At 60.3% G+C, this 55719-nt stretch carries 56 protein-coding genes, 1 tRNA gene and 1 other RNA gene (1 of these 58 only partly in view); 28 read left to right on the top strand and 30 right to left on the bottom strand.

Annotated features, from left to right (window positions below):
- The 5 genes from ACIGHL_RS14170 to ACIGHL_RS14150 all read left to right on the top strand — a co-directional run.
- Positions 1-569, top strand: partial view of an OprD family porin gene (locus ACIGHL_RS14170; protein ID WP_128120454.1) — the final stretch only. It extends 694 nt beyond the left edge of the window; only the last 569 of its 1263 coding nucleotides appear in the window; its start codon lies beyond the left edge, outside the window; it ends in the stop codon at positions 567-569.
- A 33-nt stretch (positions 570-602) separates the two neighbouring features.
- Positions 603-1577, top strand: coding sequence for a Bug family tripartite tricarboxylate transporter substrate binding protein (locus tag ACIGHL_RS14165; protein ID WP_128120455.1), 975 nt, complete (start codon positions 603-605; stop codon positions 1575-1577).
- 61 nt (positions 1578-1638) lie between these two features.
- Positions 1639-2082: a tripartite tricarboxylate transporter TctB family protein gene (locus tag ACIGHL_RS14160; protein WP_064480881.1), complete on the top strand. Its 444-nt coding sequence runs from the start codon at positions 1639-1641 to the stop codon at positions 2080-2082.
- 2 nt (positions 2083-2084) lie between these two features.
- Positions 2085-3599 carry a tripartite tricarboxylate transporter permease gene (locus ACIGHL_RS14155; protein ID WP_101152840.1) on the top strand — a complete coding sequence of 505 codons (1515 nt, stop codon included), beginning with the start codon at positions 2085-2087 and terminating at the stop codon, positions 3597-3599.
- A gap of 1 nt (position 3600) precedes the next feature.
- The gene (locus tag ACIGHL_RS14150; RefSeq protein ID WP_128120504.1) at positions 3601-4623 is read left to right on the top strand and encodes an AbrB family transcriptional regulator; all 1023 of its coding nucleotides are present in this window, start codon (positions 3601-3603) and stop codon (positions 4621-4623) included.
- A gap of 74 nt (positions 4624-4697) precedes the next feature.
- On the opposite strand, the gene ACIGHL_RS14145 is transcribed toward ACIGHL_RS14150, so the two are convergent.
- The 4 genes from ACIGHL_RS14145 to ACIGHL_RS14130 form a co-directional block, all read right to left on the bottom strand.
- Positions 4698-5927 carry a nucleoside recognition domain-containing protein gene (locus ACIGHL_RS14145; protein WP_128120456.1) on the bottom strand — a complete coding sequence of 410 codons (1230 nt, stop codon included), beginning with the start codon at positions 5925-5927 and terminating at the stop codon, positions 4698-4700.
- Between the two features lie 465 nt (positions 5928-6392).
- Positions 6393-6563 carry a DUF1328 domain-containing protein gene (locus tag ACIGHL_RS14140; RefSeq protein ID WP_019341907.1) on the bottom strand — a complete coding sequence of 57 codons (171 nt, stop codon included), beginning with the start codon at positions 6561-6563 and terminating at the stop codon, positions 6393-6395.
- 71 nt (positions 6564-6634) lie between these two features.
- The gene (locus ACIGHL_RS14135) at positions 6635-6871 is read right to left on the bottom strand and encodes a hypothetical protein (RefSeq protein WP_128120457.1); all 237 of its coding nucleotides are present in this window, start codon (positions 6869-6871) and stop codon (positions 6635-6637) included.
- A 181-nt stretch (positions 6872-7052) separates the two neighbouring features.
- On the bottom strand, positions 7053-7496 hold the full coding sequence (locus ACIGHL_RS14130; protein ID WP_128120458.1) for a ferritin-like domain-containing protein: 444 nt from the start codon (positions 7494-7496) through the stop codon (positions 7053-7055).
- Between the two features lie 301 nt (positions 7497-7797).
- Here ACIGHL_RS14130 and algB point away from each other — a divergent pair, with 301 nt between their 5' ends.
- From algB to ACIGHL_RS14115, 3 genes are read left to right on the top strand one after another with little or no spacing between them, the layout of a single operon-like run.
- Entirely contained in the window at positions 7798-9144 is a 1347-nt protein-coding gene (gene algB / locus ACIGHL_RS14125) for a sigma-54-dependent response regulator transcription factor AlgB (RefSeq protein WP_046161539.1), read from the top strand.
- Entirely contained in the window at positions 9141-10928 is a 1788-nt protein-coding gene (locus tag ACIGHL_RS14120; protein ID WP_128120459.1) for a KinB sensor domain-containing domain, read from the top strand. The genes algB and ACIGHL_RS14120 overlap by 4 nt, the downstream gene beginning before the upstream one ends.
- A gap of 35 nt (positions 10929-10963) precedes the next feature.
- Positions 10964-11371 carry a DUF1330 domain-containing protein gene (locus tag ACIGHL_RS14115; protein WP_128120460.1) on the top strand — a complete coding sequence of 136 codons (408 nt, stop codon included), beginning with the start codon at positions 10964-10966 and terminating at the stop codon, positions 11369-11371.
- Positions 11372-11380: 9 nt separating this feature from the next.
- Here the strand turns inward: ACIGHL_RS14115 and ACIGHL_RS14110 are convergent, their stop codons facing one another.
- The 5 genes from ACIGHL_RS14110 to ACIGHL_RS14090 all read right to left on the bottom strand — a co-directional run bounded on the left by ACIGHL_RS14110 (position 11381) and on the right by ACIGHL_RS14090 (position 16484).
- Positions 11381-12157 (bottom strand): N-acetylmuramoyl-L-alanine amidase, encoded by a 777-nt coding sequence (locus tag ACIGHL_RS14110; RefSeq protein WP_128120461.1) that lies wholly within the window; start codon positions 12155-12157, stop codon positions 11381-11383.
- A 150-nt stretch (positions 12158-12307) separates the two neighbouring features.
- On the bottom strand, positions 12308-14164 hold the full coding sequence (locus ACIGHL_RS14105) for a GGDEF domain-containing protein (RefSeq protein ID WP_128120462.1): 1857 nt from the start codon (positions 14162-14164) through the stop codon (positions 12308-12310).
- Positions 14164-15033 carry an endonuclease/exonuclease/phosphatase family protein gene (locus ACIGHL_RS14100; protein WP_128120463.1) on the bottom strand — a complete coding sequence of 290 codons (870 nt, stop codon included), beginning with the start codon at positions 15031-15033 and terminating at the stop codon, positions 14164-14166. Before ACIGHL_RS14100 ends, ACIGHL_RS14105 begins: the two co-directional genes overlap by 1 nt.
- A 6-nt stretch (positions 15034-15039) precedes the next feature.
- Complete coding sequence (locus ACIGHL_RS14095; RefSeq protein WP_128120464.1) at positions 15040-15669, bottom strand: thiol:disulfide interchange protein DsbA/DsbL; 630 nt, start codon at positions 15667-15669, stop codon at positions 15040-15042.
- Between the two features lie 182 nt (positions 15670-15851).
- The gene (locus tag ACIGHL_RS14090) at positions 15852-16484 is read right to left on the bottom strand and encodes a c-type cytochrome (RefSeq protein WP_128120465.1); all 633 of its coding nucleotides are present in this window, start codon (positions 16482-16484) and stop codon (positions 15852-15854) included.
- A 276-nt stretch (positions 16485-16760) separates the two neighbouring features.
- On the opposite strand from ACIGHL_RS14090, the gene yihA reads away from it, so the two are divergent.
- On the top strand, positions 16761-17423 hold the full coding sequence (gene yihA, locus ACIGHL_RS14085) for a ribosome biogenesis GTP-binding protein YihA/YsxC (RefSeq protein WP_128120466.1): 663 nt from the start codon (positions 16761-16763) through the stop codon (positions 17421-17423).
- A 58-nt stretch (positions 17424-17481) separates the two neighbouring features.
- On the opposite strand, the gene gcvP is transcribed toward yihA, so the two are convergent.
- The 9 genes from gcvP to ACIGHL_RS14040 form a co-directional block, all read right to left on the bottom strand.
- A complete protein-coding gene (gcvP, locus tag ACIGHL_RS14080) occupies positions 17482-20358 on the bottom strand; it encodes an aminomethyl-transferring glycine dehydrogenase (RefSeq protein WP_128120467.1) in 2877 nt (958 codons plus the stop codon).
- Between the two features lie 107 nt (positions 20359-20465).
- Positions 20466-20855 (bottom strand): glycine cleavage system protein GcvH, encoded by a 390-nt coding sequence (gene gcvH, locus ACIGHL_RS14075; RefSeq protein WP_045423505.1) that lies wholly within the window; start codon positions 20853-20855, stop codon positions 20466-20468.
- 80 nt (positions 20856-20935) lie between these two features.
- Complete coding sequence (gene gcvT, locus ACIGHL_RS14070; RefSeq protein ID WP_128120468.1) at positions 20936-22018, bottom strand: glycine cleavage system aminomethyltransferase GcvT; 1083 nt, start codon at positions 22016-22018, stop codon at positions 20936-20938.
- A 137-nt stretch (positions 22019-22155) separates the two neighbouring features.
- Complete coding sequence (locus ACIGHL_RS14065) at positions 22156-23772, bottom strand: ABC transporter permease (RefSeq protein WP_128120469.1); 1617 nt, start codon at positions 23770-23772, stop codon at positions 22156-22158.
- A 151-nt stretch (positions 23773-23923) separates the two neighbouring features.
- Entirely contained in the window at positions 23924-24925 is a 1002-nt protein-coding gene (locus ACIGHL_RS14060) for an extracellular solute-binding protein (protein WP_128120470.1), read from the bottom strand.
- A 101-nt stretch (positions 24926-25026) separates the two neighbouring features.
- Positions 25027-26247: a 2-octaprenyl-3-methyl-6-methoxy-1,4-benzoquinol hydroxylase gene (locus ACIGHL_RS14055; RefSeq protein ID WP_128120471.1), complete on the bottom strand. Its 1221-nt coding sequence runs from the start codon at positions 26245-26247 to the stop codon at positions 25027-25029.
- Between the two features lie 85 nt (positions 26248-26332).
- A complete protein-coding gene (gene ubiH, locus ACIGHL_RS14050) occupies positions 26333-27511 on the bottom strand; it encodes a 2-octaprenyl-6-methoxyphenyl hydroxylase (RefSeq protein ID WP_128120472.1) in 1179 nt (392 codons plus the stop codon).
- A complete protein-coding gene (gene pepP, locus ACIGHL_RS14045) occupies positions 27512-28843 on the bottom strand; it encodes a Xaa-Pro aminopeptidase (RefSeq protein ID WP_128120473.1) in 1332 nt (443 codons plus the stop codon).
- Positions 28844-28856: 13 nt separating this feature from the next.
- The gene (locus tag ACIGHL_RS14040; protein ID WP_128120474.1) at positions 28857-29411 is read right to left on the bottom strand and encodes a YecA/YgfB family protein; all 555 of its coding nucleotides are present in this window, start codon (positions 29409-29411) and stop codon (positions 28857-28859) included.
- A gap of 124 nt (positions 29412-29535) precedes the next feature.
- Here ACIGHL_RS14040 and ACIGHL_RS14035 point away from each other — a divergent pair, with 124 nt between their 5' ends.
- The 4 genes from ACIGHL_RS14035 to ACIGHL_RS14020 all read left to right on the top strand — a co-directional run bounded on the left by ACIGHL_RS14035 (position 29536) and on the right by ACIGHL_RS14020 (position 30877).
- Positions 29536-29745, top strand: coding sequence for a TIGR02449 family protein (locus tag ACIGHL_RS14035; protein WP_019341928.1), 210 nt, complete (start codon positions 29536-29538; stop codon positions 29743-29745).
- On the top strand, positions 29742-30056 hold the full coding sequence (locus tag ACIGHL_RS14030) for a cell division protein ZapA (RefSeq protein ID WP_128120475.1): 315 nt from the start codon (positions 29742-29744) through the stop codon (positions 30054-30056). Before ACIGHL_RS14035 ends, ACIGHL_RS14030 begins: the two co-directional genes overlap by 4 nt.
- A 33-nt stretch (positions 30057-30089) precedes the next feature.
- Positions 30090-30268, top strand: a non-coding RNA gene (gene ssrS, locus ACIGHL_RS14025) — 6S RNA.
- A gap of 6 nt (positions 30269-30274) precedes the next feature.
- Positions 30275-30877 (top strand): 5-formyltetrahydrofolate cyclo-ligase, encoded by a 603-nt coding sequence (locus ACIGHL_RS14020; protein WP_128120476.1) that lies wholly within the window; start codon positions 30275-30277, stop codon positions 30875-30877.
- Between the two features lie 50 nt (positions 30878-30927).
- On the opposite strand, the gene ACIGHL_RS14015 is transcribed toward ACIGHL_RS14020, so the two are convergent.
- Positions 30928-31113, bottom strand: a complete 186-nt coding sequence (locus ACIGHL_RS14015; protein WP_045423487.1) for a hypothetical protein — start codon at positions 31111-31113, stop codon at positions 30928-30930.
- A 157-nt stretch (positions 31114-31270) separates the two neighbouring features.
- Between ACIGHL_RS14015 and ACIGHL_RS14010 the strand changes: the two genes are divergently transcribed.
- Positions 31271-31720, top strand: coding sequence for an EVE domain-containing protein (locus tag ACIGHL_RS14010; RefSeq protein WP_128120477.1), 450 nt, complete (start codon positions 31271-31273; stop codon positions 31718-31720).
- Between the two features lie 28 nt (positions 31721-31748).
- Here ACIGHL_RS14010 and ACIGHL_RS14005 read toward each other — a convergent pair whose 3' ends face one another.
- A complete protein-coding gene (locus ACIGHL_RS14005) occupies positions 31749-32156 on the bottom strand; it encodes a flagellar basal body-associated protein FliL (RefSeq protein WP_128120478.1) in 408 nt (135 codons plus the stop codon).
- A 172-nt stretch (positions 32157-32328) separates the two neighbouring features.
- Between ACIGHL_RS14005 and ACIGHL_RS14000 the strand changes: the two genes are divergently transcribed.
- Positions 32329-33306 (top strand): NADPH:quinone oxidoreductase family protein, encoded by a 978-nt coding sequence (locus ACIGHL_RS14000; protein WP_128120479.1) that lies wholly within the window; start codon positions 32329-32331, stop codon positions 33304-33306.
- Positions 33307-33397: 91 nt separating this feature from the next.
- On the opposite strand, the gene secB is transcribed toward ACIGHL_RS14000, so the two are convergent.
- The 3 genes from secB to ACIGHL_RS13985 all read right to left on the bottom strand — a co-directional run bounded on the left by secB (position 33398) and on the right by ACIGHL_RS13985 (position 34651).
- Positions 33398-33892, bottom strand: a complete 495-nt coding sequence (secB, locus tag ACIGHL_RS13995; protein ID WP_102836573.1) for a protein-export chaperone SecB — start codon at positions 33890-33892, stop codon at positions 33398-33400.
- Positions 33893-33980: 88 nt separating this feature from the next.
- Positions 33981-34235, bottom strand: coding sequence for a glutaredoxin 3 (gene grxC / locus ACIGHL_RS13990; RefSeq protein WP_045423478.1), 255 nt, complete (start codon positions 34233-34235; stop codon positions 33981-33983).
- 2 nt (positions 34236-34237) lie between these two features.
- Positions 34238-34651, bottom strand: a complete 414-nt coding sequence (locus tag ACIGHL_RS13985; protein WP_045423476.1) for a rhodanese-like domain-containing protein — start codon at positions 34649-34651, stop codon at positions 34238-34240.
- Positions 34652-34792: 141 nt separating this feature from the next.
- On the opposite strand from ACIGHL_RS13985, the gene gpmI reads away from it, so the two are divergent.
- The 4 genes from gpmI to ACIGHL_RS13965 all read left to right on the top strand — a co-directional run bounded on the left by gpmI (position 34793) and on the right by ACIGHL_RS13965 (position 39922).
- The gene (gpmI, locus tag ACIGHL_RS13980) at positions 34793-36328 is read left to right on the top strand and encodes a 2,3-bisphosphoglycerate-independent phosphoglycerate mutase (protein WP_128120480.1); all 1536 of its coding nucleotides are present in this window, start codon (positions 34793-34795) and stop codon (positions 36326-36328) included.
- A 137-nt stretch (positions 36329-36465) separates the two neighbouring features.
- Positions 36466-37725: a murein hydrolase activator EnvC family protein gene (locus tag ACIGHL_RS13975; RefSeq protein WP_128120481.1), complete on the top strand. Its 1260-nt coding sequence runs from the start codon at positions 36466-36468 to the stop codon at positions 37723-37725.
- Positions 37726-37768: 43 nt separating this feature from the next.
- Entirely contained in the window at positions 37769-39106 is a 1338-nt protein-coding gene (locus ACIGHL_RS13970) for a S41 family peptidase (RefSeq protein WP_128120482.1), read from the top strand.
- A 3-nt stretch (positions 39107-39109) separates the two neighbouring features.
- Positions 39110-39922, top strand: a complete 813-nt coding sequence (locus ACIGHL_RS13965; protein ID WP_128120483.1) for a divergent polysaccharide deacetylase family protein — start codon at positions 39110-39112, stop codon at positions 39920-39922.
- A gap of 4 nt (positions 39923-39926) precedes the next feature.
- Here the strand turns inward: ACIGHL_RS13965 and ACIGHL_RS13960 are convergent, their stop codons facing one another.
- From ACIGHL_RS13960 to hisB, 7 genes are all read right to left on the bottom strand, one after another.
- The gene (locus ACIGHL_RS13960) at positions 39927-40673 is read right to left on the bottom strand and encodes a substrate-binding periplasmic protein (RefSeq protein WP_128120484.1); all 747 of its coding nucleotides are present in this window, start codon (positions 40671-40673) and stop codon (positions 39927-39929) included.
- A 323-nt stretch (positions 40674-40996) separates the two neighbouring features.
- Positions 40997-41743: a substrate-binding periplasmic protein gene (locus tag ACIGHL_RS13955; RefSeq protein ID WP_128120485.1), complete on the bottom strand. Its 747-nt coding sequence runs from the start codon at positions 41741-41743 to the stop codon at positions 40997-40999.
- A gap of 93 nt (positions 41744-41836) precedes the next feature.
- Positions 41837-42607: an imidazole glycerol phosphate synthase subunit HisF gene (gene hisF, locus ACIGHL_RS13950; RefSeq protein ID WP_128120486.1), complete on the bottom strand. Its 771-nt coding sequence runs from the start codon at positions 42605-42607 to the stop codon at positions 41837-41839.
- Between the two features lie 100 nt (positions 42608-42707).
- On the bottom strand, positions 42708-43451 hold the full coding sequence (gene hisA / locus ACIGHL_RS13945) for a 1-(5-phosphoribosyl)-5-[(5-phosphoribosylamino)methylideneamino]imidazole-4-carboxamide isomerase (RefSeq protein ID WP_045431504.1): 744 nt from the start codon (positions 43449-43451) through the stop codon (positions 42708-42710).
- A 35-nt stretch (positions 43452-43486) separates the two neighbouring features.
- Positions 43487-43747 carry a DUF2164 domain-containing protein gene (locus ACIGHL_RS13940; protein ID WP_128120487.1) on the bottom strand — a complete coding sequence of 87 codons (261 nt, stop codon included), beginning with the start codon at positions 43745-43747 and terminating at the stop codon, positions 43487-43489.
- Entirely contained in the window at positions 43747-44385 is a 639-nt protein-coding gene (hisH, locus tag ACIGHL_RS13935) for an imidazole glycerol phosphate synthase subunit HisH (protein WP_045423460.1), read from the bottom strand. Before hisH ends, ACIGHL_RS13940 begins: the two co-directional genes overlap by 1 nt.
- Positions 44385-44978: an imidazoleglycerol-phosphate dehydratase HisB gene (hisB, locus tag ACIGHL_RS13930; RefSeq protein ID WP_019341947.1), complete on the bottom strand. Its 594-nt coding sequence runs from the start codon at positions 44976-44978 to the stop codon at positions 44385-44387. Before hisB ends, hisH begins: the two co-directional genes overlap by 1 nt.
- A gap of 175 nt (positions 44979-45153) precedes the next feature.
- On the opposite strand from hisB, the gene panM reads away from it, so the two are divergent.
- The 9 genes from panM to hsdR all read left to right on the top strand — a co-directional run bounded on the left by panM (position 45154) and on the right by hsdR (position 55635).
- Positions 45154-45552 (top strand): aspartate 1-decarboxylase autocleavage activator PanM, encoded by a 399-nt coding sequence (gene panM, locus ACIGHL_RS13925; protein WP_128120488.1) that lies wholly within the window; start codon positions 45154-45156, stop codon positions 45550-45552.
- Between the two features lie 174 nt (positions 45553-45726).
- Positions 45727-47949, top strand: coding sequence for an AsmA family protein (locus tag ACIGHL_RS13920; protein WP_128120489.1), 2223 nt, complete (start codon positions 45727-45729; stop codon positions 47947-47949).
- Complete coding sequence (gene mutY / locus ACIGHL_RS13915) at positions 47946-49028, top strand: A/G-specific adenine glycosylase (protein ID WP_216707049.1); 1083 nt, start codon at positions 47946-47948, stop codon at positions 49026-49028. The genes ACIGHL_RS13920 and mutY overlap by 4 nt, the downstream gene beginning before the upstream one ends.
- Positions 49025-49297 (top strand): oxidative damage protection protein, encoded by a 273-nt coding sequence (locus ACIGHL_RS13910; RefSeq protein ID WP_128120490.1) that lies wholly within the window; start codon positions 49025-49027, stop codon positions 49295-49297. Before mutY ends, ACIGHL_RS13910 begins: the two co-directional genes overlap by 4 nt.
- A 164-nt stretch (positions 49298-49461) precedes the next feature.
- A tRNA-Phe gene (locus tag ACIGHL_RS13905) sits at positions 49462-49537 on the top strand.
- A gap of 113 nt (positions 49538-49650) precedes the next feature.
- Positions 49651-51105: a class I SAM-dependent DNA methyltransferase gene (locus ACIGHL_RS13900; RefSeq protein ID WP_128120491.1), complete on the top strand. Its 1455-nt coding sequence runs from the start codon at positions 49651-49653 to the stop codon at positions 51103-51105.
- Entirely contained in the window at positions 51102-52292 is a 1191-nt protein-coding gene (locus tag ACIGHL_RS13895) for a restriction endonuclease subunit S (protein WP_128120492.1), read from the top strand. The genes ACIGHL_RS13900 and ACIGHL_RS13895 overlap by 4 nt, the downstream gene beginning before the upstream one ends.
- Before the next feature lie 23 nt (positions 52293-52315).
- Positions 52316-53308, top strand: coding sequence for a virulence RhuM family protein/type II toxin-antitoxin system death-on-curing family toxin (locus ACIGHL_RS13890; RefSeq protein WP_128120493.1), 993 nt, complete (start codon positions 52316-52318; stop codon positions 53306-53308).
- Positions 53309-53373: 65 nt separating this feature from the next.
- Positions 53374-55635: an EcoAI/FtnUII family type I restriction enzme subunit R gene (hsdR, locus tag ACIGHL_RS13885; RefSeq protein WP_128120494.1), complete on the top strand. Its 2262-nt coding sequence runs from the start codon at positions 53374-53376 to the stop codon at positions 55633-55635.
- Positions 55636-55719: the final 84 nt, after the last annotated feature.

The following is a 55719-nucleotide window of genomic DNA, read 5'->3' as shown; positions in this document are numbered from 1 at the left end:
ACGACATCTATCGTCAACACTTCTTCAATCTGCAGGCTGTGCAGCCGTTGAGCGAGAATTCGTCGCTGACCGCCGACCTGCGCCTGATGATCAGTGATGACACCGGCGCAGCCAATGCCGGCAAGATCGACAACCAGGCCTGGAACGGCATGGTGGGCTACAGCCTGGGTGGCCACAAGGTCAGCCTCGCCTATCAGCAAATGAACGGTGACACCGGCTATGCCTACGTCGACGGCAGCAACCCTTACCTGGTCAACTTCGTCCAGATCAACGATTTCGCCAACGCTGACGAGCGCTCCTGGCAAGCGCGTTACGACTACAACTTCGCCTCGATCGGCGTCCCCGGCTTGACCTTCCTGACGCGCTATATCTCCGGTGATAACGCCGAGTACAGCGGCGGCAGCAATGGCAGCGAGTGGGAGCGCGACATCGAACTCAAGTACGTCGTACAAACCGGTCCACTGAAGAACGTCGCTGTGCGCATGCGCAACGCCATGTTCCGTTCCGATTTCGCCCGTGACGCTGACGAAAACCGCCTGATCGTCAGCTACAGCCTGCCCATCTGGTAAAGCCGTCCACAATAAGAATCAGAGGAGACACCCATGAAGACAGCAATCCGTCGTATCGCCCTGCTCTCGTCCTGCCTGGTCCTGTCCAGCCAGCTGTTCGCCGAGCCCAAGCGTCCCGAGTGCATCGCCCCGGCCAAGCCCGGCGGTGGCTTCGACCTGACCTGCAAGCTGGCCCAGAGCGGCCTGAAAGACGAAGGCCTGCTCGAATCGCCCATGCGCGTCACCTACATGCCTGGCGGAGTCGGCGCGGTGGCTTACAACGCTGTGATCGCTCAACGTGCCGACGACCCGGCGACCATTACCGCGTTTTCCAGCGGCTCGCTGTTGAATCTGGCGCAGGGCAAGTTCGGTCGCTATGACGAGAGCGACGTGCGCTGGTTGGCCGGCATCGGCACCGACTACGGCGCCATTTCGGTACGCGCCGATGCGCCCTACCAGAACCTGGACGACCTGATCGCCGCAGTGAAGAAAGACCCCGCCAGCGTTGTCTTTGGTGCGGGTGCCACCATTGGCGGGCAGGACTGGATGCAGACCGCGCTGATCGCCCGCGCCGCGGGCGTGGATCCGAAAAAACTGCGTTACGTCGCGTTCGAAGGCGGCGGCGAAACCCTCACCGCCATGCTTGGCGGGCACGTGCAGGTCACCAGCAGCGGCCTGGGCGAGGTCGCCCCGCAGCTCGAAGCCGGCAAGATTCGCGTCCTCGCTGTGCTGTCCGATGATCGCCTACCAGGCAAGCTGTCAGACCTGCCGACCGCCAAGGAACAGGGCTATGACATCAGCTGGCCGGTAATCCGCGGCTTCTACATGGGCCCGGAAGTCAGCGATGAAGACTTCAACTGGTGGAAGACACAGTTCGACACCCTGCTGGCCGATGAAGACTTCGCCAAGCTGCGCGAGCAACGCGATCTGTTCCCGCTGTCGATGACCGGCGATGAGCTCACCGAGTTCGTCAACAAGCAGGTCGCCGACTACAAGGAACTCGCCGGCGAGTTCGGCCTGGTCAAGTAACACCCTGCCGGTAGCGGCTTCCCAAGGGCTGCCGCTACCCGCTCCTCCCGAGGTAACCACCATGTACGTTCGTGTCTTTGCCGCGGCCTGGCTGCTCGCCTGCGCCGGACTGGCGCTGCTCGCCTGGGGTTTCGAGGCGCCCTTCGCCTACGACCCGGTCGGCCCGCGCGCCTACCCGTTATTGCTGCTGTTCCTGATGGCTTGCGGCGCGCTCTGGCTGCTCTGCAAACCACACGGTGACCCGACGCCCCCGTTCGATTGGTCCATGGCCCGGCGCGCCCTGTACTGCGTCCTGGTCCTGCTGGCGTACGCATTGCTGTTCGAGCAGCTTGGCTTCGTCATCACCACCGCGCTGGCCACCTTCGCCCTGGGCCTGCTGTTCAACGGGCGTTTGTTGCCAAGCCTGATCAGCGGCGTGCTGATGGGCGTGCTGCTCTTTGGCCTGTTCGACCTGTTGCTTGATGTGCCGCTGCCGCTTGGCGTGCTGCGCTTGCTGGAGAGCTGAAAATGGAAACCTTGAATTTCTTGTGGCAAGGCTTCGACGTCGCCACACGCCCCATGAACCTGCTCGTGGCGCTGTTCGGCGCCTTTGTTGGCACCGTTGTCGGGCTGCTGCCTGGGCTCGGCCCGATCAACGGCGTCGCCCTGCTGCTGCCTCTCGCCTTTGCGCTAGGCCTGCCGCCGGAGACCGCGCTGATCCTGCTGGCCGCTGTGTACCTGGGCTGCGAGTACGGTGGTCGGATCTCGGCGATTCTGCTCAACGTACCTGGCGACGCTGCGGCTGTGATGACCACCCTCGACGGCTATCCCCTGGCGCGCCAGGGCAAGGCGGGCATCGCCCTGTCGCTGTCAGCGGTCAGCTCGTTCATCGGCAGCATCATCGCCACCTGCGGTGTGGTGCTGTTCGCGCCGCTGTTGGCGAAATGGGCGGTGGCCTTCGGCCCGGCGGAATACTTCGTACTGATGATCTTCGCCATCGCCTGTCTGGGCGGCATGGTCGGTGACAAGCCGGTCAAAACCCTGATGGCGGCATTGATCGGCCTGGGTCTGGCAACCGTTGGCGTGGACTCCACGACCGGCGTCTACCGTTTCACCTTTGGCAGCGTGAGCCTGTCCGATGGCATTCAGTTCGTGATCGTGGTGATCGGTTTCTTCAGCGTCAGCGAAGTCTTGCTGATGCTGGAAAAGACCCACAGCGGCCAGAAAGCGGTCAAGGCCAGCGGACGCCTGCTGTTCAACTTCAAGGAGTTCTGCTTCACCTTCTGGACCATGGTGCGCAGCGCCCTGGCCGGCTTTGTTATCGGCACCCTGCCCGGTGCCGGCGCGACCATCGCCAGCGCCATGACCTACATGAGCGAAAAACGCATGGCAGGCGACAGCGGCAAGTTCGGCGAGGGCGACCTGCGTGGTCTGGCCGCACCGGAAGCGGCTAACAACGCCTCCGCCTGCGGCTCGCTGATCCCGATGCTGACCTTGGGTGTGCCGGGTTCTGGCACTACCGCGGTGATGATCGGCGCACTGACGCTGTACAACATCACCCCCGGCCCGCTGCTGTTCGAGCAGCAGCCCGATGTGGTCTGGGGCCTGATCGCCTCGCTGTTCATCGGTAACGTCATCCTGCTGGTGATGAACATCCCGCTGGTCGGCCTGTTCTCGAAGATGCTCAGCGTGCCCAACTGGGTATTGGTCCCGGCCATCACCGCGATCAGCGTGGTCGGCGTCTACTCGGTACACAGCACGACGTTTGACCTGGTGCTGATGGTGGGCCTTGGCGTGTTTGGATACCTGCTGCGCAAGCTGGAATTCCCGCTGTCATCGCTGATCCTCGGCTTCGTGCTTGGCGAGATGATGGAAGACAACCTGCGCCGCGCATTGTCGATCTCGGCAGGCGATCTGGGCATCCTCTGGGGTAGCCCGATCACGCTGGTGCTCTGGGCGATGGCCGCGCTGATGCTGGCCATGCCGGGCCTGCGCTGGTGGCGCCAGCGCCGTCGCGGCAAGCTGAACGAGGCGAATGCCTAAAATGCCGCGCCAGCTGCCGGGATGGTGGGCGACGCCTCTGGTCGGCGCCCTCGGCGGCTGGCTGGCAAGCCTGGCGAACTGGCCGCTGCCGTGGATGGTCGGTTCGCTGCTGGCAGTCATTGCGGTTCGCTGCAGTGGCTGGCTGGTAAGGGAAGTTCCCCGGGGTCGGCAGGTCGGGCAATGGTTGATCGCGAGCGCCATCGGACTGCATTTCACCAGCGAGGTCATGCAGCAGGTAATGGAGCACTTCGGCGTGATTCTCGCCGGTGCGCTATGCACGCTGCTGCTGAGCCTGATCGGCATCTTCATTCTCCTGCGCAGCGGCACGGACCGCGCCACGGCGTTCTTCTCCAGCATGCCGGGTGGCGCGAGCGAGATGGTCAACCTGGCCGGACGTCACGACGCGCAACCGGCTATGGTCGCCGCAGCCCACAGCATGCGACTGCTGCTGGTGGTGCTGATCATCCCCGCCCTGTTTACCTGGAGTCTGCCGCCTGTGGATGCCCCGCCACCGGCGCCGGTGAGCTGGCCTTGGTTGGCGGTGTTGTTGCCGGCGGGCGGGCTGCTGGCGTTGCTGTGGAAGCGGCTCGGCCAACCCAACCCCTGGATGCTGGGCCCGCTCACGGTCTGTGCCGTTGCCAGCGCCGCTTTCGATCTGCATCTGGGTATGCCTGAGGGCGTCGGTCAGTTCGGCCAATGGCTGATCGGCTGCTCGCTGGGCTGTCATTTCGATCGGCCGTTCTTCCGCAGCGCACCGCGATTCATGCTGCGCATCCTGCTGTTTACGGTGCTGGCTATGCTCGCTGCGGCGGGCCTCGCCGAAGTGCTGGGTTGGGCGGCCACGCTGAACCAGACGTCGCTGATGCTAGGGATGATGCCCGGCGGCATCACCGAGCTGTGCCTGACGGCCGAAGCACTACAGCTGTCGGTCGCCTTGGTCACTGCACTGCAGGTGCTGCGATTGTTCCTCGTAATGTTCCTCGCCGAACCGTTATTCAGGTTCTGGCAACGAGCCACGCTTTAACCCGCCTACTGGCGGGTTCTTTTTTAGCGCCTGCGTCTTGCTGGCGGTCTGGCGACACCTTGCGAAATACCGATTCAGCCAAAGAACCAATAGCAGACCAGAATCGCCGCGACGATTCCCGCTGCATCCGCCGCCAGAGCGCAGCCCACCGCATGCCGCGCCCGCTGGATGCCCACCGCGCCAAAGTAAACGGCCAATACATAGAAGGTCGTCTCGGTGCTGCCCTGCACTGTCGCCGCAACCAATGCTGGAAAGCTGTCGACACCCTGGCTCTGCATCGTCTCGATCAGCATCGCGCGCGCGGCACTGCCAGAAAACGGCTTGACCAGCGCGGTGGGTAACGCATCGACGAAACGAGTGTCCCAGCCCAGCGCGTCTACCAGCCAGCGAATCCCGTCGAGTCCGAAATCCAGTGCGCCGGATGCGCGGAACACGCCAATCGCACAGAGCATGGCGATCAGATACGGCAGCAAGCTCTTGGCGACGTCGAATCCTTCCTGGGCACCTTCGACGAAGCTTTCATAGACCGGAACCTTGCGCAGCGCCCCAATGACCAGAAAGGCAATGATCAGGCCGAACAGCGTGAGATTGCCGAGCAACGACGAAAGAGAAGAAAGTGCAGTGGCCGATAGCCCTGCGAGCAACGCCATGAAACCACCCAGCAGCAGCGCACCGGGTATCAGGTAGGCAAGGACCACCGGGTCCCACAGGCGCAGACGTTGCACCAGCGCCACGGCGAGCAGTCCCGCCAGCGACGAAGCGCTGGTCGCCAGCAATATCGGCAAAAAGACCAGCGTGGGGTCCTCTGCGCCTTGCTGCACGCGATACATGAAAATGGTCACCGGCAGCAGAGTCAGGCCTGATGTGTTGAGCACCAGGAAAAGGATTTGGGCGTTACTGGCGATGTGAGGCGTGAGGTTGAGCTCCTGCAATGCCCGCATCGCCTTCAAGCCGATCGGCGTAGCAGCATTGTCGAGGCCCAGCCCATTGGCAGCGAAGTTGAGCGTGATAAGCCCTAATGCAGGGTGCCCGGCGGGCACTTCAGGCATTAACCGACTGAACAGCGGACCCAGCAGGCGCGCTAGCTTTTCGATCATGCCGGCCTTTTCCGCGATGCGAAGGAAGCCGAGCCACAAGGTAAGCGTACCGAACAGCACGATCATGATTTCCACGGCCAGCTTGGCCATGGCGAAAAGGCTCTCGACCAGCGCGGCAAACACAGCCGGATCGTCGCCGAGCAACCAGCGCGCCAGCGCCGCAACTGCAGCGATCAGAAAAAAGCCCAGCCAGAGGCCGTTGAGCATGGGGTTCTCCAACGAATGACTGCGGGCGATGATAGCGGTGCGGCTGGAGAACGGCCATGAACCAAACAGGGCGAAGCTATGGAAGGTGCAGCGAATCTGACTGGGGCGCTGCACTAGATCGTGCAGTAACCGCTATTGCCAGCGGCCGGTACGCCAATGAGAGGGCGAGATTCCCGCTCGGAGTGCTCTGCTGTGGAGAAATCGCAAGCCGAAGGTGGCATCCCACCTTCGGTTGCCTTTCGCCGAGCCCGGCCCATGTCGGAGGCACTCCCTGTACCCCTAGGTCGCTCCGTTAAGAGCGTCCCGACCCCTTGGCTCCCCCGCTGTAGGGGCTGATGGGTAATCACCAGAAGGATGATTGACCTCAGTACCAGCACTTCGCTTTAGCGAAGTGCTTTGAAAAAAGGCATCCAGCCACTGTTACTTCCCTAATCTTGCAGCCGCCCTGACGAGCGGCGTTCCGCATCAGGCTCGTGGGCCGCGGCCTCGTCCGAAAATCAGCGAAGCAACAAACAACACCAGGAATACTACGAACAGGATCTTGGCGATACCTGTTGCAGTGCCCGCGATACCACCGAAGCCCAGTACTGCAGCGATGATGGCAATGATCAGAAACGTAATAGCCCAACTCAGCATGGTGTAACTCCTCTTCGGTTCAGGACATCTTCAGCGGACCGATCCGCAAGGATCGGGTCGCCTATCTCCAACTAGAAAACCCAACGTTGTTCCGACCGCTCCTGCAAATAATCAATCGTCTGCTGGGCAGGTCCGGTTTGCACAATCCCTACAGGTTGAGCGTCATACATGCGGATTCGTTCCGCTGACTCATGCTGTGTCTGGCTGAGCGGTTCCGACATTGGCTGTTCGGCTCCGATGATCAACGTGACCACAGCGGCGGTAAGAAAACCTTTTCCAACCAGTAGGAAACGTGCTTGACGATTCATCCTCAACTCCTTCTAAGCATGCGGGGCATGTCTGTCTTAGCGGTTATGTTGCAGGGCTCGTGCCATCCGTTAGACTTCCTATTAATCCTTTACTTTCAACAACTTAGATTCACCAAACATCGCTGCGCCAATTTATATTGCACGATGCCCATGCATGGCGCCGGGCGATTTGCACGACGGACTAATCCCTGCGGTTCCTGTCACTGTGATTGAGGGTATGAATGCGCTCATGACAGGCACGGATTTTCGGCAGCTCAATGGCTAGCAATGCCTTCACATCAGGGTCAGCTGTTTTCAGCGCATCCTCGAAGGCCGCCAGGATGCGCTCTTCGGTCTGGTCAAGCTGGTCGATGTAAACCGCGTCGCTGTCGCCGAGCCTCGCCTTGGTGTCGGCATACATCTCGCGCAGCTTGCCTGCGGTAGTGCCGCCTTGTGCGGGTTGCTGCTGGTTGGCCGCAACCTTTACCGACAGCGCTTGGATGATATGCGTCTTGGCTTGCGCCATATCGCGGAACAGATGCTGCAATTCGACGTCTTTCACCTCGTCAATCGCGTGCTGATAGAAATGCTGACCGTCGCGGGTGATCTCGATGAGCTCGTTGAGTTGGGTCATGTTCTGGTTCATGGGGCCTCCAAATACAGATTGCGATGCGCCTCGACCGCTGTCGACCACGCGCGTGCCGGTAACACCGCAAGCCCCATGCCAGCGCCAAAAACCTCCCGGCGCCTTTATAATCAACAGCTTGCATCGCCGTTGCGCTTGAAGCGCGATTGCAGTCTGCAGGAAAGACCCGTGTATACCGTGCAACTTGCAAGGCTTTGCGTAGACTAAAGCAGGCGCTGAACTACCGCGCGCCACTGCAGCACCCAGGTTCCACCCCAACGACTCGCCAAACATTCACCGCTTTTGCCTGACTGGAGCATTCATGGACCAAACGACCGACACCGGCGGCCGCATCCTACTGGTGGACGACGAGGCAGCGATTCTGCGCACGTTCCGCTACTGCCTCGAGGACCGCGGTTATACGGTGGTCACGGCGGCCAGCGCTTCACAGGCCGAAGCGATCCTACAGCGGCAGGTGTTCGATCTGTGCTTTCTGGACCTGCGCCTCGGTGAAGACAACGGTCTCGATGTTCTGCAGCAGATGCGCGTACTTGCGCCGTGGATGCGTGTAGTAATCGTCACCGCCCATTCGGCGGTAGACACCGCGGTGGACGCGATGCAAGCGGGCGCTGCGGATTACCTAGTCAAGCCATGCAGCCCCGAGCAGCTGCGCCTGTCGGCCGCCAAGCAGCTGGAAGTCCGTCAGATGGCGGCGCGCCTGGAGGCCCTGGAAGGCGAGGTGCAAAAACGCAGCGATGCGCTGGGCTCGTACAGCCCGGCGATGATGAGCGTGCTCGAGACCGCCCGCCAAGTGGCCGATACCGACGCGAACATCCTCATCCTCGGTGAGTCAGGCACGGGCAAAGGCGAGCTGGCGCGTGCAATTCACAACTGGAGCCGACGCTCTAAAAAAGCCTTCATCACCATCAACTGTCCGTCGCTGTCGGCTGATCTGATGGAAAGCGAGCTATTCGGACACAATCGTGGCGCTTTCACCGGGGCTACCGAAAGCACCCTGGGGCGCGTCAATCAAGCTGACGGCGGCACACTGTTTCTCGACGAAATCGGCGATTTTCCCCTCGCTTTGCAGCCGAAACTGCTGCGTTTCATCCAAGACAAGGAATACGAGCGCGTCGGAGACCCTGTCACCCGAAGGGCCGACGTGCGCATTCTCGCCGCCACCAATTTGAATCTCGAGGAAATGGTCCGCGAAGGGCGTTTCCGTGAAGACCTGCTCTACCGTCTGAATGTCATCACCCTGAACCTTCCGCCCATGCGCGAGCGCCCGGAAGATGTGCTGACCCTCGCCGAACGCTTCCTGGCATTCTTCGTAAAAAGCTATGGCCGACCAGCGCGCGGCTTCAGCGACAACGCGGTTGCCGCACTGAAGGCCTATCGCTGGCCAGGCAACGTCCGTGAATTGCGCAACGTGGTCGAGCGCGCCAGCATTATCTGCCCGCAGGACATGATCGAAGTCAGCCATCTTGGCCTGGCCGATCAAGCCGTCAGCAACGCCCCACGGATCGGTGAGCCGCTCAGTCTGGAAGCGCTGGAAAAAGCACATATCTCGGGCGTATTGAGCACCAGCGACACACTTGAGCAAGCCGCCCGAATTCTAGGCATCGACGCATCGACGCTTTATCGAAAACGTAAGCAATACGGCCTATGAAAATCCAGATGAAGCTGAGAACCCGGCTGTTCCTGGGTTTCTCGGCATTGATGACGGTGGCCTTGCTTGGGCTACTGCTGGCGCTGGTCAGCGTCGTGCAAATGGCGAAGAGCCAGGAAAATCTCATTCGCGATAACTTCGGTGTCATCGAGGTCAACCAGCAGCTGCGCCAGGCGCTGGGAAACCAGCTACTGCTGCTGGTCCGCGAAGAGCGCGACGTTGAAGCCCTGAACGAATATCGAGAAGTCTTTCTGGGCGCTCTGGCGCGAGGCATGGCGGACGCCAACGACGAGCAGGACCGCAAGGCTTATGAAGCCATCGGCGACGCCTATACTCGCTTTGCCGTGGAGCTGGAAACACCCTCCAACCTGAACGCGACACTGCTCGAGGATAATCCCCTCAGTCAATCCTTCAACCGCGTTCGCGAGTTGATGGTGGACATGCAACAGTCCGCCTACAACCAGATTCGTGACACCGAGATTCGCAGCCGCGAACGGGCACAATTGCTCGCCGGGCTGCTCGGGTTGACCGGTATTGCGGTGCTGCTGATCGGCTTCGTCACCGCACACAGCTTCGCCCGTCGCTTCGGTGACCCCATCGAGCAGCTGTCCAGCGTGGCTGACCAGATCGGCCGCGGCGACTTCAATATCAATCTGCCCACCTCACCCATCGCTGAGCTGTCTTCGCTGATTCGTCGCTTCGGTCTGATGGCGCAGGCCCTGCACCAGTTCAAGCAAACCAATGTCGAAGCGCTGGTCGATGGCCAGCAACGGCTGCAGGCATTGCTCGACAGCATCGATGACGGCCTGCTGATCATCGACCGCCAGGGCCGTCTGGAGCATGCCAACCCGGTCGCGCAGCGCCAATTGGCCTGGGAGACAGAGCATCTGGGGTCGACGCTTGGCCAAGCCCTCGGCTATCCGGAGCTGGACGAGGCTGCTCAGCAAGTGCTGGCCGATACGCCGCTATCCGGGCCGCCGGAAGATCTGGTGATCGAGGCCGACGGCGAGCGCCGCCTGTTGTCATGGCGCATGAGCCCAGTGAACCATCACGACGGCCGCATCAGCGGCGCGGTGATGGTGCTTCACGACGTGACCGACCAGCGAACTTTCGAACGGGTGCGCAACGAGTTCGTGTTGCGTGCGTCGCATGAGCTGCGCACTCCTGTGACAGGCATGCAAATGGCCTTCAGCCTGCTGCGCGAACGAACGCACTATCCGGACAATAGCCGCGAAGCCGACCTGTTCACCACCGTGCATGAAGAGATGCAGCGTTTGGTCACGCTGATCAACGATCTACTGAACTTCTCGCGCTACCAGAGCGGTCAGCAAAAACTCGAACGCGTGCCGTGCGACCCGGCGGCGCTCCTCGAGCAAGCACGGCAGCGTTTCCAGGCGAGTGCTGCGCAGAACCATATCGAAATCAAGCTTGAACTACAGACGTCACTGCCAAGCCTGTTGCTGGACCAGCAGCAGATGGACCGAACGCTCGACAACCTGCTCAGCAATGCACTGCGGCACACACCTGACGGCGGTGAAATCCGCCTACTGGCGCGGCATCACGGCGAACGGGTCATTCTCAGTGTCGAGGACAATGGCGAGGGCATCCCCTATAGCCAGCAAGCGCGCATCTTCGAACCCTTCGTGCAAATTGGGCGTCGACGCGGTGGCGCCGGACTGGGCCTTGCCTTATGCAAAGAGATCGCTCAGCTGCATGGTGGTCGTATCGGCGTGCATTCGCGGATCGGTCACGGCACCATCTTCTATATCGCCCTGCCCATCTAAGCCAGGCAGGGCGGGAAGAATAAAAAGGAGCCGCCATGCCCAGCCTCAATCCCAGCCAGGACCAACTGAAGCGCTTCGCCGAGCAGATGCCTGCCGGCGAGCCGATCCTCATGCTCAACTTGCTGCGCTTTAACGATCAAGCCGTCTATCCTGCCGAGAGCGGTCACCCGCCTTGTTCCGGCAGGGAAGCCTATGGAGTCTACAGCCGCACCGCCATCAAGAAGGTACGCTCAGCCGGTGGCGACGTGGAGATCATGGCCAACGCCCGTGTCGCGCTGATTGCGCCGGAGCAGGAACATTGGGACGAGGTGCTGCTGGTGCGCTACCCCTCGCCTGAAGCCTTTCTGGCAATGCTGGCGGACCCGGAATACCGCGCCGCCACGATCCACCGCACCGCGGCACTCGCCGACTCGAGGCTGATCGGCTGTAACCCGCGCAGCTGAGCCGAAGCCTCAGCCTGCTGCGTTCAGCACCGCGAGCAGCGCTGCGGTTTCAGCGTCCGGTTCGCCATCGAAGCGTGCCGGGCGATATTTCATCTGGAACGCCGCAATGACGTTTCGGGTTTCCAGATCGAGATAGCCGTGCTCGGGCACCTTGTATCCCTGCTCCGCCAACTGCGCTTGAAACCAGGCCACATCCGGTATTGCCGTCGCAAACAGGCTGCGCTGGCGCGCTACGGCTTGGGCGTCAGGCCAGGGCACCAGACCGGCGTCCGCCAGCCGCTTCCAGGGAAACAGCGGGCCCGGATCGACCTTGCGCTGCGGAGCAATGTCACTGTGCCCGATGATCGCGCCAGGCTTCAAACCGCGGCGCTGCATGATGTCCTTGAGCAGCACGATCAGAGCGTCAATCTGCTCATCGGAGTAGGGATACCAGAGACGCCCCTCGGCGCTTTCGATATAACCGCGGTTAACCAGCTCGATGCCAATGGAGCTGGAGTTAAGCCAGGTACGTCCGTTCCATTGGCTTTCGCCAGCGTGCCAGGCACGACGATCTTCATCGACCAGACGGTAGATGGTCGCGGGCGCTTCGCCGATTAGGTAGTGGCTGCTGACGCCGTCGCCCTTGAGAATGTCGAGCGAACGCTGCAGGTCACTTGAGGTGTAATGCAGAACGATAAACTGCGCCCGACTGTCCTGCCCCAGCGATGTATGACGGGTATCGATACGCGGACCGCTGGCGCAGCCGGCGAGCAACAGGCCAAACAAGGCGAGGATCAAACTTTTCATACGCGGCCTCTGGTCTACAGCGTGATGACGCGGACTCGGGACATTCGATCGGACCGAGCAGCGGCCCGCAGAGAAACGCCGAAGAGAGTCGGCGCCAGAGCATAGAAGGCAATTGTACCGGGGTGACCCCTGGACTCACAGCGCGGTCGGTCAGTCCGCTTCGATACGGTTGCGACCGGAATCCTTCGCCCGGTATAGGGCTCGGTCGGCGCGCTCGAACACCTGCTCGGCTCGATCGGATGCAGCGAAGCTTGCAAGCCCCCCTGACAGGGTCACCTGGATACGAGCGCCCTTGAAGTGAAAAGGACAGTTCTCGATACCTGTACGCAGGTTATCGAGCAGCTTAAGCCCTGCCGCGGCGGGCGTCTCGGGCAGCAACAGCGCGAATTCTTCGCCACCGAAACGGGCGATAAAATCGGTCTTGCGCAGCCGCTTGCGCAGCTCGTTGGCAATGATCTTGAGCACTCGATCACCAGCCAGATGGCCGAAACTGTCGTTGATACGCTTGAAATGATCGACGTCCAGAACCGCGAGCAGCAGCTGACCACCGTAGCGTTGCTGACGTGCGACTTCGAGCTCCAGGCGCTCATCCCAGGCGGCTCGGTTAGGCAAGCTGGTAAGCGGATCCTGCAGGGCCTTCTGCCGCTGCTCTTCGAGGTGCTCGCGCATTCCCGTTGCCGCTTGCTCAAGGCTTGCCACCCGCTCGACCAGAGTGCTTAGGCGATCGCTCAAGGCCTGCTCATGGTCGCTACGTTGACACTGATACGCGTCGACGGTTTCGAGTAGCCCATCCAACCGCGACTGAACAGTCTGCTTCAGGCTCGGCAGGTCTTTGGCACCGAGCATGCTGTTTTGCAGACCTCCGACTTGCTGGCGCAGCTCTTCGTCAAGCGCCTGGGCGGTTTCCTTGCTCTGCACGTGCCCTTCGCGGGCCGCGCCGAGACTGTCCTGCATGGTGGCCAGCCGCTCGTTGAGCAGACTCAGGTAGAGTTCGAATTCTCGCTGCCCTTGATCAGCCACGGCCAGCATCAACTGAGCCAGGTCATCAAGCACCGGTACGAGTTCATACCAATTCAGCCCTTGCTGAATCCGCTCGCGCATAGCCTGCACCTGCACCTGCTGGTGCTCTGGCAGGCGCAGATTCTCGAGAAGACCGAGCAGTGTCGACTCGACACGCTCGGCAATGGCACTGTAGGCCTGCTCCGGCGAAGGCGGTAACTGATACGGATCGGCCGGCTGGCTCTCCGGCGTCGATGCTGGCGGTATCACGTCGGCTATCGCATCGCTATGCGGCGCCGCGACGTCGATCACAGCCAGCGGTGCGTCCGCCGCCTGAGGGCCAGAATCCAGAGCGGACGAGCCTTGCAATGATTCAGCCGTTTCAGCCTGTTCAAAAAGCGGCTGGCCTGGCAGCGATTGCATCGGGTCAGCCGTAACCAATGGCGAATCGTTGTCGGGCTGTGCCAAGGCCTCAATGTTGTTGTCGCGCTGGCCGAACAAGCGGCCAAGCAATCCCACCGAATTGGAGGTGCCGGATGGTCGCTGAGCCGCCAGCGCCTGGCTCTGTAACTCACCCAGCTCGCTCAACAGCGTGGGCAGCTCGCGCGATTGGGCTGCTCGCTTAGCAAGCTGCCGTGAAAACTGCTTCAATGGCTTGCGGATTTCGTTGGGCAGCCGCAGCTCGAGCAATTGCGAGGCCAGTCGGTCGAGCGCCTCGGTCAATCGCTCGAGGCGCTCCTGTTTAGTGCGCTCAGTGTCGAGGACCGCGCGCTCGAGCCGCGGGACCAGCGCACCCAGACGGTCATCCTGCACATCGTCGCGCAGCACATCACGTAGCTCACGCATGCAGCGCTCAACCGCCGGATCGGCATCGTCCACCGCAAAACTGCTGCGCACCAGACTGCGCCGCAGCAGATCCAGCCGCGTGTTCCAGCGCCCTTCGAGCTGCTCCTGCTGTTCCAACTGATGCAGGTATTTGCCTTTCCAGCGTTGCGCGTCGTCGCTCATCAGGTCCTATCCGTAGGTACAGGCAATGCGTCAGCATCGTGCAGCGCGTCAGGTAGGCGGATCTCCACCGCGACCGGTAGGTGGTCCGAAGTTGCCTGGGCCAGTACATCGACGCGCTCGAGCGTCAGGCTGGGGCTCAGCAGAATGTGGTCTAGGCAGCGTTGCGGACGCCAGCTGGGAAACGTCGCCTCGATTTGTGGTGCTTGCAGGCCAAGATCACGCAGGGGTGAGTGCTCCAGCAGATCGCTGGCATGGGTATTCATGTCGCCCATCAGAATCTGATGGCGGTAGCCACCTATCAGGTCGCGGATATACGCCAGTTGGCGAGTGCGTGCGCCACCGCCTAGAGCCAGATGCATCACCACCACGACAAGCGCGTTCTCACCCTGGCCAAAGCGGAGCAGAATCGCGCCGCGGCCGGATGGTCCTGGCAACGGATGGTCTTCCAGCCCTTGCGGCTCCAGTCGACTCAGCACGCCGTTGCTGTGCTGAGCAAAGCGTCCCAGGTTGCGGTTGAGCTGCTGGTACCAGTACGGAAAAGCGCCGAGCTGCGCCAGATGCTCGACCTGATTGACATAGCCCGATCGCATACTGCCGCCGTCCGCTTCTTGCAGCGCCACGAGATCGTAGTTGGCTAGCAAGTCGCCGATTCGCTGTAAGTTCCGCGCCCGTCCGGTGTGTGGCAACAAGTGCTGCCAGCTACGGGTGAGGTAATGGTGATAGCGCTCGGTGCTGATCCCCACCTGAATGTTGAAACTCAGCAGACGCAACCGGCCGTTACAGGGCAGGCCGCTGGAATCCAGGCAAAGGGGATTGACCCGCGCCTGGCCGGGGCCGGCCAGGCGTGGTGAGCTCCAGCGACGAAGCACCTGTGCTTACCGGGCCGCGCGTTCTTTTTCGATGAGGAAGTCAGCAACTTCCAGTGCCCGCTCCGGGCCACCAGCGGAGCCGATGTCGAAACGGTACTTTCCGTTGACGATCATCACCGGAACGCCAGTGATCTGATAGGCCATCGCCAACTTCTTCGCCTGCTCGGCACGGCTCTTCACGCCAAAGGAGTTATAAGCCTTGAGGAAAGCTTGCTTGTCGACACCCTGCCCCTCGAGGAGCTCCGCCATCTTTTCCGGCGTGTCGAGCTTGTTACCGTCTCGATGATAAGCGTTGAACACGGCGTCATGGACTTTCTGCTCGACCCCCATGGACTCCAGCGCGAGGAACATCTGCCCGTGCGTGTTCCAGACGCCACCAAACATCGCCGGGATGCGCTTGAAATCGACATCGTCAGGCAGTTGCTTGATCCATGGATTGATCACCGGCTCGAACTGGTAGCAATGCGGGCAGCCATACCAGAACAGCTCGACCACCTCGATCTTGTCCGGCTCGGCAACCGGTACCGGATTCTTCAGCTCGACGTATTCCTTTCCTGCTTGGAAATCTGCCGCATTGGCTGAAAAGCCGAACAGACTGGCGGTAACGAGAAGGGCACTGAGGACGAGTTTACGCATAATGACTCCCTTGTAATGAACGGCTAACCGATAGCGCCACAGGCTGCAGCAATTCATGTTTGCTCGCCAGCGCTTTCCGCCGCTTTTCAATATCTTGACAATCATTATAGCGAGGCCGAAAACAAAAAAAGGCGTTCAGGCTCATGCCCTGAACGCCCCTTTTAGGCTGATCGGGAAAACGATCAGTGCAGGCCTTGGATGTAGCTCGACAGTGCCTGGATATCTTTGTTGCTCAACTTCGAGGCGATGGTGCGCATGATGGCCGCATCGCCGTCATTGGTGCGATCGCCTTCACGGAAATCGGTGAGCTGCTTGGCCGTATAGGCTGCGTGCTGACCGCCCAGACGTGGGAAACGCGCCAGGTTGTTGCCTACGCCGTCCGGTGCATGACAACCAGAGCAAGCCGGCATGCCCTGTTCCAGCTTGCCACCGCGGAAAAGCTGCTCACCCTGAGCGACCAGAGCTGGGTCGGCCGTGCCGATGGTCATCTTCTGGCTGGCGAAATAGGCGGCCATGTCCTGGAGGTCCTGATCGCTGTAGGGATCGAGAATACCGGTCATTTCCAGCACCTTGCGACCGACGCCCGGCTCCGCCGTGGGACTGCTGCCTACCTTGATATCCTGCAGCTGCTTGAACAGATAGTTCGGGCCCTGGCCTGCGAGTTTCGGGAAGTTCGGTGCGGCACTGTTTCCGTCGGCACCGTGGCAAGCACCACAGACGGCGACCTTTTCTTTTCCTGCTTCTGCATTTCCAGCCGCGTGGGCGATACCGGTGATGCCAAGGGTCAACAGCAGACTCACGAGTACTTTGTTCATCAGCTCATCCAACTACGGCTAAGGGTTTAAAGAAATCTTATTCGGCAGTCCGACCGCTTAGGGCCATGGCGACGCTCGTTATATACAGGGTGACGTCTAACCTGGCGCTTGAGCAACGCCTTGCTCGCTTCCGGTCGGTCGCCGCAAGCGGCAGCAGAGCGGCTACTCGGCCTCGTTTTTAGACCAAAGCGCACACAAAATCTGCGGCATTATATACTGGCGCTCCTGAAACGGAAATGAACCATTGCCGCACCCCGCGCACTCACCGGAAAGCCCATGCTCCCAAAAAACCCGATTCTAGGCCTCTGCCAGCAAGCCACGTTCATGACCAGTGCCGCCAAGGTCGATCAATGCCCGGCTGACGAGGGCCTGGAAGTCGCTTTCGCCGGCCGCTCGAACGCGGGCAAGTCCAGTGCGCTGAACACGCTCACCCATGCCAGTCTCGCCCGCACATCGAAGACACCCGGGCGCACCCAACTGCTGAACTTCTTCAGCCTCGATGAACACCATCGCCTGGTCGATCTTCCCGGCTACGGCTATGCAAAAGTACCGATTCCCCTGAAGCAGCATTGGCAGCGTCATTTGGAAGCCTACCTGAGCAGCCGCGAGAGTCTCGCTGGGGTGTTCTTGATGATGGACATCCGCCATCCGCTGACCGAATTCGACCGCATGATGCTCGACTGGTCCAACGCGAGCGAGATGCCGCTACACATCTTGCTGACCAAGTCAGACAAGCTTGCCTTCGGCGCAGCCAAAAACGCGTTGCTGGCGATACAGCGTGACATCCGCAAGGGGTGGGGAGACGGTGCCAGCGTCCAACTGTTCTCGGCGCCGAAGCGGCAGGGTGTGGAAGAAGCCCAGCTGGTGCTGGCGCAACTGCTGGGGATGATTGGCGAAGATAGCGATGAGGCTCTCGACGAGCCTTCGCAAGAGGGCTGAAGTTTTCGGTAGAGACTCCGCCCGGTCTCACTCAAGGATCAGAACGGGCGGAACAGCACTACTCGCGGTAATCCTCGACCGGCACGCAGGCACAGAACAGGTTGCGGTCCCCAAATACGTTATCCACCCGGTTCACCGCGGGCCAATATTTGTGCGCTTGGGTATGTGCGCTCGGCGTCACGCCTTCAGCGATGCTGTATGGACGATCCCACAGGTTGGTGACGTCGGCCAGTGTATGCGGAGCGCGTACCAGCGGGTTGTCCTCGGCAGGCCATCCGCCGCTTTCCACCCTGTCGATCTCAGCACGAATGCTCAGCATCGCTTCGACGAAACGATCCAGCTCGGCTTTCGACTCGCTCTCGGTAGGCTCGATCATCAACGTGCCGGGCACCGGGAAAGACATGGTCGGCGCGTGAAAGCCGTAATCGATCAGCCGCTTGGCGACGTCCTCCTCGGTGATGCCGGTCTGCGCCTTGAGCGGTCGCAGATCGATGATGCATTCGTGTGCTACACGACCGTTACGCCCGCTGTAGAGGACCGGAAAGGCCTCGCCAAGACGCATCGCCAGGTAGTTAGCACTGAGAATCGCAACCTCGGTGGCGTCGCGCAGCTGCGGTCCCATCATGGCGATGTACATCCAGCTGATCGGCAGGATACTGGCGCTTCCCCAAGGCGCGGCGCTAATCGCACCGTTTTCCGGATTCGGGCCTTGCAACTCGATCACCGGATGGTTGGCAACGAAAGGCTGCAGGTGCGCCTTGATACCGATCGGCCCCATACCTGGGCCGCCACCGCCATGCGGGATGCAGAACGTTTTATGCAAGTTCATGTGCGAAACGTCTGCGCCGATATCGGCTGGACGCGCCAGCCCGACCTGAGCGTTGAGGTTGGCGCCGTCCATGTACACCTGGCCGCCCTGCGCATGAATCGCTTCGCAGATCTCCCGAACGCCTTCTTCGTAGACACCATGGGTCGACGGATAGGTGATCATCAGACAGGACAACTTATTCCCCGCGTCGGCCGCCTTGCGCTTGAGGTCCTGGAGATCGACGTTCCCCGCCTTGTCGCAATCGACGATCACCACACGCATGCTGACCATCTGCGCTGACGCTGGGTTGGTGCCGTGGGCCGAAGATGGAATCAAGCAGATGTCACGCTGGCCCTCGCCGCGGCTCTCGTGATATTTGCGGATCGCGACCAGGCCGGCGTATTCGCCCTGGGCGCCGGAGTTGGGTTGCATCGAGATCGCGTCGAAGCCAGTGATCGCACAGAGCCAAGCTTCCAGTTCATCGATCATGAGCTTGTAGCCTTGAGCCTGCTCCTGCGGTGCGAACGGATGCAGGTTGGCGAACTCCGGCCATGTAATCGGGATCATTTCGCTAGTCGCGTTCAGCTTCATGGTGCAGGAACCGAGCGGGATCATCGCCTGGTTCAATGCCAGATCCTTATTCTCCAGCTGCTTAAGGTAACGCAGCATCTCGGTTTCGCTGTGGTGGGTGTTGAACACCGGGTGAGTCAGATAAGCGCTGCTGCGCTGAAGTTCGTTCGGGATGCCGCTGACGATTTCACCCGCGTCCAGCGTCGTGATGCTCAGTCCGTGATCGGCACCGAGGAACACCGCCAGTAGCTCTTCCACGGTCTGCTCGTTACAGGTCTCGTCGAGGCTGACACCTAGCTTGCCGCGACCGAGGATGCGCAGATTGATCCGCGCCGCGCGAGCACTTTCGAGAATCGCCGTCTGTGCGCCGCCCACCTCAAGCGTCAGCGTGTCGAAGAAATACTGGTTGGTGCGCTTGATGCCTTTCATTTCCAGCGCGCTGGCCAGGATCGAGGTCAGCCGATGGGTGCGCTGAGCGATGCGCTTGAGCCCGTCTGGACCGTGGTAGACGGCATAACAGCTGGCGATGTTGGCTAGAAGCACCTGCGCGGTACAGATGTTGGAATTGGCCTTCTCGCGACGGATATGCTGTTCGCGCGTTTGCAGCGCCATGCGCAGCGCCGTGTTGCCGCGCGCATCCTTGGAAACGCCGATAATACGGCCGGGCATGGCGCGCTTGAAGGCGTCGCGGGTAGCGAAATAGGCGGCGTGGGGACCACCGTAGCCCATCGGTACGCCAAATCGCTGGGTTGAACCGAGCACCACATCCGCGCCAAGTTCGCCAGGCGGCGTCAGCAGCAGCAGGCTGAGCAGGTCTGCCGCGACGCAGGCCAGGGCTTGCTTGGCGTGGAGCGCCTCGATCGCCGGTCGCAGATCGCGGATCTCGCCATGAGTGTCGGGGTATTGAAGCAGCGCACCGAAGACTTCCTGCCCAACGATATCCTCAAGCGCACCGACCACCAGTTCAAAGCCAAAGGCTTCGGCACGCGTCTGCACCACTGAGAGCGTCTGCGGATGACAGTTTTCATCGACGAAGAAGCAGTTGCTCTTGCTCTTGGCCATTCGCCTCGCCAGGGTCATGGCTTCCGCTGCGGCTGTGGCTTCGTCGAGTAGCGAGGCGTTGGCCAGATCGAGTCCGGTGAGGTCGATGGTCAGTTGCTGGAAATTCAGCAGCGCCTCCAGACGACCTTGGGCAATCTCCGGTTGATAAGGCGTGTAAGCGGTATACCAGCCGGGGTTTTCCAAGACGTTGCGCAAAATTACCGGCGGCGTGATGGTGCCGTGGTAGCCCATTCCGATCAGGCTGGTCCAGAGCTGGTTCTGTTCCGCGTAGCCTCGCAAACGCGCCAGTGCTTCCTGCTCATCCAGCGCGGCCGGCAGCGCCAGGTCACCTTGCAGGCGAATCGCCGGCGGCACGGTCTGCTTGACCAACTCTTCACGGCTGGACAAGCCGAGCGCATCGAGCATGGCCTGTTGTTCACTCGCATCAGGGCCAAGATGGCGACGCAAAAAGGCGTCAGGTTGCTGGAGCTGGGAAAGGCGCGGCACTTGAGACATCACTGCTTCTCTCGAAAAAGGAAAGCCCCGATACGCGGACTGCTATGAAAATCCGACTTCGCTCGGTTTTCACACGCCTGCATTGCGGGGCTTTTGGATTTGATCGCTTAGGCTTCGGCGTCGCAGGAGGCCTTGTAACCCTCTGCGTCGAGCAGCTTCTCCAGTTGCGAGGCATCGCTCGGCTGAATCCGGAAGAACCAGCTGCCATAGGGCTCGCTGTTGACGTTTTCCGGCGAATCGGTGAGTTGCTCGTTGATCGAGACCACCTCCCCGGAAATTGGCGCGTAAATGTCCGAAGCGGCCTTTACCGACTCCACCACACCCGCTTGTTGCCCTGCAGTCAGCTGCTGGCCGATCTCCGGCAGCTCCACATACACCACATCGCCCAGCGCTTCCTGGGCATGGTCAGAGATACCGACGCTAACACTACCGTCGGCTTCGAGACGGGCCCACTCGTGGCTCGCGGCGTATCGCAGATCGCTGGGGATGTCGCTCATTCGTAGGTCCTCAAAAAAGCTGTCGGTTGCGGGCACGAAGCAGGCTCTGCGGCCCGTTGCAAAATTGCAGTTGGCCGAATTTACACCAGTACTTTGCCGTGACGCACGAAAGTCGGCTGCACCACGCGCACGGGATACCACTTGCCACGGATTTCTACTTCGGCACGATCAGCCGTCCCGGCCGGAACACGCGCGAGCGCGATGGCTTTGCCAAGCGTAGGCGAAAAACTACCGCTGGTGATCTCTCCTTCGCCCATGCCGTTGACGCGCACGATCTGATGGGCTCGCAGCACGCCACGCTCCTCGAGCACCAGCCCTACCAGTTTCGGCAGATCAGTTTTTGCCTTCTGTGCCTCGAGCGCGCTGCGGCCAATGAAATCACGCTCGACCGGCTGCCACGCCACGGTCCAGCCCATATTGGCCTGCAGCGGCGAGACATCCTCGGTCATATCCTGGCCGTAGAGATTCAGGCCCGCCTCGAGCCGCAAGGTGTCACGCGCACCCAGCCCGATCGGCGGGATGCCGGCGCCGACCAGCTCGCTGAGGAAATCGGGAGCCTGCTCGGCCGGCAGGATGATTTCCAGGCCGTCCTCACCGGTATAGCCGGTGCGGCCAATGAACCAATCCCCTGTGGCACGGCCGTTGAACGGCTTGAGCTCGTGGATCAATGCCGCTCGAGCCTGACTGACCAATTCAGCGGTGCGCGCCCGCGCATGGGGGCCCTGGACGGCCAACATCGCCAGCTCGGGCCGCTCGGTCACTTCAACCGTGAACCCCTCAGCCTGCGCCTGCATCCACGCCAGATCCTTGTCGCGGGTGCTGGCGTTGACCACAAGCCGATAACCCTCTTCGGCGAGATAAACGATGAGGTCGTCCACGACGCCGCCACGCTCGTTGAGCATGGCCGTATAGAGTGCTTTGCCGACCTGCCCGAGACGATCTACGTCGTTGGCCAGCAGGCGCTGCAGATAGGCCTTCGCATCCGCCCCCCGGACGTCCACCACCGTCATGTGGGAGACGTCGAACACCCCGCAATCGCGGCGCACCTGATGATGTTCTTCTACCTGGGAGCCGTAATGCAGCGGCATGTCCCAGCCGCCGAAATCGACCATCTTGGCGCCGAGTGCGAGGTGCTGATCGTAGAGGGGAGTACGCTGACCCATGGGTTTCTCCTTCCGGGCAGGTCGCCGAAGCGGCGTGGGTAGAGCTTATTAGAGCCGGGCAATAGGCCCGACGATTTTTGGATGGCGCGCATTGTAGCCTCAAGGTCGTGACAGGTCACTGCGAGGCGATGGAGCGCTCAGCCGACTCGCCGGGCTGAGCGACGGATCAGCAAGATGACCGGCAACAGCCCGACCAGCACCAACGTCAGCGCAGGCAGCGCGGCACGCGCCCACTCGCCTTCGCTGGTCATCTCGAAGATCCTCACCGACAGCGTGTCCCAACCGAACGGTCTCATAAGGAGCGTGGCAGGCATTTCTTTCAGCACATCGACGAACACCAGCAATGCGGCACTCAGCGTTCCAGGCAACAACAACGGCAGGTAGACCCGGAAGAACAGTGCCGGCCCGCCCACGCCAAGGCTGCGCGAGGCCTGCGGCAGAGAAGGCCGAATCCGCGCCAGCGCGCTTTCCAGCGGCCCGAACGCCACCGCCATGAACCGAATCAGGTAAGCCAGAAGCAATGCGCCGAGGCTTCCCAACAGGATCGGTTTGCCAGCGCCGCCGAGCCACCCGGACAGCGGCACAACCAATTCGCGGTCGAGGTAGCTGAACGCAAGCATGATCGACACGGCCAGCACCGACCCCGGCAGCGCGTAACCGAGATTCGCCAACCCAACTGCCATCTTTATCGGACGCAGCGGTGCCTGACGTCGGGCGAAAGCCAGCAATAGCGCCACAGTCACTGTGATCAGCGCCGCCAGGCCGCCCAGATAAAGGGTATGCAGGATCAAGCCGGTGTATCGCTCATCGAGATCGAAGCGCCCACGCTGCCAGAGCCAGGCCAGCAACTGCAGTACGGGTATGACGAAGGCACAAAGAAACACCAGGCCACACCAACTACTGGCGGCCAGGGCCTTGACGCCACGAAGCCGATAAAGCACCGCCGAGCGCGCCCGATCATTCGCGGGCCGGGCTGCCCCTCGCGCACGGCGCTCGCCATAGAGCACCAGCATCACGGCCAACAACAACAAGCTGGCCAGCTGAGTGGCACTGGTGAGACTGAAGAACCCATACCAGGTCTTGTATATCGCGGTGGTAAAGGTATCGAAATTGAAAACCGCCACGGCGCCGAAATCGGCAAGTGTTTCCATCAATGCCAAAGCCAGCCCGGCACCGATTGCCGGTCGCGCCATTGGTAACGCGACGGTCCAGAACGCTTTCCAGGGCGACTTGCCTAGAACCCTCGCGGCCTCCATCAGCCCTTTGCCTTGAGCAATGAAGGCTGAGCGAGCAAGCAGATAGACATAAGGATAGAAAACCAGCACCAGCACGGTGATGACACCGCCGGTGGACCGGACCCGAGGAAAGCGCACCCCACTGCCGAACCACTCCCGAGCCAGTGTCTGCACCGGCCCGGCGAAATCGAGCAGCCCGATGAACACGAACGCCAGCACATAGGCGGGAATGGCAAAAGGCAGCATCAGCGCCCAATCCAGCCAGCGCCGCCCCGGGAACTCACACAACGAAGTCAACCAGGCCAGGCTGACCCCGAGCACGGTCACCCCCACCGAAACACCTAGAACCAGCGTTAACGTATTGCCCAACAAACGCGGCAGCTGGGTCTGCCAAAGATGTGACCAGATGCTGGTGTCGATATCGCTCCAACTGAACAGCAGGACGCTCAGCGGCAGCAATACCAGCGCGGCAACTGCGAAAGTGATGGGATACCAGCGGCGCTCGACGGGGTGGGACACGCAAGCCTCAAAAGCAGAAAAGACGACGCCCCCGGCATGCGGGGGCGTCGATTATAGCCGTAGCTGCAAACTGCAAACTGCAAACTGCAAACCAGGCATTCAGATATGAACGGAGCCTGGCTGGCCGCCTAGGCGTCCAGCCGATCACTGCTTATCGCCAACCAGCGCGGTCCATCAGCATGATCGCTTCAGCCTGGCGCTTGCCGGCAACTTCGACCGGGATAGTGTCAGCCTTGAAATCACCCCAAGCAGAGACCTCAGCCGAAGACTTCACCTCGGGATTCGCCGGAAACTCCATGTTGATATCGGCAAAGATGCTTTGCGCTTCGGGGGTGGTCATCCACTCGACCAGCTTGCGTGCAGCCTCGGGGTGCGGCGCATGCTTGGTCAGGCCGATGCCCGACAGGTTGACGTGTACACCGCGACCGTCCTGATTCGGCCAGAAAAGCTTGGCTTTCAGATCCGGGTTTTGCGCATGCAAGCGGCCGTAGTAGTAGGTGTTGACGATACCTACATCACACTGACCGGCATCGATTGCCTGGACCAACGCGGTGTCATCGGCGAACACGTCTGTCGCAAGGTTATTGACCCAACCCTTGATGATTTCTTCGGTCTTCTCGGCACCGTGGGTTTCGATCAGGGTAGCGGTCAGGGACTGGTTATAAACCTTCTTGCTGGTCCGCAGGCACAGACGGCCTTCCCAATTCTTGTCGGCCAGGGCTTCGTAGGTCGTCAGCTCACCCTCTTCCACACGCTCGGGTGAATAAACGATGGTCCGCGCCCGCAGCGACAAACCCGTCCAGCCATCAGTTGAGGAGCGGTACTGCGAAGGGATGTTGTCATTAACTACCGCCGAGTTCAGCGGCTGCAGGATGCCCATTTGCTCGGCCTGCCAGAGGTTGCCACCATCTACCGTCAAGAGCAGATCCGCCGGCGTGTTTTCGCCTTCGGCCTTGATGCGGGCCATCAGCGGAGCTTCTTTGTCCGTTATGAACTTGACGTCGACGCCAGTCTTGGCCGTGTAGGCATCGAAAACCGGCTTGATCAGCTCATCGATCCGCGAAGAGTAGACCACTACTTCTTCGGCAGCCTGTACAGCACTCGACAGCGCGGTGAGCGCGAGAACGGCGAGTAAACCTTTGCGTGCCTGCATGGATCAGCCTCTTATGATTTGTTCAAGAAGCTGAATAGTAGTGAATGTCATTTACTTTCTCAACGCGACAATTCGCGCATCCAGCGGCAGGCCCTAACCGATCAGAGCCTAGCCAGCTCCGGCATATCTCCGCTCAAGCCCAGCGCTTGGCGAACGAACAGCGCTTTGGCTGCGGGCAGAGCCTGAACACCTTTCAACCCGGCATTACGCAACCAACGCAGCGGCAGTGGGTCGGCTTGGAACAAGCGCTCGAACCCCTCCATTGCCGCCATCATGGCCAGGTTGTGGGGCATCCGACGCCGCTCGAAACGCCCCAACACCCGCGGGTCACCGAGCCGAACACCACGCGATACCGCGCCTTGGATCACTTCTGCAAGCACCGCTGCGTCGAGCAACCCCAGGTTGACGCCCTGCCCGGCCAACGGATGAATGGTGTGAGCAGCGTCGCCAATCAATGCCAACCCGGGCTGTACGTAACGCTTTGCATGGCGTTGGCGCAGCGGGATGCATAAGCGCGGATCAGCCTCGACTATCTCACCCAAGCGATATTCGAAGGCGCGACCAAGCGCCTGACAGAACGCATCATCGTCCAGCGCCATCAGCCGCTGCGCCTCGGCCTCCGTGACAGACCAGACGATGGAGCACCAATGGGTGTCGCCCTCCCGCTGCAAGGGCAGGAATGCCAGCGGTCCTTCGTCGGTGAAGCGCTGCCACGCAGCCTGCTGGTTCGACTCAACACAGCGCACGCTGGTAACTATGGCGTGATGCAGATAATCCCACTCGCGGGTTTCGCAGCCGGCCAGTTGGCGGACCGTAGAATTGGCACCGTCGGCAGCGACTATAAGTCCGGCGCTCAGCTGCTGACCGTCATCCATCGTCAGCGTCCAACCGTTATCGTTCTGCTGCAGCTGCTCAAGACGGGCGTTGCCCTTGAGCTCCACCGAACCACGGCTCTTCAGCGCCTCCAACAGAGCATCCTGCACGACACGATTCTCGACGATGTGACCCAGCACATCGGCATGTACTGCGGCGGCGGAGAAATCGATATGGCCAGTGCCGGAGCCATCCCACACGTGCATGTCCAGATAGGGACTAGCGCGTCGACTGACAATCCCCTGCCAGGCGCCCACGCGCTGGAGAATCCGCTGACTGGCAGCTGACAGAGCGCTGACGCGAGGCTCAAAGGAGTCCGAGGGTTTGAACGGCTGCACTTCCAGCGGGCCGCCGTCGACCAGTTTGATGGTGAGGCCGGTATCCTGCAGGGCCAGGGCCAAGGTACTGCCAACCATCCCAGCGCCAACGATGATGAGGTCCGCTTGCATTACTGCTCTCTCCTGTTCGCCTAGCCTGCAAATTTGGCAGGTCCGCTCGACTGCGCTAACGCTCGATCGAGCATTCCGCACGCCCCTAACGCTCGCGTACGCCCATTCCCATTGCCTGTCTCGCGAACCAGGCTTTGGCGGGCGGCAGCAGATCCAGCCCCAGCAATCCAAGATTTCGCCCGGCGATGGAAAGGCGCCCCGAATCGCCGAACAACTGGGTCAGTTGATCGGAAAAACCCACAGTGACGCGCTGGTCCGAGCGCTGCTTCCGATGGTAAGCCTGCAATACGCCCAGGTCGCCCGGCGGCGCCGAACTGCCCAAGAGCGCGACCGCAAGAGCCTCGGTGTCACGGAGGGAAAGGTTGTAACCCTGCCCGGCGATAGGGTGCAAGCTGTGCGCAGCATTACCCAGTACGACCAGGCCAGAGCGAACCTGCTCTTCAGCTTCGATCAGCACAAGCGGATAGAGGTGCCGCGCGCCAACCTGCTGAAAACCACCAAGCCGATAGCCGAACGCCTGCTGGAGCTCCTCGAGGAACTCCGCTTCAGGGAGCGCGGCCAGACGCGCTGCATCCAGCTCCGGCCGAGTCCAGACCAGAGCGCAGCGGTTATCCGGCAGCGGCAGCAACGCCATCGGCCCTTCATCGGTGAAGCGCTCGAACGCGCGACCACCGTGCGGCATACCGGGCGTAACATTGGCGATCAGCGCCGTCTGCCCATAGGGCGATTGCTTGATTTTGATGCCGAGCTGCTCACGCAACCCTGAGCGACCACCATCGGCCAGAACCGCGAGATCACAGTCGAGCATCTGACTGTCAGTCAATGTCAGGTGATAGCCGCCCGGCACGGCTCGCATCTGCTCGACTTCAGCAGGGCAATGGCGAACCACTACGTCGTCATCGAGTGCTTGCCAGAGACAATGGCCGATCCAGGCGTTTTCCACGACATAACCCAGCGCCGGGACACGCTGACTACTGGCGTCAAGCCTGGTGACACCTGCACGACCGCGGTCGGATACATGGATATCGGTGATTGGCTCTGCACGTTCGGCGATCTGATCCCATATACCCAGGCGCTGGTAAATAAGCCGGGTCCCGTAGGACAACGCGGTAGAACGCGCGTCATAGCTGGGCTGGTAGTGATTGCCCGGCTCGAACGGCTCGATCAGCTCGATCGTCCAGCCACGCTGTTTCGCTCCACTTTGCAGTGCCAACGCTAAACTCGCGCCGACCAGCCCACCTCCGATGATCGCCAACGTTGCCATCTACGCGACCTCGGCGGAAACCGCCATCAGTGCCTCGATCTCGTCAACGGACTTAGGCACACCGCCAGTAAGAATTTCGCAACCGTTGCGGGTGACCACTACATCATCTTCGATGCGTACGCCGATGCCGCGCCACTTCTTTGCCACGTCCTGATTGTCAGCCGCAACATAGATGCCCGGCTCGACGGTCATCGCCATGCCGGGTTCCAGCACGCGCCATTCGCCGCCGACCTTGTAATCACCGACATCATGCACGTCCATGCCCAGCCAGTGACCGGCGCGGTGCATGTAGAAGGGTTTGTAGGCTTCGGCGGCAATCAGCTCATCGATGTCACCCTGAAGTAATCCCAGTTCGACCAATCCGGCGGTGATTACCCGAACGGTCGCCTCGTGGGCCTCGTTCCAATGCCTGCCGGGCGCGATATGCTTGAAGGCTTCTTCGTTGGCAGCCAGGACCAGTTCATAAATAGCTTTCTGCTCGGGCGAAAAGCGGCCGCTGACCGGAAAGGTGCGGGTGATGTCGCTGGCGTAGCAATCAATTTCACAGCCGGCGTCTATCAGCACCAGGTCGCCATCCTTGAGCAGCGCGTCATTCTCGCGGTAGTGCAAGATGCAAGCATTCTTTCCGGCCGCGACGATGGAACCGTAAGCCGGCATCTTCGCCCCCCCTTTGCGGAACTCGTAATCCAACTCGGCTTCGAGATGGTATTCGTAGAGTCCAGCACGGCTGGCCTGCATGGCACGGATATGGGCGCGCGCGGAGATTTCCGCAGCGTGCTTCATCACCTTTATTTCGTTCGCCGACTTGTATAGGCGCTGGTCGTGCAGCAGATGGTCAAGGGCGACGAATTCGTTCGGCGGCTGCGCCCCCTGACGGGCCTTGGAGCGGATCGTGTTGATCCACTCCATCAAGCGATGATCGAATTCTTGGTTGGTGCCGATCGCGTAGTACACGCGTGAACGTCCTTCGATCAGACCGGGAAGGATGTCGTCTATATCGCCGATGGGGAAGGCATCATCAGCGCCGTAGTCCGAAATCGCGCCATCCTGACCCGCGCGCAGACCATCCCATAACTCGCGAGCCGGATCGCGTTCGCGACAGAACAGCACATACTCGCCGTGCTCTCGACCCGGGATCAGCGCAATCACTGCCTCTGGCTCGGGAAATCCGGAGAGATATTGAAAATCACTGTCCTGACGGTAGATGTGTTCGACGTCGCGGTTGCGAATGTACATCGGCGCGGCCGGCAGGATGGCGATGCTGTTAGGTTCCATCTCAGCCATCAGCGCCTTGCGCCGGCGGACATATTCCGACTTCGGGATACGGGTCATGGACGAGCGGTCCTCAATGCAGGGAAGGCTTGGGCGTGGGCGGTACCGGCTTGGCGCACTCAGTGAATAACAGCAGGGGCGCTACGCGCAGGTATTCCGTGACCTCCATGTAGTCATTCTCGCCATCTTCGGACTCATCCAGCGAGTCCTGGATCTGCGCGATGGCCGCCAGATCCTGGAGCACTTCCATCGCTTCGCCGCTCAGCGCACGATTGCCGGCGACCAGGCCGAATCCGGTCAGGAAACTCTGGCACCACTGACCCAGAGCCAGTGCACGCTCGGTCAACGATGCTTCATCGCTCGGCAGCAGCAGGACGATGGTGATGTCATCGCCGGCGAGTTCGCCTTTGACCATTTCCTGCAGTCCGATAAGTGCTTGGCGCACCGGCTCGTCAGGTTCAGCACCAAGCAGCTCGATAGCATCGCTCAGCCAGGTTTCGGCATCGAAGCCAGCGCCTGCGCAGCTGCGCCCGAGCAACAGTCCATGTAGCTCGGCGGGTGTGACGGGTTGGGCACTGCTGGCCAACAATGTAGCGAAAGCAGCGTAAGGCGAGTTCTGAATGGGCATTGGCAGCTAGGCGCGCAGAGGCGCTAATGTCTAGAATGAAGGCCTTGTATCCTAGCATCGGCATACGAGCCAAGACCATCGAAGCCGGCCCACCCAGCGCTCGCGCCACTGACCCGGGAATCCCATGGAAGACGCCGACCTGCAATTGCTGACTGCCAAGCTGGAGCAGCTGATTCAGCGTACCGAACAACTCAAGGCGCAGAATCGACTCCTGCGCCAGAGTGAGCAGGCGTGGCGCGAGGAGCGCGCTCATCTGATCGAAAAGAACGAAATGGCCCGCGTGAAGGTCGAATCAATGATTTCGCGCCTGAAAGCTCTGGAGCAGGACTCATGACCCAGCCGAACACCGTTACCGTGCACATCATGGACAAGGAATATTGCATCTCCTGCCCACCCGAAGAACGCAGCAATCTGGAAGGCGCCGCCCATTACCTGGACCGCAAAATGCGTGAGATCCGCAGCAGCGGCAAAGTCATCGGCGCTGATCGCGTTGCAGTCATGGCCGCGCTGAACATCACCCACGAGCTGCTTCATAAGCACGACCGACTGGATGCCGAGGCCAACAGCGCACGGGAGCATGTACGTTCCCTGCTGGAACGGGTCGACAGCGCACTGGCCGTCGATCCAAACCCAACCGGCAACTGATGAACGGCAGCCAGATTGCGTTATAATCCCGCCCACTCCCTGGCATGTTCGCCAGTCGGCGATGACCCTCTCCCGATAAGCAACACCATGGAGGCTACACGTAGTGCCGGTGTGCATGTCCGCCTGACGGAAAGCCTTAAGGTACTCTGTAGTCGCCACCTTGAACTCTCGGGTTCAAGGGCCTACGCGGGCAGCGGCATGCTGGGGAGCCTCATTTCATGATCGTAGCCGAAGGCCTTTCTCGCCCGGCGCTGCGACGCCAGTTGCGCCAAGCGCGGCGCCAGCTTTCCCCGACTCAACAACGACGGGCAGCACAAAATCTCTATCGACAACTGGCCCAGCACCCGATTTTCCGCCGGGCTCGTCACGTCGCCCTGTACTTGCCTAATGACGGAGAGATCGACCCACGCCCGCTTCTGCGAGAAGCACAACGACGGGGCAAAGCGACCTACCTACCCGTGCTAAACGCCTGGCCGCGGACGCGCATGGTGTTTCAGCGAATCATGCCCAACGAGCATCTGAAACCAAATCGCTTTGGCATCCCAGAGCCCGCGTTTCGCCCGACAAGGCAACGACGTATCTGGACGCTCGATCTGGTGCTGATGCCCTTGGTGGGGTTCGACGAAAACGGCGGGCGCCTGGGCATGGGCGGCGGCTTTTACGATCGCAGCCTTGCGTATCGCGACAGGCGCAAAAATGGTCACAAACCGACACTTCTCGGGCTCGCACATGAGTGCCAGAAGGTGGACAGACTACCGCTAGGACCCTGGGATGTGAGCTTGCAGGCTACCGTGACGGACCAGAATTGGTACGGGGAATGAGGCAGGTGATGCGGAGAGTGTCGCTAGCCGCATCCATGCGGCGGACTCGATCAGCGTTGAAGCTGCTGAGAGTGACTGATCGGAACCATCGAAGACGAATCTCCTGATTGCTCCCAAAGGCCCTGCGTATAGCCGGTAGTGACGACACCGAGGCCAAAGATCAGCACCAATATCCAAAGAATATCTGGCTTGCGTTTCATAGTTTTCGCCTCCCCCTGCCAGGCGAATAGTTTCATTCGAGTCAGTATCGTTTTAGTTTTTTAGACTCGACAATGCCAACCTCAAGCGCGGCATTCTCCGCTATGCACCGATGCCGCGCAAACAGGCGTTGCGACCGGTTGTCGGGGAGTTTCGCTTGAGAGCCCAAGACGCAGATAGCAGCGAGCAAAGACCATGCCGTACTGGCTCATGAAGTCCGAACCCGACGAGTTTTCAATCGCAAACCTACAGCAACTAGGAACCGGTCGTTGGGACGGTGTGCGCAATTATCAAGCGCGCAACTTCCTACGAAACATGATCGAGGGGGACCTGTTCTTCTTCTATCACTCTAGCTGCGCAGTACCGGGCATCGCCGGCATCGGAAAAATTACCCGCAGCGCTTATCAGGACCCAACTGCACTGGATCCCGATAGCCCGTATTACGATGCGAAGGCAACTACGTCCAAAAATCCTTGGGATGCTGTGGACGTAGGCTTCGTCGAGCGTTTTTCAGTGACATTGACACTGCCTCAACTGAAGGCGCAGCCGGCGCTTTCGCAGATGCCGCTCGTCAAGAAAGGTAGCCGGCTCTCGGTCATGCCTGTTACCGAGACGGAATGGCAGGCCGTGCTTTCGCTCCTTTGACTCAGCAAGCCTCCCGCAGGAGCCACGGCTACTGAATGATCAGATTGTTGAACAGCAGGTCGTCGACCAAGGGCTTGCCTTCTTCTTGCGTCAACACCGCCTGTACCTGTTTGAGCGCTTCCTGACGTAACGCTTCCTTGGCTTCGACCGAGCCGAGGCTGGCGTCCGTTTGCTGGGAAAACAGTATGACCAGCTGATTCCGAATGAGCGGCTCATGGTGCTTGACCTTGGCCTCGGCTTCGCTGCCGGTCACTCGCAGCGCGATATCTGCCTTGTAGTATTTGAGCTTACCGTCGGAACCATAGTTGCCGACCAATGCTGGTACCAGCCCGTAGTAAATGGTCTTTGAAGCTGCACCCTCCTCGGGCTCGGGGGAGTTGGCGAGTACGGGCAGCGCGAGGCCCAGGGCCAGACATAGAAGAAAGATACGTTTCACAGAACTGCTCCTAAGGCTATTGGCGCCAGCATACCCAGTGATAAGCACGGACCCAAGCCCGGCCTTATGAATCGCCATCAGAGCCGAACATGCTCGTTGCGTCGACCGAGCAGCCTCCTAGACTGAGGCCATCAATGCCATCAGTCCAGATACGACAATAAAAGGAAACTCGATGAAAGCTGTCCTGTGCAAAGAATTTGGCCCAGCCGAAAACCTCGTCGTCGAAGACGTTGACAGCCCGCAGATCAAAAAGGGCGAAGTGCTGCTCGACGTACATGCAGCCGGTGTCAACTTTCCAGATACGTTGATGATCGAAGGGAAATATCAGTTCAAGCCGCCCTTCCCGTTCTCCCCAGGCGGTGAAGCCGCAGGCGTCGTTGCCGCAGTTGGCGAAAAGGTTACCCATCTGAAGGTCGGTGACAGGGTGATGGGGCTGACCGGCTGGGGCAGCTTTGCCGAACAAGTTGCGGTGCCAGGGGACAGCGTTCTGCCGATTCCACCAACGATGGATTTCGATACGGCTGCGGCGTTCAGCATGACCTACGGCACTTCGATGCATGCCCTGAAACAACGCGCCAACCTGCAGCCGGGTGAGACATTACTGGTGCTTGGCGCCTCCGGCGGCGTTGGTCTGGCTGCAGTGGAAATAGGCAAAGCCATGGGTGCGAAGGTGATCGCCGCAGCCTCTACAGCTGAAAAGCTTGAGGTTGCCAAACAGGCCGGCGCCGATGAGCTGATCAACTACACCGAGACCAGCCTCAAGGAGCGCCTGAAGGAACTGACTGCAGGTCAGGGCGTAGACGTGATCTACGACCCGGTCGGTGGCCAGCTGTTCGAAGAAGCGTTCCGCAGCATTGCTTGGAACGGCCGCATGCTGGTGGTCGGTTTCGCCGCTGGAGATATCCCATCCCTTCCCGCCAACCTGCCGCTGCTCAAGGGCGCCGCCTTGATAGGGGTTTTCTGGGGCAGCTTCGCGCGGCGCCAGCCGCACGACAACGCAGCCAACTTCAAGCAGCTATTCGCCTGGCATGCCGAAGGCAAACTGAAACCCCTGGTGTCGCAAACCTTCGCGCTTGAAAAGACGGCTGACGCAATCAATACGCTGGCCCAGCGCAGAGCAGTCGGCAAGCTAGTCGTGAAGGTACGCTAGTTGAGCGGGGCAATTTAGAAGCAAGGGTGGATAAGGCTTCTTAAATCCTATCCACCCCTGGCTTCTGTAGCAGTTTGAAAGCGAAGAGCTATCAGTGAGCAGTGGCCGGCGTTTCGCCGCCCTGTTGCATGCGCGCCATTTCCTGAGCGTAGAGCGCATCGAAGTTCACTGGCGCCAGCATCAACGCCGGGAAGGAACCGCGCGTGACGAGGCTGTCCAGCGTTTCCCGAGCGTAGGGGAACAGAATGTTCGGGCAGAACGCGCCAAGCGTATGGCTCATGGCCTGCGCTTCGAGGCCCTTGATCAGGAAGATACCGGCCTGCTGCACTTCAGCAATGAAGGCCACTTCCTCACCGGTCTTGACCGTTACGGAAAGCGTCAGCACCACCTCATGGAAATCACCTTCCAGTGACTTCTGCTTGGTGTTCAGGTCCAGCGCAACGCTCGGATTCCATTCTTGGCGGAAGATTTCCGGGCTTTTCGGGGCTTCGAAAGAGAGGTCACGGACATATATCCGCTGCAGGGAAAACTGCGCGCCCTGCTCTTCCTGACCTGCGGCGGCACCATTGTTTGCTTGTTCAGTCATGTGAAGCCTTCTTGTTTGTGCATGTCGAGTTTGGGTCGCGCCGCCCGTGGCGGGGTTTCATCCGCTACCGACAGGCCGTTTATTCGAGTCAAGCCTGAAGCATCGCGTCCAGGCGGCCAGCCCGCTCCAAAGCGTGCAGCTCGTCGCAGCCACCGACGTGTTCGTCACCAATCCATATCTGCGGGACAGATGTTCGCCCAGCCTTTGCTGCCATTTCCGAACGCAACGCAGGCTTACCGTCGACGGGGATTTCCTCGTAGCTGACGCCCTTGCGATCAAGCAGGCTCTTGGCCCTGATGCAAAACGGGCACCAGGCGGTGGTGTACATGACGACTTTGGACATAGTTATTTAACCACTGGCAGATTTTCGCCGCGCCAGCTGGAAATCCCTCCGGACAGCTTCGCGGCAGTGAAGCCCGCCTTCTGCAGTTCACGGCAGGCCGTTCCGGCGTGCTGGCCCATGGCATCAACGACCACGATGGTCTTGCCCTTGTGCTTTTCCAGCTCGCCCAGTCGGCTGACCAGCTTCTCGTGGGGAATGTTCAATGAGTCGACAATATGGCCCGCGTCGAACTCCTTCTTCGCGCGCACGTCCAACACCACGCCTTCGTCGCGGTTGACCAGACCGGTCAGCTCGCGGTTGCTCAGGCTCTTGCCGCCCTTGCGTGCCTCGGTAATGGCGAGAAGCACAAGCAACACCAAGAAAATGCTGACAAGAACATAGTGGTTAGAGACAAATTCAATCAGGTTAGCGACCATCTAAAGGGTACCCGGGGGATAAAATGCGGGCCAGTATACACAGCCCCCCCACCAGGCTGAACCCTGCGAATCGTGACGCCCAACCGGCCAACTATTAGACTGGCCGCCTTTTTTCGCGACCCCGTGCAAGGAGCCAGACACATGCCCGCCGCGCCCAAACCCCTGGTATTGATCATTCTCGACGGCTTCGGACACAGCGACAGTCCTGAATTCAATGCCATCCACGCCGCTAACAAGCCCGTCTATGACCGCCTGCTGGCCAGCCAACCGCACGGACTGATCTCTGGCAGCGGCATGGATGTGGGTCTGCCGGACGGGCAGATGGGCAATTCCGAAGTGGGCCACATGAACCTGGGTGCCGGCCGCGTGGTGTATCAGGACTTCACGAAGGTCACCAAATCCATCCGCGACGGCGAGTTCTTCGAGAACCCCACCATCTGCACCGCCGTCGATAAGGCAGTAGCTGCAGGCAAAGCAGTGCATATCCTCGGCCTGCTTTCCGACGGAGGCGTTCACAGCCACCAGGATCATCTGGTCGCCATGGCTGAACTGGCTGCCAAGCGCGGCGCCGAAAAAATCTACCTGCATGCCTTTCTTGATGGCCGCGACACGCCACCGAAGAGCGCACAGCACTCCATCGAACTGATGCAAGCCACCTTCACCCGCCTGGGCAAAGGCCGCGTTGCAAGCCTGATTGGCCGCTACTTCGCCATGGATCGTGACAACCGCTGGGACCGGGTCGAGCAGGCATACAGTCTGATTGTTGACGGCAAAGCCGACTACCACTCCGATTATGCTGTTGACGGTTTGATTGCCGCCTATGAGCGTGGCGAGAGCGACGAATTCGTCAAGGCCACCACCATTGGCGAGCCGGTTCGTGTCGAGGACGGCGATGCCGTGGTGTTCATGAACTTCCGCGCCGACCGAGCTCGTGAACTGACGCGCTGCTTTGTCGAGCCTGGTTTCAGCGAATTCCAGCGCGCCCGGGTACCGCAACTGGCTGGCTTCGTCATGCTGACGCAATATGCAGCAAGCATCCCGGCGCCCAGCGCGTTTGCCCCGGAAGGCCTGACCAACGTGCTCGGCGAATATCTCGCCAACAACGGCAAGACCCAGCTGCGCATTGCCGAGACCGAGAAGTACGCTCACGTCACCTTCTTCTTCTCCGGCGGTCGCGAGGCCCCCTTTACGGGCGAAGAGCGCATCTTGATTCCGTCTCCGCAAGTCGCCACGTACGACATGCAGCCTGAAATGAGCGCGCCCGAAGTGACTGATCGCATCGTCGAGGCCATCGAGAGCCAGCGTTACGATGTGATCATCGTCAACTACGCCAACGGCGACATGGTTGGCCATACCGGCGTGTTCGAGGCCGCGGTCAAGGCCGTGGAATGCCTGGACAAGTGTGTCGGTCGGATCGTTGAAGCGCTGGAAAAGGTCGGAGGCGAAGCGTTGATCACCGCCGATCACGGCAACGTCGAGCAGATGGAGGACGTCATGACTGGCCAGGCGCACACCGCCCATACTTGCGAGCCGGTTCCCTTCATCTATGTTGGCAAGCGTAACCTGACCATCCGCAAAGGCGGCGTCCTCGCCGATGTGGCACCGACCATGCTGACGCTGCTGGGCATGCCGGTACCGGCGGAAATGACCGGCCACTCAATTGTCGAGCTGAGCTGATAGCTGATAGCTGGAAGCTGGAAGCTGGAAGCTGGAAGCTGGAAGCCAGGCTGTTACCTCCAGCTCTGGGGTTCAAGCTTCCAGCTTGGTTTTTAGGCATACTACGGCAGTCGTTGAACTCACGGTTACGCCCTCTCATGCCCCGTATTCTTGTTGTATTAGCGCTTTTTTGTCTGCTTGGCCCAGCCATGGCCGACGAGCGCGCCGATGCGCGCAAGCAGATCGAAGCGGCGCGCCAGGACGTCGCGGAATTGCAGAAGCTGCTCAAGCAGATCGAACAGGAGAAATCCGCGGTCCAGAAGCAACTGCAGACTACCGAAAGCGAGATGGGCCAGTTGGAGAAACAGGTCGACTCTTTGCAGCAGGAAATCGATCGCAGCGAAGCCGAGCTGGATCGCCTCAACGACGAGAAAGCCACGCTTGAAGGTGCGCGCCTCGAACAACAGCGCCTGATTGGCATTCAGGCACGCGCGGCTTATCAGAGCGGCCGCCAGGAATACCTGAAGCTGCTGCTCAACCAACAGAATCCAGAAAAATTCAGCCGCACGCTGACCTACTATGACTATCTCAGCAAAGCACGCTTCGAGCAGCTCGAAAGCTTTAACGAGACGCTACGCCAACTGGCCGGCGTAGAAGCCGGCATTCAGAAGCAGCAGGCAACACTAGCCGAACAGCAGGACGGCCTCAAACAACGGCGCGAGCAACTGGCCGAAGTCCGCAAGGAGCGCCAGGTAACGCTGGCAAAACTTGATAAAGACTTGTCCAGCCGCGACCAGAAGCTCAAAGCACGCAAGCAGGAGCAGGCGCAGCTGGAGCGGGTGCTCAAAACCATCGAAGAAACCCTTGCTCGCCAGGCGCGTGAAGCCGAGCAGGCGCGTCAACGCGCGTTGGCCGAGGCCCGCGAAGAGCAGGCACGCCAGCAACAGCCCGGCCGCACCCCAGCAGCATCGGACGGTCCAGTTGTCTCAAGCGCTGGCGGGAATTTTGGCGGCCCTTTCGCCAAGGCTAAGGGCAAGCTGCCCTGGCCGGTAGACGGAAGATTGGTGGCACGCTATGGCACTCCCCGCGGTGGCGACGCTCGAACCAAGTGGGACGGCGTGCTGATCGGCGCCGACGTTGGTACCCAGGTCCGAGCCGTGCACGGGGGCCGGGTGGTATTCGCTGATTGGTTGCGTGGCGCCGGCCTGTTGGTGATCCTTGATCACGGCAACGGCTACCTTAGCCTTTACGGGCACAACCAGAGCCTGCTGCGTGACGCAGGAGACATCGTCAAGGCGGGCGATCCGATCGCCACCGTAGGAACCAGTGGCGGGCAAGAAGCTGCCGCACTGTATTTCGCCATTCGCCAACAGGGTCGCCCGAGCGATCCGGCACAATGGTGTCGTGCGCAGGGATAAGCCGAGCCGGCTGTTAGCGCGCCTCTCACAACTGGAGTCAAACATGCTGCACCTGTGCCGTTTCGCCCAACCCTCCACCCTAGCCCTGACCGTCATGCTAGGGATGTACGGTAGCGCCTGGGCGCAGCAATCGCCCGCAGAGATCGCGCCAGAACCGCTCCAGCTGAACGCCGCGACCCAAAAAGCGCCGCTGCCGCTGGAGGAGCTGAGGACCTTTGCCGAAGTGCTGGACCGGATCAAGGCCGCGTACGTGGAGCCGGTCGACGACAAGACACTTCTGGAAAATGCCATCAAGGGCATGCTCAGCAACCTCGACCCCCATTCCGCCTACCTCGAACCTGATGCCTTTGCCGAACTGCAGGAGAGCACCAGCGGTGAGTTCGGCGGCCTGGGGATCGAAGTTGGGATCGAGGACGGATTCATCAAGGTGGTATCGCCAATCGACGATACCCCGGCATCCAAGGCCGGCATTGAGGCTGGCGATCTGATCGTCAAGATCGACGGCAAGCCGACCAAGGGCATGTCCATGATGGATGCGGTTGGCATGATGCGCGGCAAACCAGGCAGCGATATATCGCTGTCACTGGTGCGAGAGGGGGGCAAGCCGTTCACCGTCAAGCTCAACCGCGCGGTGATCAAGGTCAACAGCGTCAAGAGTCAGCTGCTTGAGCCCGGCTATGGCTACCTGCGCGTAACGCAGTTTCAGATCAATACCGGCGAGGAAGTCGGTAAGGCCTTGGCGAGCTTGCGCAAGGAAAATGGCAAGAAGCTCAACGGGCTGGTGCTCGACCTGCGCAACAACCCCGGCGGGGTGCTCCAGGCTGCGGTGGAAGTGTCCGACCATTTCCTGACTGATGGCTTGATCGTTTACACCAAAGGCCGCATCGCCAACTCCGAGCTGCGCTTCAACGCAGACGCGGCCGATGCCAGCGAAGGCGTTTCGCTGGTTGTGCTGATCAATGGTGGTAGCGCCTCGGCGTCGGAAATCGTCGCCGGGGCCTTGCAGGATCAGAAGCGTGGCGTGGTCATGGGGACCGACAGCTTCGGAAAAGGCTCGGTGCAGACGGTACTTCCACTGAACAACGACCGTGCATTGAAGCTCACCACCGCGCTCTATTACACACCCAACGGACGCTCAATTCAGGCACAGGGAATCGAGCCGGATATCCGGGTCACCCGTGCCAAACTGACGCGGGAACAAGCTGCGGAAGGCATCCGCGAGGCCGACCTGGCCGGGCACCTCGGCAATGGCAACGGCGGCGCGGAACGCCCCACTACGGCACCGATCGTCAACGACTCTCCACGCCCTCAGGATGAGGACTACCAACTCGGTCAGGCACTGAATCTGCTCAAGGGGTTGAACCTCACCCGCGGTCAGTAGCGGATGCCTTGGGCTCTAGCTCTGTTAGTAGGGGTTTTGGTCCCTCTGTCGGCAATCGGCGGGGCTACGATTGGCGACAGTAAAACAGCCGCAGCAGATCACCTGGCAACCGTCTCGCGAATGCCGAAACTGGTGCTGGTAATCGATGACCTTGGGCAGAACGCAGCACGGGATGCACGCGTTCTGGCCCTGCCCGGCCCAGTGGCCATGGCGATTCTGCCGGATACCCGGAACGCCACGGACTTGGCCGAGCGGGCCAAAGCGGCAGGCAAGACCGTCATGTTGCATCTGCCCATGGCCCCCGCTGGCGGGCCTTACGCCTGGCAACCGCAGCTGCCTTCAGCCGAGCTTGACCGTCGACTGACCAGCGCCCTGGCAAAAGTGCCCCATGCCAGCGGCGTGAACAATCACATGGGCAGCCAGATGACCGACCGGCAGCAGCCCATGGCGTCACTCATGCAGCAGCTGCAACAGCGCCACCTGTTCTTTCTCGACAGCCGTACCAATGCGGCAACCGTTGCAGCCGCGACCGCGCAACGCATCGGCTTGGCGAGCCTGTCGCGTGACATCTTTCTCGATGACGACCCCAGCCCCGAGGCCGTTGCCATGCAGTTTCGGGCGGCCGTACAACTGGCCCGCAAGCAAGGTTCAGTTGTGATGATCGGTCATCCACACCCTGCCACACTTGCCCTGTTGGAGCGCGAGCTGCCGAAGCTGGCAGCGCAGGGTATCGATTGGGTGGACATTGGTCAGATGATCGCCACCCGGGGTAACCGCGCCATGGCCGCCCATGGCGCGAACGGCCTGTATCGATAAGTCATCAGAGATAACGGCGCATGATCGCGTCGATAGCGCCGTCGCTCTTCATCTCGTTCAGCGCTTTCTGCAACCGCGTAACGACTTCATCCGGCGTCTGCTTGTTCAGCGCAAGGAACAACTGCGCGTCGTTAAAGCGCAATACCGTGGTCAGCCCACTTACGCCTTCCTGTTTGGCCAGATACGGCCCGACTGGGTCGGTTGTCGCCCATAGGTCTATCTGCCCCTTGAGCAGCTTGCTGATGTTTTCCTGGTCGCGCAGTGAATTGATCGGCTCGAAGCCCTTGCTTTCCAGATGCTGGCTAACCGCGTCATTCTTGTAGGCACCGATCCGGTACTGCTGCGCCTGGTCGAGTGAACTCAGCCGCATCGGGCTACCGGCCGGGGCAAGCAGTACCCAGCCGGTACTGGCCAGCGGGCCGACCCATTTGAATAGTGGTTCACGCTCGGGTGTGTAGGTGGTAGAGAACAGCCCCTGGTCCGGGTGTTCCAGCGCCTGGTTGTAGATGCGCTCCCAGGGGAAACGCAGCGTCAGGCTGTAGGCGACCCCGGCACGCTTGAACATCTCGCGCACGATCTCGGCGTTAATCCCGCTAATGTTGCGGTCTGCGGCGTAGTTCTTACCGTCAGCCGCCATGTTAAAAGGCGGAAAATTTTCGGTCAGCAGCACCATTTTGTAGTCATCGGGCAGTTCTGCCCTGGCCGCGGTGGCCATCAACAGCAACAGCCCGGCCACTAGAATTCGTCTCATCGCTCCCTCCCCGTATGAAAACATCCCAGGCGACACAGCGCTGACAACTGCCACGCAGCGTCCATGCGTGTGTCGCACCTTTATGATGTTTAGCAACTTGCGAACCAGGCGCCGTGAAGCTATCCCAGCAATGTGACGAGCCGCACAAACGAACGAGCGAATTTGCTATCAGCCACGGCTACACAGCTAAACGAAGGGCTCAGGGGAAGGACAGCCCGGCCCGTTGGCTGAAGAGGTTCAGGGAAGCGCTCCGATACAGGGCATCGCAGCGCCACAACGCCGCGAGCGGGAACGTCGGCGTGAGCTGTTGGCGGGCAAACTGTCTATAAATAGCGGCTGCTGATGGTGTCTAACGTGCCGTCAGCGCGCATCTGCTCCAGCGCAGCCTGCAGCTTGGCTACAGTTGCATCGGGAATACCGAGGTTAAGCGCCAGGTAAAGCTCTGCGCTGTCGAATTTGAGCACCCGCTTAAGGCCGGTCACGCCTTGCTGCTTGGCCAAATAGCGTCCAGCCGGATCACCCGTTGCCCAGAGATCAATCGCGCCGCTCTGCAGCTTATCCACGTTGGTTTGATCGCGCAGGACCAGCGACGGCTCCAGCCCCTGCGCCGCGAGGTGCTCGGCAATCGCATCGCCTTTGTATGCGCCGATGCGGTACTGACTGGCCTGTTGCAGGTCGTCTACCTTGATGGTGCTGTCGGCTCGTGCAAGCAGCACCCAATCGTCCGGGCCGATTGGCCCCACCCATTTGAACAGGTCCTCACGCTCCGGCAACCGGGCAGTGACGAATACACCATAGCCCGGCATGTCCAGGGCCATCTTATAGATGCGCTCCCAGGGGAAACGCAGTGTCAGCGTATAATCGACGCCGGCGCGCCTGAACATTTCACGAACGATATCGGCGGCAATACCGGTGATGTTTTCGTCGCGTGCGAAGTTCTTGCCGTCTACCGCCATGTTATAGGGCGGAAAGTTCTCGGTGAGCAGGTTGATCGGCTCCGGTGCCGAATGCGCACCACCAGCAATCAGCGAGAGGCTGACGGCCAGCCCCAACAGCGTGGTCTTGAACATGGAGTGGTCTCCTTGATGATGCGGCAGCCGCATGCCGCGGCTGTGTCCCTGGTCGATTCGAAGCGGATTCTCAAAGGCCTACGGCTTACCGGTTCAGCGCATTACGATGCCGCAGCTGGCCATGAACGCCTTGGCTTCCGGCACGGTGTACTCGCCGAAATGGAAGATGCTTGCGGCTAGCACCGCATCGGCCTTGCCTTGCAGAACTCCATCAGCCAGATGTTGCAAATTGCCGACACCACCGGATGCGATCACCGGAATATGCACCGCTTCGCTGATGGCCCGGGTTACGCCCAGGTCATAGCCGCTCTTGACGCCGTCCTGATCCATGCTGGTCAGGAGGATTTCACCGGCGCCCAGCGCTTCCATCTTCTGGGCCCAGAGCACCGCGTCCAGCCCGGTAGGCTTGCGTCCGCCATGGGTGAAGATTTCCCAGCGTGGCGTTTCGCCCGGTTTAGAAACCCGCTTGGCGTCGATGGCGACGACGATGCACTGCGAACCGAAGCGATCGGCCGCCTCGCCGACGAACTCCGGGGTGAAGACCGCAGCGGTGTTGATCGAGACCTTGTCGGCGCCAGCATTGAGCAAGTTACGGATGTCCTGCACGCTGCGCACGCCGCCGCCCACGGTTAGCGGGATGAACACCTGGCTGGCCATCCGCTCCACGGTGTGCAGCGTGGTGTCGCGGTTGTCGACGCTGGCCGTGATGTCGAGAAAGGTGATCTCGTCAGCGCCTTGCTCGTCGTAGCGGCGGGCAATTTCCACCGGATCACCGGCGTCACGGATGTTCTCGAACTGGACGCCCTTGACCACGCGGCCATTGTCCACGTCGAGGCAGGGAATGATGCGTTTGGCCAATGCCATGAGGCTATCTCCGGAAGCAGCTTCTTCAAGCCGCAGGCTTCAAGCTGCAAGTAGCGTGTGGGGTGGATCACGCTTCACCGATCCACCACTGATCAGCGATTCACTCGTCCTTGTATTTCAGATCACATAACGCCTGGGCCTCGGCGACATCGAGCGTGCCTTCGTAGATCGCCCTGCCGGTGATGGCGCCGACGATGCCGCGTGTGTTGGTGTCGAGCAGCTTCTGAATATCACCGATGTTGTGGATGCCACCGGACGCGATCACCGGGATGCGGCTGGCGTTAGCCAACGCGACCGTGGCCTCGACGTTGCAGCCCTGCATCATGCCGTCCTTGGCAATGTCGGTGTAGACGATCGCCGAAACGCCGTCGGCCTCGAAGCGGCGCGCCAGATCGACCGCCTGCACGCTAGAAACTTCTGCCCAGCCATCGGTGGCGACGAAGCCATCCTTCGCATCCAGGCCGACAATCACCTTGCCCGGAAAGGCGCGGCAGGCTTCACCGACGAACTCTGGCTGCTTGACCGCTTTGGTACCGATGATCACGTAGCTGACGCCAGCGCGAACGTAATGCTCGATGGTTTCCAGCGAGCGGATGCCACCGCCGATCTGGATCGGCAGGTTCGGGTAGCGCTTGGCGATGGCCGTGACCACCTCGCCATTGACCGGCTGGCCTTCGAAGGCCCCGTTGAGGTCGACTAGGTGCAGACGGCGGCAACCGGCCTCGACCCACTTGGCGGCCATGGCCACTGGGTCATCGGAGAACACCGTGGCGTCGTCCATCAGCCCTTGACGCAGACGCACGCAGGCGCCGTCTTTAAGATCGATCGCGGGAATAATCAGCATGGCTTGAACCTGTTCAAATCGGGTGTCGGTTAAGGTCAGCTCTTCTCGAGCGCCCACAAGTCGCTTTCGATGCTCTCGAACCTTTCTTTCAGGTGCGTCTGCACGTCGAAAATCGCCTTGTTGTAATACAGCGGAGCAATGTCACGGGCGAAGAGATCGAGCACTTCCTGAGCCTCGAATGAGCCGAGTTCCAGTTCGAAGCGGTCTTCCAGAAAGCGTTTGATGATCTGCTGTGCAGCCTGCTCCTGGGCGGTGTCCAGCACCAGAACCGGCGGCTTGAGCTTCGCCCGGCTCATTACCAGCGGCCATCCCAGGCGGCGAAGTTCTGCAGCAACTGCAGGCCATGGGTGTGGCTTTTCTCGGGATGGAACTGCACGGCGAAGCGCGAACCATCGGCCAGCGCCGCAGCGAAGTCCTTGCCGTAGTGGCCACGACCGACCACCTGCCGTGGGTTGCCAGCCTCGATGTAATAGCTGTGAACAAAATAGAAGCGGCCGTCGGCGGGAATGTTGTGCCAGAGCGGATGAGCAATCGCCTGTTCCATTTCGTTCCAGCCCATGTGCGGCACCTTGAGGCGCTCGCCGTCTTCCTCAAGATCCTTACCGAAGAAACGAACCTGGCCGGGGAAAAGGCCGATGCAGTCGACGCCGCCGTTTTCCTCGCTGCGCTCCATCAGTGCCTGCATACCCACGCAGATACCGAGGAACGGCCGATCGACACTGACTTCCCGAACCAGCTCGTCGAAGCCCAGGCGGCGGATCTCTGCCATGCAGTCGCGAATTGCACCCACACCCGGAAACACCACACGATCAGCCTCTCGAATCACCTGCGCATCGCTGGTAATCAGTACCCGCCCGGCACCGACGTGCTCGAGCGCCTTGGCGACCGAATGCAGGTTGCCCATGCCGTAATCGATAACTGCAACGGTCTGCATTACAGGCAACCCTTGGTCGACGGCATCTGCCCAGCCATGCGCTCATCCAGCGTCACTGCCATGCGCAGCGCGCGGCCGAAGGCCTTGAACACGGTTTCGATCTGATGGTGGGTGTTGTGCCCGCGCAGATTGTCGATGTGCAGGGTGACCAAGGCGTGGTTGACGAAGCCCTGGAAAAATTCCTGAAACAGATCGACATCGAAGCCGCCGACCGTGGCGCGCGTGTAGGGAACATGCATCTGCAGCCCTGGACGCCCGGAAAAGTCGATGACGACACGCGACAGCGCCTCATCGAGCGGAACGTAGGAATGCCCGTAACGGGTCATGCCTTTCTTGTCGCCAACGGCCTTGGCAAACGCCTGGCCGAGGGTGATGCCGACGTCTTCCACGGTGTGGTGATCGTCGATATGCAGATCGCCCTGGCATTCGATGTCGAGATCGATCAGCCCATGACGAGCGATCTGGTCGAGCATGTGCTCGAGAAATGGCACGCCGATGGCGAAGCGGCTCTTGCCGGTGCCGTCCAGGTTGATGGTGGCCTTGACCTGGGTTTCCAGGGTGTTGCGCTCTACGCAAGCCGTACGTTCGGACATCAACAGCTCCGCTGATCGAGGGGCGAAAAATGAGCCGCATTATAGGCCCAAACCCACCCTCGTCGATACGCGCCCAGTGGCTAGGCTACTGCAAACAGTCGCCGGCGGCGCTGTCGTGCGCCGGTAAGCCGGCACGGTTATGCTGCGGACATCCAAATCAGCACCGCAGGTCAACATGCCCGTATCAGTTGAAGCCGTAACCGAGCCCAGCCAGCAGGACCGCACCGATCTGGTGAAAATCTTTGCCGATGCACCGAGCTGGCTACTGGCGCCCCACGCAGACGCCGCAGCATTGATCGAGGCGGGACTGGCCGATCGCAGCCTTATCGCCGGTCGCTTTAACGACCGCCTGCTCGGCGCCGCCCTGCTGCAGCGCGACGGGCCCCACTGGTGCCTCTCGCATCTGTGCGTGCGCGCGATCACACGCCGTCGCGGCGTCGGTAGGCGGATCCTCGAAGAGAGCCAGCGCCTAGCTCGCGAAGCCGGAAAGGAGTTGCATCTGGCGGCACCGACAGATCACCTAGAAGCTCAAGCATTGGCCGCACGAGCACATTTGCCGCTGGACATCATCTAGCGATCAATCAGCGCTTCGCCGCGAAGCCGCAACCGACACGGTGCGTGCCAGTGCCACCGGCGCGCATAGGAACCCAGGCGCCGCTAGCCACTCCAACGCCAGCCACGGCAAACAGCCATGGCGCCCGGCGTTATACTCGCTGCTTTTGAAATGCCAAACACAAAGGACCTGTCCATGAAATCGCTCGGCAAGATCCTGGGCCTGGTAATCCTCGGGTTGCTGCTCCTTATCGTCGCACTGGGCTTTGCCCTCACGCATTTGTTCGACCCCAACGACTATAAAGACGAAATCCGTGCACTTGCTCGCGAAAAGGCCGGGCTCGAACTGGACATCGCCGGCGACATCGGCTGGAGCCTGTTCCCCTGGCTCGGCCTGGAATTGCACGACACCACCCTGGCCAGCGTGCAAACACCCGAACAACCCTTTGCCGACCTGCGCATGCTGGGTCTTTCGGTCCGGGTGCTGCCGTTGCTGAGCCGCGAAGTGCAGATGAGCGACATCACGCTCAACGGACTCAATCTGACGCTCAACCGCGACGAGAAGGGCCGCGGCAACTGGGAAGGTGTGGGCCGTCCGACCACTAGCGAAACGCCACCCGACAATGCAGCAGCGCAACCGGCCGAGCCCTCCACCGATGAACAGCGGTCCGACAACACCAGGCGTCCACTGCAATTGGACATCGACAGCCTGACCATCAGCGATGCTCGGGTGACCTACCATGATGCGCAAAGCGGGCAGCAGTTCAGCGCCGAAGGCATCGAGCTAACCACGGGGGCCATTCGCGAAGCCACTTCGATTCCGGTCAAGCTCAACGCCTTTTTCGGTAGCAACAAGCCGGTGATGCGCGCTCGCACCGAGTTGCAGGGCGCGTTGCGCTTCGATACCAAATTGCAGCGCTATCAGCTGGAGGACCTTCGCTTGAGCGGCGAGGCCTCCGGCGAGCCATTACAGGGCAAGACACTCTCCTTTAGCGCACAAGGCCAGCTGCTGGCTGACCTGGCCGCCGACATCGCCGAGTGGACCAGCCTTAAGTTCACCGCCAACCAGCTCCGCGGTCTTGGCGAGCTGAAAGCCCGCGACCTGCAGAACCAACCGAAGATCAGCGGGGCACTGTCAATTGCGGAATTCAACCTGCGCGAATTCCTCGAGAGCATCGGCCAACAGCTCCCGGCCATGGCCGACAACACCGCGCTGGGCAAAGCCGAGCTGGTCACCCGTCTTGCCGGCACCCCAACCAGCCTGACCTTCGAAGAGATCAATCTGAAGCTGGACGGCAGCACCTTTACCGGCCAGATCGCAGTCAGCGATTTCGCCAAGCAATCGTTGCGAGTCGACCTCAGTGGCGACCAGTTCAATCTTGATCGCTACCTGCCCCCGCCAGGAAAGGATGATGGGGCTGCCGCCGCGCGCCAGAGCGAGGTCAGGGCCACCGAAGCGGCTGTGATAGGCAGCGGCACCACTCCGCTGCCTGACAAGCCAACCCAGCAAGCCTGGAGCAGTACGACCGTCCTGCCGGTCGGCTCACTGCGCAGCCTGGATACGCGCGTCAATTTGAATATCGACAACCTCACTGCAATGAAGCTGCCGCTCGATAACTTTGCTCTCAAGGCACGCACTGCGGGCGGGCTGCTGACGCTAGAGCAGTTGCGCGGAGGGCTCTACAACGGCCGACTGGAAGCCTCGGCAAGCCTCGACGTTCGACCACAGATACCGTTGCTCACTGCCCAGACCCGCATGGCCCACGTCCCGATCGAAGGCCTGCTGCAAAGCCAGGGCGAACAGGTGGTGATCAAGGGCTTGCTTAACCTGGACAGCGATCTACGCACTCAGGGCAACAGCCAGCAAGCCTGGATCGACAACCTCAACGGCAAGATCGGCTTCCTCATCGACAACGGTGTCCTCGTCGACGCCAACCTCGAGCAGCAGCTCTGCCGCGCCATCGCCACCCTCAATCGCAAGCCGCTTAACAGCGAGCCGCGCGGCAAGGACACGCCGTTCCGCGAATTGAAAGGCAACCTCATCCTACGCAATGGCGTCGCCAGCAACCCGGACCTGAAAGTCAGCATTCCCGGCCTCACGGTAAACGGCAACGGCGATGTGGACCTGCGCGTACTTGGCATGGACTACCGCGTCGGCATCGTCATCGAGGGCGACAAGGGCGAGATGCCAGACCCGGCCTGTGCGGTCAACGAGCGCTACGTCGGCATCGAATGGCCGCTGCGCTGCCGCGGGCCTTTGGAACTGGGCGCCAAGGCCTGTCGCTTCGACAATGACCGCCTCGGCAAAATCGCCGCCCGGCTCGCGGGTGACAAGCTCAACCAGACCATCGAAGAGAAGCTGGGCGACAAAGTCAGTCCTGAACTGAAGGACGCACTGAAAGGCCTGTTCAATCGATGACATCACAAGCACTGGGCGACGAGCAGTTCGGCGCTGCCGTTCTCGACTGGTACGACCGCCACGGGCGCAAGGATCTGCCCTGGCAGCAAGGCATCACGCCCTACCGTGTGTGGGTATCGGAGATCATGCTGCAGCAGACCCAGGTCAGCACCGTGCTTGGCTACTTCGATCGGTTCATGGAAGCGCTTCCAACGGTCCAGGCTCTGGCCGACGCCGAAGAAGACGAGGTGCTGCACCTATGGACAGGCCTCGGTTACTACAGCCGCGCCCGTAACCTGCACAAGACCGCCAAACGGGTCGTCACCGAGCACGGTGGCGAATTTCCACGTTGCGTCGAGCAGCTCGCTGAGCTTCCCGGTATCGGTCGTTCTACCGCCGGCGCCATCGCCAGCCTGAGCATGGGCCTGCGCGCGCCGATCCTCGACGGCAACGTCAAGCGCGTACTGGCACGCTATGTCGCACAGCAGGGATATCCAGGCGAGCCAAAAGTGGCCCGCCAGCTATGGGAAGTAGCTGAGCGCTTCACGCCGCAGCAGCGCGTCAATCACTACACCCAGGCGATGATGGATCTGGGCGCCACGCTCTGCACACGCAGCAAGCCAAGCTGTCTACTCTGCCCGCTACGATCAGGTTGCCGCGCCCACCTGCTGGGTCGCGAGACAGATTTTCCGGTACCGAAGCCGCGCAAGGCATTGCCCCAGAAGCGCACCCTGATGCCGCTGCTGGCCAACCCGGACGGCGCCATCCTGCTTTATCGCCGCCCTTCTAGCGGGCTATGGGGCGGCCTCTGGAGCCTGCCCGAGTTGGAGGATCTGGCGGCACTCGATCCGCTCGCCCAGCGCCATTCCCTGCAGATGCAGGATCGCCGGGAGCTGCCCGGCCTGACCCATACCTTCAGTCATTTCCAGCTCGCCATCGAGCCCTGGCTGATCCGAGTCCAATCCCCACCCGGCGCCGTGGCCGAGGCTGACTGGCTCTGGTATAACCTCGCCACCCCGCCGCGACTGGGGCTTGCCGCCCCGGTAAAGACGCTGCTCAAGCGCGCCGCTGCCGAATTGAACGCAGGAGAGATGTCATGACCCGCACCGTGAACTGCCGCAAGTACAAAGAAGAACTCCCCGGCCTAGAGCGCCCCCCCTACCCTGGCGCCAAGGGCGAAGACATCTATAACAACGTATCGAAAAAGGCCTGGGACGATTGGCAGAAGCATCAAACCATGCTGATTAACGAACGACGCTTGAACATGATGAATGCAGAAGATCGCAAGTTCCTGCAGACAGAGATGGACAAGTACCTCTCTGGAGAAGAATACGCACTGGCTGAAGGTTACGTACCGCCCAGCGAATAACGTTTGAGGTGCGGGCGAAGCGATCCGCGACGCCCTGGCCTTCCACAGCCAACGCTTGCTCAGCAGAAACGCCGGCACGCATCGCTAAATGCCCGATCTAGCTAAATATTTTTCAAAGCCGCGCTTGACAGGCAAAAGCCAAATCCGTCTAATAGCGCCCCGTTGCCCAGGTAGCTCAGTCGGTAGAGCAGGGGATTGAAAATCCCCGTGTCGGCGGTTCGATTCCGTCCCTGGGCACCACTAATACCGAGAACCCCAAGCGAAATTAACCTCCTTGGGGTTTTTTATTGCCTGCGATTTGTGCCAGCGGCCCGCTATGATCCAGCCGGCACTTCACGGAATAGCTGCCCGCCATGTTTGAACAGGCCTTCAAGAATATCGATGACATCCTGCACAAGGATGCCGGCTGTACCAGCGAGCTCGACTACACCGAGCAAACCTCCTGGCTGCTTTTTCTCAAGTACCTCGACGCGCTGGAGCAGGAAAAAGCCGTGGAGGCACAGCTTGAGGGTAAGTATTACCTGTACATCCTCGACCCTGAATATCGCTGGGAGCGTTGGGCTGCGCCCAAGACCGCGAATGGCCAGATCGACCACAATAGCGCCCTGACCGGCGATGACCTCAAGGATTTCGTCAACACCAAGCTGTTTCCCTACCTGCATGGCTTCAAGCAGAAGGCCGAAGGTCCGGACACCATCCAGTACAAGATCGGCGAGATATTCGGCGAGCTGAAGAACCGCATCCAGAGCGGCTACAACCTGCGCGAAGTGTTGGAAATCGTCGATGGCCTGCGCTTCGGCACGCAGACCGAGAAGCACGAGCTCTCGCACCTCTACGAGGTCAAGATCAGGAACATGGGCAACGCCGGGCGCAACGGCGGTGAGTACTACACCCCGCGCCCGCTGATCCGCGCCATGATCAAGGTGGTCAATCCACACATCGGTCAGCGGATTTACGACGGCGCGGTCGGCTCGGCAGGCTTTCTCTGCGAAGCCTTCGATTACCTGAGCAGCCAGCCGAACCTGACCACCCGCCAGCAGGAAACCCTGCAAAAGCACACCTTCTACGGCAAGGAGAAAAAGAGCCTCGCCTACGTCATCGCCATCATGAACATGATCCTGCATGGCATCGAAGCGCCGAACATCATCCACACCAACACCCTGACGGAAAACCTCAGCGACATTCAGGACAAGGACCGTTTCGACATCGTGCTGGCCAACCCGCCGTTCGGCGGCAAGGAACGCAAGGAAGTCCAGCAGAACTTCCCGATCAAGACCGGCGAAACCGCATTCCTGTTTCTCCAGCACTTCATCAAGATCCTCAAGGCCGGCGGCCATGGCGCGGTGGTCATCAAGAACACCTTCCTCAGCAACAGCGACAACGCCTCGGTCAGCTTGCGCAAACTGCTGCTGGAAAGCTGCAACCTGCATACCGTGCTCGACTGCCCGAGCGGCACCTTCCAGGGCGCCGGCGTGAAGACCGTGGTGCTGTTCTTCACCAAGGGCGCGCCGACGCGCAAGGTCTGGTACTACCAGCTGGAACCCGGCCGCAACATGGGCAAGACCAACCCGCTGGCCGACGCTGACCTGGCTGAATTTATCGAGCTGCAAAAGACCTTTGCCGACTCGCCGAAGAGTTGGAGCCTGAATATGGCGGACATTGACAGGTCGAGCTACGACCTGTCGGTGAAAAACCCCAACGGCGCTCAAGACGTAGCCTTCCGCAGTCCGCAGGAAATCCTGAACGAAATTGCGGCGCTGGATGCCGAGAGCGCGCAAGTGCTGGCAGTTATCAGGGGGCTGCTGTGAAAGCAGTTTGGCAAATTACCCGATTGGCCGAAGTCTGTCAGACAGCGGCCGGCGGTACTCCGCTTAAGTCTAATAAGGAGTTTTACGAAGGGGGAAAAGTCCCTTGGCTTCAGAGTGGGGAAGTAAGTCAGGGCGAAATTTCAGCGGCAAAAACCTTTATTACAGAACTCGGATTAAAAAGATCCTCGGCCAAATTATTTCCGGCCAACACAGTCGTGGTCGCCATGTACGGAGCTACAGCTGGACAAGTGGGCATATTGCGCTTTGAATCCGCGACAAATCAGGCGGTATGCGGGATTCTTCCTAATAAAACGTTTATCCCTGAATTTCTTTACTACCTGTTGTTGTCACGAAAAAGCGAATTGGTGGCCCAAGCAGTCGGAAACGCTCAGCCTAATATTTCACAGCAAAAAATCCGGGACATGTATGTCCCTCTTGTGACAATTTCCGAGCAGCGTCGCATCGTCTTCACCCTTGCCCAAGCCTTTGGCAAGATTGCCCAGGCCCGCGCCAATGCTGAAGAAAACCTGCAAAACGCCCGTGAGATTTTTGAAAGCTACCTGCAATCCGTTTTTACGGCGCGAGGTGAGGGGTGGGCAGAAAAGCGGCTTGACGAAATATCGACTTTCAGCAGCGGCGGCACGCCCTCAAAGACGAACGAAGGCTATTGGAACGGCGAGATCCCTTGGGTTTCAGGGCGTGACATGAAATCGACTAGGCTAGCTGACTCTTTCCTCCACATTTCCCAGTCAGCGGTTGATGAGTCGTCCACTCGCTTGGCACCAGCCGGCACCCTTCTTGTGCTTGTCCGTGGAATGGGGCTTGCGCATGGCGCTCAAATCACCGAACTAATGGTGCCGTGTGCGTTTAATCAAGATATAAAAGGAATACACGTAGACCCGAGTATTATCCCTCGATATCTGCTTTTCGCTCTAAGAAATCGAATCAATTCCAGCGATTCCGTTCTGAGTAATGCGGCCCATGGAACCTTAAAAATTAACTCTGACGAACTTAGAAAGGTGAGGATCCCAATTCCACCTCTCAATGATCAGCAAAAAGCCGTTAAGACTATCGATTTACTTGTTGCCGAAACCCAACGCCTCGAATCTATCTACCACCGAAAAATCGCCGCCCTCGACGAACTGAAGCAGTCGCTGCTACACCAGGCGTTCAGCGGCCAGCTATAACTGCATCGACTCACGGAGCACGCATGGATACCGCTCAGCAAGAACTGGTGATCTTTCACGAGGCGGGCCAGCCGGTCGAGGTTCGGCTGGATGCAGGGCGCGATACGGTATGGATGACTCAGCGACAGATGGCGGAGCTGTTCGAAACCTCGAACGACAACATCAGCCTGCACCTGAAGAATATCTTTGCCGATGGCGAGTTGGCCGAGGCGGCAACTACCGAGGATTCCTCGGTAGTTCGCCAGGAAGGCAAGCGGCAGGTCAACCGTGTGGTGAAACACTACAACCTCGACGCCATCATCTCGGTGGGCTATCGGGTCAGCTCCAAGCGTGCCGTGTCATTCCGCCAATGGGCCACACGCTTGCTTCGCGAACACCTCACCCAGGGCTACACCCTCAATCGCCAACGCTTCGAGGCAAATGCCCTGGAGCTTGAAGCCGCACTGCAGCTGGTGAGAAAGGCGGCGCAAAGCCCTGAGTTACTCAGCGACACCGGCCGAGGGCTGGTGGACATCGTTACCCGTTATGCGCAGACCTTCCTCTTGCTTCAGCGGTATGACGAAGGCCTGCTGACCGACCCGCCCACTATCGCCGGCGGCGCGCTGCCTACGCTGGACGAAGCCCGCCAGGCGCTGGCTCGCCTGAAAGCCGAGTTAATGGCTCGCGGCGAAGCTACCGAGCTATTCGCTCTAGAACGCGGCGACGGACTGGCCGGCCTGCTGGGCAATCTGGATCAGACGGTGTTCGGCGAGCCGGCCTACCCCAGCGTGGAGGCCAAGGCTGCGCATCTGCTGTACTTCGTGATCAAGAATCACCCGTTCGCTGACGGCAACAAGCGCAGCGGGGCGTTTCTGTTCGTGGACTTTCTCAACCGCAATGGGCGCTTGCTGGACGCTACCAACCAGCCCGTGATCAACGATATCGGCCTGGCAGCACTCGCTTTGCTCGTAGCGGAGTCAGACCCGGCGCACAAAGACACGTTGATTCGCCTGATCATGAACATGCTCGCGGGTTGATTCCGCCTTCTAAACCAACGCCGCCGAGGGTTATGCTCCGGGCATGATGCCAAAAGGATATTGCCGTGAACGAAGCTGAAACCCGCGCCGAACATATCGACCCCGCCTTGCGTGAAGCGGGCTGGGGCGTCGTCGATGGCAGCCGCGTACAACGCGAGTTTCAAATCACTCACGGCCGCATCCAGGGTTCGGGACAGCGCGGCAAGGCGGAGATCGCCGATTACGTATTGGTATACCGCAACACTCAGCTGGCCGTGATCGAGGCGAAAGCCTGGGACAAGCACTACACCGAGGGTGCAGGCCAGGCCAAAAGCTATGCAAAGAAGCTGGCAATCCGCTTCACCTACGCAACCAATGGCCAGCGTATCTACGCTATCGACATGCTCACCGGCGCAGAAGGCGACTTGCTCAGCTTCCCCACGCCGGAAGAACTGTGGAACCTGACCTTCGCCGAGCACAATGAATGGCGCGAGCGCTTCGCCGCCATTCCGTTCGAAGACAAGGGAGGCACCTGGGGTGCGCGCTACTATCAGGACATTGCGATCAAGCGGGTGCTGGAAGCAATCGCAGCGCAGCAGTCGCGAATTCTGCTGACGCTGGCGACCGGCACAGGCAAGACATTTATCGCCTTTCAGCTGGCCTGGAAGCTGTTCAAAAGTCGCTGGAACCTCAAGCGCGACGCCCAGCGTCAGCCACGCATTCTGTTCCTGGCGGACCGCAACATCCTCGCGGATCAGGCTTACAACTCGTTTTCTGCGTTCCCCGAAGATGCACTTGTGCGCATCGCCCCGGAGGAAATTCGCAAAAAGGGCAGGGTGCCAAAGAACGGAAGCATCTTTTTCACCATTTTCCAGACCTTCATGAGCGGGCCGAACGGCACGCCGTACTTTGGCGAGTACCCGGCGGATTTCTTCGATTTCATCATCATCGATGAATGCCACCGTGGCGGCGCCAACGACGAGGGCAACTGGCGCGGCATCCTTGAGTATTTCACCCCAGCGGTGCAGCTCGGTCTGACTGCCACGCCCAAGCGCAAGGACAACGTCGACACCTATGCCTACTTCGGCGAGCCGGTGTATGTGTATTCGCTGAAGGAAGGCATCAACGACGGTTTCCTCACGCCATTCAAGGTCAAGCAGATCGCTACAACGCTTGATGAGTATGTGTATGTGCCAGGCGACGGAATAGTCATCAAAGGCGAGGTGGAGGCGGGACGGCGCTATCTCGAGGCAGACTTCAATCGAGTCATCAAGATCCCGGAGCGGGAAGCCTATCGGGTCAAACTGTTCATGGAGCAGATCGCGCCGAGCGAGAAGACGCTGGTGTTCTGCGCCACCCAACAGCATGCGCTGGAAGTACGTGACCTGATCAACCAGATGAAGCGCAGCAGCGAGCCGGACTACTGTGTGCGAGTGACCGCCGATGATGGTGCGCGAGGGGAAGAACACCTGCGGCATTTTCAGGATAACGAGAGGGCCATACCAACCGTTCTCACGACTTCGCAGAAGCTCTCCACCGGCGTGGATGCGCGCAACGTCCGCAATATCGTGCTGATGCGGCCGGTGACCAACATGATTGAGTTCAAGCAGATCATCGGTCGTGGTACGCGCTTATTCGATGGCAAGGATTACTTCACCATCTATGACTTCGTGAAGGCTCATCACCTGTTCAGTGATCCCGAGTGGGATGGCGAACCGATAGAACCTGTCGAAACCAAAGCCGTCGGCACCGGAGAGAACAGAGGTGGCTATGAGAGCGAACCCAGGCCGCCCAAGCCGCCGCGCGATCCACGCCCGGACGTGATCGAGGTCCGACTCAGCAACGGTTCGGTGCGGCGCATCAAGAGCATGATGGCGACGCTGTACCTCGGCGCCGATGGCAAACCGATATCTGCTGCACAGTTCCTGGAAAGCCTATTCGGCAATCTGCCAGAATTTTTTAAAGATGAGGACGAGCTACGTGGGCTATGGAGCGCCCCGGATACTCGCACTTCACTCCTGCAAGGCCTGGCTGAACGCGGCTTTAGCAACGAGGTATTGCACGAAATGCAGCGCATTATCGACGCCGAGCATAGTGACCTGTTCGATGTGCTGACGTACGTCGCCTTCTCCATCGAACCGCAGACTCGAGAGGAGCGCGCCAGCAGAGCTCGCAGCACGCTGCATGGGCAATTCACAGACAAGCAAGAAGCCTTTCTTGACTTCGTGCTGTCGCAGTACGTAAAGGAGGGAGTGGAGGAATTGGGGCCCGAAAAACTCTCCCCTTTGCTGAAGCTTCGCTACAGGAATGCGATTAACGATGCAGTTGCAGACCTAGGGAGACGCTGAACAATTAGCCAATTCTCACCGTCCCCCTTTTTCAACCCGGTTTTTTCAACCTACCGGCCTTATTCTGCGTTTCTTGGGCCGATT

Origin of the sequence: Pseudomonas sp. NPDC077451 (genome assembly GCF_044543345.1) — a bacterium.
GTDB lineage: Bacteria > Pseudomonadota > Gammaproteobacteria > Pseudomonadales > Pseudomonadaceae > Stutzerimonas.
This window is presented reverse-complemented; position numbering and strand designations above follow the sequence as displayed.

Bases quoted from the DNA above. Each gene is read 5' to 3' on its own strand.
- panM (WP_128120488.1), top strand. From the start codon at position 45,154: ATGCCCGTATCAGTTGAAGCCGTAACCGAGCCCAGCCAGCAGGACCGC.
- ACIGHL_RS14090 (WP_128120465.1), bottom strand. From the start codon at position 16,484: ATGAACAAAGTACTCGTGAGTCTGCTGTTGACCCTTGGCATCACCGGT.
- hisA (WP_045431504.1), bottom strand. From the start codon at position 43,451: ATGCTGATTATTCCCGCGATCGATCTTAAAGACGGCGCCTGCGTGCGT.
- algB (WP_046161539.1), top strand. From the start codon at position 7,798: ATGGACCAAACGACCGACACCGGCGGCCGCATCCTACTGGTGGACGAC.
- ACIGHL_RS13890 (WP_128120493.1), top strand. From the start codon at position 52,316: ATGGATACCGCTCAGCAAGAACTGGTGATCTTTCACGAGGCGGGCCAG.
- ACIGHL_RS14130 (WP_128120458.1), bottom strand. From the start codon at position 7,496: ATGAACCAGAACATGACCCAACTCAACGAGCTCATCGAGATCACCCGC.
- ACIGHL_RS14040 (WP_128120474.1), bottom strand. From the start codon at position 29,411: ATGCCCATTCAGAACTCGCCTTACGCTGCTTTCGCTACATTGTTGGCC.
- ACIGHL_RS13975 (WP_128120481.1), top strand. From the start codon at position 36,466: ATGCCCCGTATTCTTGTTGTATTAGCGCTTTTTTGTCTGCTTGGCCCA.
- ACIGHL_RS13965 (WP_128120483.1), top strand. From the start codon at position 39,110: ATGCCTTGGGCTCTAGCTCTGTTAGTAGGGGTTTTGGTCCCTCTGTCG.
- ACIGHL_RS14055 (WP_128120471.1), bottom strand. From the start codon at position 26,247: ATGCAAGCGGACCTCATCATCGTTGGCGCTGGGATGGTTGGCAGTACC.
- gcvP (WP_128120467.1), bottom strand. From the start codon at position 20,358: ATGTCTCAAGTGCCGCGCCTTTCCCAGCTCCAGCAACCTGACGCCTTT.
- hisF (WP_128120486.1), bottom strand. From the start codon at position 42,607: ATGGCATTGGCCAAACGCATCATTCCCTGCCTCGACGTGGACAATGGC.
- ACIGHL_RS13970 (WP_128120482.1), top strand. From the start codon at position 37,769: ATGCTGCACCTGTGCCGTTTCGCCCAACCCTCCACCCTAGCCCTGACC.
- ACIGHL_RS14140 (WP_019341907.1), bottom strand. From the start codon at position 6,563: ATGCTGAGTTGGGCTATTACGTTTCTGATCATTGCCATCATCGCTGCA.
- ACIGHL_RS14120 (WP_128120459.1), top strand. From the start codon at position 9,141: ATGAAAATCCAGATGAAGCTGAGAACCCGGCTGTTCCTGGGTTTCTCG.
- gpmI (WP_128120480.1), top strand. From the start codon at position 34,793: ATGCCCGCCGCGCCCAAACCCCTGGTATTGATCATTCTCGACGGCTTC.
- gcvH (WP_045423505.1), bottom strand. From the start codon at position 20,855: ATGAGCGACATCCCCAGCGATCTGCGATACGCCGCGAGCCACGAGTGG.
- ACIGHL_RS13985 (WP_045423476.1), bottom strand. From the start codon at position 34,651: ATGGTCGCTAACCTGATTGAATTTGTCTCTAACCACTATGTTCTTGTC.
- hisB (WP_019341947.1), bottom strand. From the start codon at position 44,978: ATGTCCGAACGTACGGCTTGCGTAGAGCGCAACACCCTGGAAACCCAG.
- ACIGHL_RS13920 (WP_128120489.1), top strand. From the start codon at position 45,727: ATGAAATCGCTCGGCAAGATCCTGGGCCTGGTAATCCTCGGGTTGCTG.
- ACIGHL_RS14095 (WP_128120464.1), bottom strand. From the start codon at position 15,669: ATGCGTAAACTCGTCCTCAGTGCCCTTCTCGTTACCGCCAGTCTGTTC.
- secB (WP_102836573.1), bottom strand. From the start codon at position 33,892: ATGACTGAACAAGCAAACAATGGTGCCGCCGCAGGTCAGGAAGAGCAG.
- ACIGHL_RS14000 (WP_128120479.1), top strand. From the start codon at position 32,329: ATGAAAGCTGTCCTGTGCAAAGAATTTGGCCCAGCCGAAAACCTCGTC.
- grxC (WP_045423478.1), bottom strand. From the start codon at position 34,235: ATGTCCAAAGTCGTCATGTACACCACCGCCTGGTGCCCGTTTTGCATC.
- ACIGHL_RS14145 (WP_128120456.1), bottom strand. From the start codon at position 5,927: ATGCTCAACGGCCTCTGGCTGGGCTTTTTTCTGATCGCTGCAGTTGCG.
- ACIGHL_RS13955 (WP_128120485.1), bottom strand. From the start codon at position 41,743: ATGTTCAAGACCACGCTGTTGGGGCTGGCCGTCAGCCTCTCGCTGATT.
- ACIGHL_RS14035 (WP_019341928.1), top strand. From the start codon at position 29,536: ATGGAAGACGCCGACCTGCAATTGCTGACTGCCAAGCTGGAGCAGCTG.
- ACIGHL_RS13940 (WP_128120487.1), bottom strand. From the start codon at position 43,747: ATGAGCCGGGCGAAGCTCAAGCCGCCGGTTCTGGTGCTGGACACCGCC.
- ACIGHL_RS14155 (WP_101152840.1), top strand. From the start codon at position 2,085: ATGGAAACCTTGAATTTCTTGTGGCAAGGCTTCGACGTCGCCACACGC.
- ACIGHL_RS14115 (WP_128120460.1), top strand. From the start codon at position 10,964: ATGCCCAGCCTCAATCCCAGCCAGGACCAACTGAAGCGCTTCGCCGAG.
- yihA (WP_128120466.1), top strand. From the start codon at position 16,761: ATGCTCCCAAAAAACCCGATTCTAGGCCTCTGCCAGCAAGCCACGTTC.
- ACIGHL_RS13960 (WP_128120484.1), bottom strand. From the start codon at position 40,673: ATGAGACGAATTCTAGTGGCCGGGCTGTTGCTGTTGATGGCCACCGCG.
- ACIGHL_RS14160 (WP_064480881.1), top strand. From the start codon at position 1,639: ATGTACGTTCGTGTCTTTGCCGCGGCCTGGCTGCTCGCCTGCGCCGGA.
- ACIGHL_RS14060 (WP_128120470.1), bottom strand. From the start codon at position 24,925: ATGCAGGCACGCAAAGGTTTACTCGCCGTTCTCGCGCTCACCGCGCTG.
- pepP (WP_128120473.1), bottom strand. From the start codon at position 28,843: ATGACCCGTATCCCGAAGTCGGAATATGTCCGCCGGCGCAAGGCGCTG.
- mutY (WP_216707049.1), top strand. From the start codon at position 47,946: ATGACATCACAAGCACTGGGCGACGAGCAGTTCGGCGCTGCCGTTCTC.
- ACIGHL_RS13910 (WP_128120490.1), top strand. From the start codon at position 49,025: ATGACCCGCACCGTGAACTGCCGCAAGTACAAAGAAGAACTCCCCGGC.
- ACIGHL_RS14015 (WP_045423487.1), bottom strand. From the start codon at position 31,113: ATGAAACTATTCGCCTGGCAGGGGGAGGCGAAAACTATGAAACGCAAG.
- ACIGHL_RS13900 (WP_128120491.1), top strand. From the start codon at position 49,651: ATGTTTGAACAGGCCTTCAAGAATATCGATGACATCCTGCACAAGGAT.
- ubiH (WP_128120472.1), bottom strand. From the start codon at position 27,511: ATGGCAACGTTGGCGATCATCGGAGGTGGGCTGGTCGGCGCGAGTTTA.
- ACIGHL_RS14110 (WP_128120461.1), bottom strand. From the start codon at position 12,157: ATGAAAAGTTTGATCCTCGCCTTGTTTGGCCTGTTGCTCGCCGGCTGC.
- ACIGHL_RS14010 (WP_128120477.1), top strand. From the start codon at position 31,271: ATGCCGTACTGGCTCATGAAGTCCGAACCCGACGAGTTTTCAATCGCA.
- ACIGHL_RS14020 (WP_128120476.1), top strand. From the start codon at position 30,275: ATGATCGTAGCCGAAGGCCTTTCTCGCCCGGCGCTGCGACGCCAGTTG.
- ACIGHL_RS14165 (WP_128120455.1), top strand. From the start codon at position 603: ATGAAGACAGCAATCCGTCGTATCGCCCTGCTCTCGTCCTGCCTGGTC.
- ACIGHL_RS14150 (WP_128120504.1), top strand. From the start codon at position 3,601: ATGCCGCGCCAGCTGCCGGGATGGTGGGCGACGCCTCTGGTCGGCGCC.
- ACIGHL_RS14030 (WP_128120475.1), top strand. From the start codon at position 29,742: ATGACCCAGCCGAACACCGTTACCGTGCACATCATGGACAAGGAATAT.
- ACIGHL_RS14105 (WP_128120462.1), bottom strand. From the start codon at position 14,164: ATGAGCGACGACGCGCAACGCTGGAAAGGCAAATACCTGCATCAGTTG.
- hisH (WP_045423460.1), bottom strand. From the start codon at position 44,385: ATGCAGACCGTTGCAGTTATCGATTACGGCATGGGCAACCTGCATTCG.
- ACIGHL_RS14135 (WP_128120457.1), bottom strand. From the start codon at position 6,871: ATGAATCGTCAAGCACGTTTCCTACTGGTTGGAAAAGGTTTTCTTACC.
- gcvT (WP_128120468.1), bottom strand. From the start codon at position 22,018: ATGGGTCAGCGTACTCCCCTCTACGATCAGCACCTCGCACTCGGCGCC.